Below are 43899 nucleotides of genomic sequence, written 5' to 3'. Positions count from 1 at the left end.
CACTTCCTTGCGCGTCTTCTTGTGGAGGGGGTCCAGCCCCAGCGTGATTTGGTTCATGCCCCTATCTTCTCCTCACTTCACGCCGTTTGCCAGTTCAACGGGAGGGAGGTTTTGCAGACCTTCCCTAGCTGGCCGTTAGCCGGGCAACCCAAGAGCGGCTTCCACGAGTGCTGGTCTCAGGCATTCAATTGGGGAGAGCCAGACTTCACAGGATCGACGGTCCTCGACCTCTGGAACTTCCACGGAAAAACCCAGCTCATCGAACATGGAGTACTGAAGGCAAATCAGGTAAAGCTGGATGACTTGAAGTTCGACGGCGAAGAACCAGGCGTTGACGGCATGACGCGCAAGCACCGTCAGTGGTACGTCTGCCAGCCAGCATGGCCAGGTGGCGGCGAATACTACTTCGACGGCGAAGGCTATTTAAATGCAAGGGCTGGATGGAAGTTCCCTTTGCATTGCATCGACTTTGAGACAAGCGCTGTGGCAATCCCCTTCGCGAGTGGTCGGCATCCGTACGAGATCACCGCCTTCCAGTTTTCGCATCATGTCGTCCACGAAGATGGCTGGGTGGAGCACCGGAGTGAGTGGCTCTGTGCCAAACCTGGTGTCGATCCGAACATTGATTTCGTCCGTGCGCTACGCGATGCCCTCAGCAACGATGATGGGACGATTTTTCGATGGTCCGCGCACGAGAACACCGTGCTAAACAAGCTGCGTGAAGAGTTGCTTGCGTCGGCTGCGCCTCCCCCAGACAAGGACGCGCTGGTGAGCTTCATCGAATCCATCACGTCTAGGTCGGTGTCGCCTAAGGAGAAGGCTCACGGGCTCAGGACCATGGTCGACCTTTGCGACATCGCAGAGAAGTTCTACTTCCACCCCTCCACAAAGGGCAGCAACTCCCTGAAAAAAGTGCTCCCAGCGCTGATGAATGGTTCGACCGCGCTGCGCGAAACCTACAGTAAGGCGAACTACGGCGGCGAGGGTGTCAGCTTGAACTTTGTGGAGCCCATCGCCTGGTGGCAGGAACGCGATGGCCAAGTGATGGACCCGTACGCGCTTTTACCTCCGGTATTCGATGACGTTTCGCGCGATGAGACCGATGCAGCCGATGAAGGCCTGTCCGAGGAATTGAAGGAAGGTGGCGCAGCAATGGCCGCCTACGCTCGGCTCCAGTTCGAGGATCTGTCTGATATTCGCCGCGCAAGCATCGAGAGCGCCCTACTTCGATACTGCGAGCTGGACACGCTGGCGATGGTGATGGCAATCCAAGCATGGGACCACATGGCGGCTGCCACCTCCAGGACCTGACTTGGGCAGTGCAAGCGTCTGTTCTGTCGTTTTTTAGGCCTTGGCTCTAGCTTGATAGAACGACTTACACGACGCTGAGCTCGTCGTCAGGGAAAGCGCCTCACGCCCACCCAAGTGCTGAAAATACATGCTTTGCCGCGCTGTCTTCGGTTCGAGCGTGCAGCCCGCCCTGCAGTAGCTCGCGGCTTCGGTTAGCCCTGTCCATGAAACTCGTGGCATGGTCCCCACTGATGCCGCTCGCCACATTGCCTCCGGTCCGAGCGAGATCGGGAACAGTCATACCAAAGACTCCGCTGATGGTGATGCCGAGCCTGGCATTCCCGATCTGAAGGAAGTCGCTGCGGAACTGCACGACGAAGTCGAAGAAGCCCAAGACGCAATCCTGCAGGGTCTTCTGGGGTGCTGCAGTGAATGCTGTAACTGCGATGGTTTCGATGACGAAAGAGCGCACTTGGGCCGTTGCGGGCAGTGACCTGTTCCATGCCTTCAAGAGTTTTATTGCCGGCACTGCCCAGCCATCGCACAGCTGATTGGCCTTCGTCAGCGCCGTGTGGTGCAGCTGGGGCGAGGACTTGATCCAGGCATCGTCCTTGCGGTCGCCGACCCAGATGTAGTCGCTCCCCGGTATCTCGATAGCCGGAACGCAGTCGATATCGATGTGCGAAAGCTCCAACCTAATGGAGCGACGCTGCGTAAAGGCTGAGGACTTTTCGTAGCGGTAGCGAACCGCGTCCGCGAACGAGCGAAGAACAACGCTGGGTTTGGGCCGCGTTGCAAAAAACCCCGTTTCCCACTTGGACTCATCGATCAAGAAGATGATGTCCACGTCGCCCAGCGGATTCACCGCGGTGCCTCTGACATAGCTACCGCTCAAGAAGCTACTGAGGATTCGGTTATCGATGACGCCCGTGTCCATAAGCTCACGCAAGTACTTGTGACTGGCACTTGCGGCCTTCTTCTGAGTCGCCGTCGGCTCAACTTTGCACGCCATGCCTCTGAGAAGTCCCTCGATATTCCTCACGTTCAACCCCGGATAAGTTGCGTCACTAGATCGATCAGGACTTCTGCTCTAGGTACCGGCAGCCATGGTGAGCGAGGGGACGTAGCCGCCGCCACGCTCGCCGTCGAAGTCGAACTCGTACAACGTTACTGGCTTCAAAACCTTGATATGCCTGCCGAGGAAAAACGCAAAGCTGTATGGCGCCGCCATGAACAGATGCAATTCAGGGCGAACTGCGGTGCCCGCTCCAGACCTCAGATCCTTCAGGTGGTTAGCCAGTCGGTCTGCCAGTTGATCGGCGTGGGCGCCATTCAACACTGCAGCCTGTGATGCGCCACTCGCGAGGCTTGCCACCACCAAGCGGCCAACGCTCGGCTTGCCCAGGAGATCGGCACGAACTTGTTGTTCCGTGGTCCGGGTGATGGACACTGCTACAGCCACCTCGGCCCCGCCGGTTTCCAGGTCAAATTCACTGAACGTCCAGCTCGGCCAGGTGGGGTCTACAGGCACGTCATCGGCAGCCCAGATGGCAGCACCGCCACGAGTGCGCTGCTCGAGCTCCACAATTTTTCCAGACTTGGTGTCCAACACGGTCCCCGCGGCGAACGCAAGGGTCAGGTGGGTGTCCATCGCGAGGCGAAGTCGCTGCTCCTTCTGCCCAGCTGAACGAATGAATGCGTTCAGCTTTGGCAGGAGGTCCTTTTCCCACGTGAACTCGGGCCTCATGTAGCGGTCGGAGAACTCAGGCAAAAGATTGAGAACCTCATCGCAGCGCGCCTCCAGGCGGTCGAAGCCATGCTCAAACGACTTGACGCCGAAGACCTTCGCCGGTGGCGGCGCCTGGTCTGCGAACAACTTTTCGTCCCAGCAAGCCTGGCGGAACGACTTGGCGTCGAATTCGTTTCGGCCTTGTGCCAGCCAGTCGTATGGCAGTTGGTCATAGCTCGTCGAACTGGTTCCTGGCTCGCTCGGCTTGAGGCCATACGAGTGCAGGGCCTCATTCATGCGCAGTCGGAAATCATCCAATGACTCCGACACAGAGGTAAGCGCGAGCCTTTCGCAGAACGCGCGTAGCTCTGTCTCATCAACCTTGAGATGCTGCTTCCACGCTTCTCGCGCCAACCAGTACCTGCTCTGTTTCGTCGAGCCCTGGAAGAACTCATCGAGCTTCAATGTGTGGTGCTGCTGCTCAACCAGTTTGTGGAGAACATCGTCCAGATGAACGCGGTGGTTGGTCATGAGTCGGATGCGTGAAGCAAAGCCTCCGGACTCGTCAGACAGGTGGGCATCTCGAGCACGCTGCAGCAGCGACGTTGTCGTGGCACCGGAGTACTTGGGGTCCGTGAGGTCCACATGCGTGAACGTGCCGTTGCCTACATGCCATTTGCACTGGAACCGTTCCACCTGCAGCCGCCGGCCAAACTGATCCAGCGGCCCCCGACTCGGGTCGTACTCCACCCAAACGTCATCAAAGCCTCGGGGACCAGACTCAAAGCCCACTCGACGGACGGCTGTAGTGGAGCTCAACAGCTTGGCCGCATAGGTCCAGAAGATGCGCGCTTGGAAGGCATGACCGTATCGAGTTGTGTTGACTGCCTGTGTCATCTGTCTTCAAGCATTTGATTAAGTAATGCTCAGGTGAGCGGGAACATCGGGCCGAACAGGTCTCGCCAAGCACGCAGCGCCTCTCCGTTCTTACCTTGTCGGACAAGATGGATGGCATGGTCGGCCGCCCTTGCTGCAGCCGTCAGCAGCTTTTTCGCCCGCTCGACGCGGGCAGCGTCCATCGACCCACTGATGGGCGGACCAAGCTTCGCCGGGTCTTCCCACGTGTCGCCGATGCGGTCTGCAAGAGTGGCAAAGAAGGACTGAATCTCTCGGTCGAACTGCCCTCCCCAGCCGCCGTGCAGGCACTCGAGCGCCATCACCTCGATGAGGAACGAAGGCTTCACCGGCTTCTCACCATGCTTCGGATTGTTGTTCCAATACTTCACCATCCTCACTAGCCCCTTCCACTCGCTGGAGTAGGCCTGGTGAGCGTCTACTGCCTTCTGCGCGTGAATCTTGGGGTTGGTCTTGATCCACTTGCCAGTGTCACCATCCGGGATCTCGTAGTTGTCGCCGCAGGCGAATGCAGGTACGACATCGATGCTCAACACCTTGTAGTCGGTCTTGTCTTCGTCCTTGATCTCAACGCCGAAGTCGACGTTGATGGAGCGGCTCTGCCTGCGAACAGCCTTCTCGCCATACTTCGCGACCAGCGCCGCCTTGTAGTCATCAAGCACGACGCCAGCAGCCTTATCGTGGTAGTGCCGCTCGGTCTGCTTCATCGGAAAGAAGATGTCGATGTCCTTGAGTGGCTTGGTCTTCGTGTGTCTCTTGTACGACCCCGTCAAGAAGTCGCCTTCTATGGCGAACTTGGTGTGCAAATAGTCCCGTACCTCTGTGTGCTTGGCCGACGCGTTGTCTTGCTCCTTCTGGTTCAGCTCCAGGCGGCTCTTGAACTTGCGGAATGCTTCATTCACCGTGAGAGTCATTTTGGTCTCCAGTAGCTCATGTTTGCGCTCAGGCCGTTGTGCTCAACGCCAGTACCGATGCCCTGACGCACCATGCCGTCGGTTGACCTGAAGTCGGTGGCGGACCACCCTTCAACGTCAGGCCGTCCCGACTTGTTCTTCACCACGACCCTGTACAGAGCCTCGGCCGGATGCAGTCCCAGCTTCTGGATGGCGTAGCGAATCGCGTCGGTATCGACCCAGAAGTTGCCTGCGTCTGAAGACCATGCATAAGAGACCGCAATATCCCAGCGCCGGATGAGGGCGTCGGTCTTGGGGTGGTAAATCTCAAGAGTCACAGACTCAAGGTACTCGGTCTCGATCCACCGCTTGATGCCGGCATGTAGGACCTTGTGGTCACCAGCCAGCTTCTGTGGATCAAGGCCGCTATGGACAAGCACGTCCTTGAAGCTCTTCAGGATGTTGTCGGTAACGTAGCTGACCGAGTGCGCATAGGAATGAACGGCAACGGTAGTCATGACTTCAGGAACTCGCTGGCGTCGAAGGAAAAGTCGGCGGCTGCCTTCTTGGAGTCCTCTGTGGAGTCCGAGCCCAGCTTAGAAGCCATGTCACGAGCGGTGATGCGCGTGCTCTTTGCCTTCAGCGCGCGTTCGACCCAGGCCAGATCGTCCTTCGGACACGGCAGCGAGATGAACCACTCGCCCTCCAAGGGGTCGAACCCCAGCGAGTCCTCTTTGGCGTCGCTGCCGTCGATGGCGTCCTCGTTGTACAGACAATAGATGCGCGTTCGCGGGCCTTTGCACTCGACGACGATGGCGGCATCCTTGGGCGCCATGTCCGTGAGGATGGAGCTGGCGATGCCGGCGACGGACAGCAGCTCGTCTCGCTTGGCTCCGGATTTCCCCTGGGTCAGCAAGTCGACGACGAAGTCCCATGTCTCGACGGAGTCTCTGTGCGGTGATCCGCGGACCACGCGCTTCACCACAGTAGCGTTGCTCATTGCTTACCTTTCGGGCGCGCGGCCTTGGCGAGGGCTACAGCTGACTGAATATCGGCCAGGGTCAGCTTCGCGGGGGCCACCGCCACTTCTTTGCGCGAAGCGAGCGCGTTGGCTACAACCTTGCGAATCGTTCGACCGTCCAAGCCAACCGTGTCAGCGACCAACCGCTTGAAGCCGGCCTCGTGAGGCAGCTTTTCGATGCCCTTGAAAATCTCGCCCAGTTCCGTCAGGCATTCGGTCAGGATCTGCTCACAGGCATCACGGTTGGGGAGCGGAACCTCGAGCACCAGATCGCAGCGCGAGGTGAACGCAGCATCTATTGCCTGAGGGAAATTGCTGGTCGCGATGAACAGGATGTTGTTGAACTGCTCTGCCAGGGCGTCCAGCTGAACGAGGACCGCGTCGGTAGCTCGCATGACATCGACCGGGTTGGCGTCCATGCTGAGCTTTGAGCGGTCGACCGCCAGAGTTTCGACTTCGTCCAGCAGGACGATGGTCGGGCCGCGCATTGCCGCTTCAGCGATCGTCTGCGAGAACAGCTCAGAAACCGCCTTCTGCGTCTTGCCCATCATGGCGCTTCCGAGTGCGTGAGGGTCAACCTCCAGCAGCGTGAAGCCCGCCTTCGACATCAGCGCGGCTACCTCGTTTGCCAAGCCTCGCGCCAGCGAGGTCTTGCCCGTCCCCGGCGGCCCGACGAGCAGGATGGCGCCGTGCAGCGGTAGCACGGTACGCTTGACCTTCGGACGGACGGTGAAGTTGACGATCGCTTGCGAGACGAGGCGAGATTTGATGCCGTCGTCGACAACGATCGAGTTCCACAGATCTGCCAGGCCCCTATCAGGCAGCTTGACGATACGGTGGATGCCCTTGGGAGCTTCGGAATGGTTCGACATCAAGGTGTTTCGCAGTTCGAAGGAGGCGGTCCGCGCCGGGCCGTTTATGCGTTCAGGAAGCGGTCAAGCTGCTTCCCTTTGAGCGAAAGGAAGAAGCCCAGCAGTCCCAACCCGATGACAAGGACGAATGAGATCGGGTGCTCGGGAACCCACCAGGTCGTCACGCTGGGCAACACCTCAGCCAGCGTCAATGCCGGGCGGCGCTGCATTGCGGCCGGCACGGCGGTGATGACGTGCCCGACGAAGCCAAACATGCACCAGCACACCGCCACGTTGGTCAGAAATTGGCCCGCGCCCCGCAGCCGCCCACGCTGATAGAAGTAGTTAACAAACAGATCAAGCACCATCGGCCCCTGTAAACCCGCCTCACTCACATCACCACGATGCCAGTTTTAGACGGTGTGATTACTATACATAGTCATTATGATTAGGTCAAAGGGTTTTTGCGATGAGGTTCGAGCGGCGAGATAGGTATCATTCGTGGATGGAATCCCAGACCAGCCCAAACACGGCGCCGTCCTTAGAGGCCCTGACCCGAGTACAACGAGAGCGGCTGTCGCACATCGACTTCACCCTGTTCTTTCTTGGCGAGCTCAGACGAGCAGACGTTATCTCCAAGTTCGAGACCGCACCGGCTGGCGCCACCCGAGATATCGCTATGTATCGAGGTCTGGCCCCAGACAACCTAGATTTCGACAGCACGGGCAAGCTCTACCGGCCAAGCTCGAAGTTCAAGCCGCTGTTTGACCACCCTCCGCTACGCGTGCTGGCGACGCTCTCCCAGGGATTCAGCTTGGTCCAGGACGTAATGAGCGCGCCCGTCATCCCCTGCGAGTTCCCCGCCACCCTCAGCGCTCCCTCGGTCGAGGTCCTTGCTCCCATCACCCGTGCAATTCACCGGGGTAAAGCCGTCTCACTGGCGTACCACTCGGTGAGCAGCGGCAAGACTCGTCGAGAGATCGTGCCACTAGCGCTGGTCGACAACGGGGTTCGCTGGCATGTCCGCGCCTTCGACCGTCTGAGGAAGCACTTCACCGACTTCGTTCCGACGCGGATGGAAGACGTAGAGGTGCTCGAAACCAGCCCAATTGGCCGGGAAGAACGCGCAGACCAGGATGACCAGTGGAGCCGCATCATTGAGTTGAAGCTAGTGCCTCATCCAAACCACCCTCGTCCAGAGATAGTCCAAATGGACTATCCGATGCAAGACGGCGTCTTTACGGTCAAAGTCCGCTCAGCCAACGCGGGCTACATGCTCAGACGATGGAACGTGGACTGCTCCCCGGATCATCACCTCCAAGGTCTTGAGTACGCGCTTTGGCTTCAAGATCCTTTGTCTCTCTACGGATCCTCCAACGCAACAATCGCGCCGGGTTATGAGCCTCCGAGGATCCAGCTGGTGGAGCGAAGAACTGACGGACAGGCAACTGAGGCACCTTAGCCTGAGCTCGGGCGGCACTACACGTTCGATACGGACCGTGTCTTCCGCAAGGACGGCTTAATCTGGGGGCACGCAGAGCGAGAGGTGCCCCAGGCCGCCGCGGCCGTCCTCACAAGGAACAGGATGCTCCAGAGCAAGCATGGTGCGCTCTATGGCCTCCGCACCCTCGGGTGCAGCCAGGCAAGATTCGAAGCTAGGTCAAGGCGGGTCGCGAGTGACCGCAGGAGAAGCCTTCTTCTTCACTGGCAAAAACGGCGCGCGGCGACCTCGCCCTTGAATTACATGTAACCGCTTATGTCGCAGTGAGCCTCGGAGCTCTCGCCGTACTACCTTTGCTCCCCAGTCTCTCGCCCGGCCGCCGTTTCGCGGTCATGTCGGTTTTCCGCGAAATCATCAACCGGGTGGGCGGGAAATCGGTCTCGGGGAAGCGGCGGCGGGTGCGGCCCGCGGGTGCCATGGGCGCCAAGGCCTGCGGCTTGCCGCTGGCCAGGCGCATGCTGGCGTCCAGGCCTTGCAGTTGCGAGTGCTTGAACGGCTCGGTGGCCGCGAAGGCGGTGGTCGGCGGCGCGGGGGCCACGGCCGCGGCGCGCGCTGTGCGCAAACCCACGAGCGTGTCGAGTGCGCCCAGCAGGGCAACGAAGCGGATCGGCTTGGGCTGCAGCGGCCAGCCGGTGCCGGCATCGTGACCGCCCACCAGCAGCACGCGCCCGGGCAGGCGCGCGCCCCGAACGAGCATGAGCGCCTGGGCGTTGTCGGCGTTGACGATCAGGACCTGGGCGTCAAGCACTTCCTCCTGCACCAGGTAGGCCGGCGGACGCCGTGCCGCGAGCCGGAAGAACGATTCGAACGTGGCGCTCTCGGCCTGGGAAAAGCCCACGAGCGCCACGGTGTAGGCAGCTCCCATTACCTGCTCCCCCGTCACTGGGTGTTTATGGTTACCTTCTGATACGACGCGCAGTATCACCGCCCTGCATGGCTTTGGGGCGATTTCGGCACGGGACCGTCGGGCATGTGTGAAGATTTTGTGGTTTGCCGCACGACAACCCACCACAAGGATCCCCATGCCCAGCGTCTACGACTTCGAAGCCCAGTCCATCGACGGCCAGACCGTGCCCTTGTCGCGCTTTCGCGGCCAGGCATTGCTGATCGTCAACACCGCCAGCGCATGCGGCTTCACGCCCCAGTTCGCCGGCCTGGAAAAGCTGCACGAGACCTACGGCGCCCGCGGCCTGGTGGTGCTGGGCTTTCCGTGCAACCAGTTCGGCTCGCAGGACCCGGGCAGCAACGAGCAGATCGCCAGCTTCTGTCAGCGCAACTACGGCGTGAGCTTCCCGATGATGGCCAAGATCGACGTCAACGGCGGCCAGGCGCACCCGCTGTACCGCTGGCTCACAGCCGAAGCCCCGGGCCTGCTGGGCAGCAAGGCCATCAAGTGGAACTTCACCAAGTTCCTCGTGGGCAAGGATGGCCAGGTGCTCAAGCGCTACGCACCGCAGGACGCGCCGCAGAAGCTGGCGGGCGATATCGAGGCCGCGCTCGCGGCTTGAAGCGCTCGAACACCCGCGCGCTCGGACTCAGAAATAGAACCAGGCGTCCACGGCATCGGGCGTGATGGCGATTCGAGCCGAGGCGCCTTCTGGCACGAAGATGCCTTCGTCGATGAACGCCTGTCCTATGGCGGCCCGGCACAGCGTCTGCGCAAGGTGCGGATGGGCGGGCAGCACCGCCGGCCTGGCGGCGTGCGAGCTCAGGACATAACCAGGCACGGCTTCACGAAATACCCTCAACGCGTCGTCCGAAATGAACCCCTGGTCCGCAAGCTGGCGCATGGCGCCCTCCGCCACAGCCTGAAGCCGCTCGACATCGACGTCGCCCGAGGGCACCAGTGCCAAGGCGCCATCATGCGTCTGCAAGGCCAATTCGACGGCCCGCTCTTTGGGCTTGCGCTCGGCGTCTCGCGCCTGCTGCAAGGCAAGCTTGTCGGCATACCGCGGCGGCAACCCCAGCGCGACGCGCTGTGCAACACGGGCGTCGTGGCGACTGTGGCAACAGGCGATGTGGTTGGCGATGTCCAGTGCGTGGCGGGCTACGCGTTGGTTGAAGGGCATTTCCTTGGTGTATCGATGCACAGGCGGGCTCCCGGACAGGTGATGAAACATCGGCCGCCGCGTGGTTGTGCGGTGGTCCGTTGCATGGGTAACCGCCATTTGGCGGAGGCCACCCGGCTGAACCGAAACCTTGCTTGTTTCATCACACTTGGCGCGACCAAACGCTTGTGCAAGCCACCAAGTGGCAAACGGGGAGGCCAACCGAATCGCGGAGGCCGACATGCAAGTTCGCAGCGACGCCAGACCACGGGCGCTATCCGCGCCGGCTGCACTGGGATCCCGATCCCGCACCGCTCCACCCGGCGACCTGGATGCGACGCGTACCTGCCTGAACGATGCACTGCAGCGGGCGGATGGCTTGTTGCCCGCAGACCTGCGCGAGCACTTGACACGGTACGCGCAATCGGGCGGCGATCTGCTCGACCTGGGCGCCCATGGTCCGGAGATGAAGGCACTATCGGCAGCCGGTGAAGCCGCGTTCGACGAAGTCATGGCAGCCCTGTCGGCTGTGTGCGCTGCGCGTGGCGCATCACCCACTTCACTGGCACTGCCACCCGGGCTGCACAAACTGCCGGGTTGGGCAAAGCACTTCGGCACCGTCACCGAACTGCGTGTTCCGCATTTCCACGGCAAGCGGCTCGATGCCCGCAGCCTGCCGGGATTGCGCCAATTGGACCTGGGCGAAACCGTGCCACGCGCACTGACGCTGCGCGTACCCACAGGCTGCGACCTCGTCGTCACACACCCTGACACCAAGCCAGCGAAAGTGACCACCACGCTGCACAGGCGTTACAAGCAACTGCAGCTGAAGTGGCGACCACTGGACTTCAACTGTCTGGTTGATCGAAACGAGGGCAAGGAAAAGTACGTCTGCCGCCACCTGGCGATGGAAAAGACGCGACTGTGGGAGGACGAGAGCCTTCGATGGCACGTCATGGAGCCGAGCCCGGACCCGCTGGGCAGTCGGTCTGCCATTGCACAGAACGTCGGTTCCGACACGGAGTCACTGGTCGCTCAACTGGGGCACCGCCCGCGCAAGGCCTGCCTCGTGGCACACAGCCATTGGGGTGACTTCGCCCGCCACCAATTCGAACAAATGAAGCGCGAGGGGCGCGAGACCGCCATTGCCCTGGTGGCCACCACGTCGGTGCACGCCATGGCCATACGCTTCGTCGCCAGGCCCCCGCAAGCGCCGTGCATTGAACTGTGGGATCCGAACTTCACCAACATCAGCACGTTCAGCGAGGCGCCGTTCGACTTCGAGGCCATGTTTCACGACTTCAACCGCGTCAAGGAGGTCTATTTCGGCACCTCGAAGCACGCGTTCGGGTCAGCACCCCACATCAAGATCATCTTGATCGACAACCCGCTCGATCCGCTGGGCAGCGTGGCGCCCACAGCCAGACAGTGCGCGGTGTCGGTGGCGTTCGCCGGCCTGCCGCAACAACTGCATCCTGACCTGGTGCGCGAAATCATCGAGCACGGCTTCAGTGACCAGGGCCTGGAGCAACTGGTGCAAGCCATTCGAAGTGAGCCGTTGACGCGAGAGCAATGTCTCGCTTTGTTGACCGCGGCGGACGAACACGCTTTCCCGGCCTTGTATCGGGCCGTGGACCTGGGCCACCATCGGGCGCACACCGCAACAGCGAAGTGTCTGTTGGTGGCGTTTCAGCGCGGCCTGCTCAGCGAGCTTGACGTGCGCAACGTGATGATGGCGCGAGGCGCGCTGAAAACCGCCCTGGCCCTGGCCTACAGCAACGGCGATCATGCCGTCGTGACCGACCTTGCTTGCGCGACGCAACAGCTCTTCAAGCGGGGCGCGCTGTCGCAGCGTTCCGTGTACCACTTGATGAGGGGCGCCCACAACGACCGGTTATCAACCATCGTACTCATCAAGGACTTGAAGACGGCCGTCAAACTCCAGAAGCGGTTGAAAGAGCTTCATGCAAGCGGCGCTTTGGCACGCGAGGACTACAAGGAACTGCTCAACGAGGCAAGGGAAGTTCAAGCGGACTTGCGCGACGCCGCCAAGGAACGAAAACGTGCCGCGAAAGTGGGTGCGGTTGCCAACCCGCTTGCGAGGGTTTGACAGCCGATGACCCGCACGGCAAGCCCGGTCTGCAGACCCTTGCACCGACCTCCTACAACACCCGCAACAGCCAGCCCGCCAGCAGCGGCAGCGCCAGCGCGCTGAACAGCGCGCTCAGCCCCATGGCCAGGCCGGCAAAAGCGCCGGCTTCCTCGCTCACCTGAAAAGCGCGCGCGGTCCCGATGCCGTGCGCGATGGTGCCGAGCGCGAAGCCGCGCACCGCGGGCTCGCGGATGCGCAACGCATCGAACAGATAGCGCGCGCTCACGGCACCGAGCACGCCCGTGGCCATCACCAGCACAGCGGTGAGCGAGGGCAGACCGCCGATCTTCTCTGCGATGCCCATGGCGACCGGCATGGTGACCGACTTGGGCGCAAGCGATGCCAGCGTGGCACTCGAGGCGCCCAGCAAGCGAGCGAGCGCGATGGCCGAGACGGTGGTGACCACCACACCCACCACGAGCGAGCCGAGCAGCGGCAGCGCCAGGCGACGCAGGCGGTGCATCTGTTCGAACAAAGGCACGGCCAGCGCCACCGTGGCCGGCCCGAGCAAAAAGTGCACGAACTGCGCGCCTTCGAAGTAAGTGGCGTAGGGCGTGCCGGTGGCCCACAGCAGCGTGGCGAGCACGGCCACCGCCATCGGCACCGGGTTGGCCAACGGGTGAAAGCCGCTGCGCCGGTAGAGCACGAAGGCGGCGTGATAGACCAGCAGTGTGAGCGTGAGGCCCAACAGGGGCGTGGCCGAAAGGTAGACCCAGACCTCGATCAGGCGCTGCGGCGCTTCAACCGGCATCGCGGTCCTCCTGCGGTGCTTCTTGCTGGCGGCGCATCAGCCACAGCATCGTGCCCGCCGCCGCGGCCAGGCCGAGCAAGGTGCTGAGCACCAGCGCCACGCCAATGGCCAGCGCCTCGTCGCCCAGGCGCTGCAGGTGCTGCATCACGCCCACGCCAGCCGGCACGAACAGCAGCGACAGGTGTTGCAGCAGGCCCTGCGCGGTGGGTTTGATGGCCTCCACGCTTCGCGGGCGAAGCAGCAACGCGAGCAGCAGCAGCGCCAGGCCGACCACCGGCCCGGGCACGGGTGCGCCAGTGAGCAGCACCGCGGCTTCGCCCAGCAGCTGGAACACAAGCAGGGTGGCCAGCGCGGGGATCATGGTCGTCAGGGCTGCAAGGCTTCGTCGAGCAGCTCGACCCAATGCCGCACCGGCGTGGCGCTGCCGCTTTGAAGGTGCGTGATGCAGCCGATGTTGGCGCTGGCAATCACCGCGGGCTGGAGTTCGCCCAGGCGATCGAGCTTGCGGTCGCGCAAGGTGGTCGCCAGGGCCGGATTGAGCACCGAGTAGGTGCCCGCCGAGCCGCAGCACAGGTGAGACTCGGTGCGCGCCACGCGCACGGTAAAGCCAAGTTCGCCAAGCCAGCGCTCGACGCCGCCGCGCAGTTGCTGGCCGTGCTGCAGCGTGCAGGGAGGGTGGAAGGCCACGACGCGCTGCGCGTCGGGTGTGCGCGCGAGCCGGGGCTTGAGCGTGGGCACGAGGTCGGGCAACAACTCGGAGAGGTCGCGCGTGAGTGCGCTGATGCGCGCAGCGCGCTCAGCGTAAGCCGGGTCGTCGCGCAGCAGGTGGCCGTATTCCTTCACCGTCACGCCGCAGCCCGAGGCGTTCATCACGATGGCCTCGACGCCTTGTTCCACGTGGGGCCACCAGGCGTCGACATTGGCGCGCATCTGCGCCAGGCCACCGGCCTGGTCATTGAGGTGGAACTTCACGGCGCCACAGCAGCCGGCCTTGGACGCCACCACGGTCTGGATGCCCGCGGCATCGAGCACGCGCGCGGTGGCGCTGTTGATGTTCGGTGCCATGGCGGGCTGCACGCAGCCGGCCAGCATGAGCACCTTGCGGGCGTGGCCGCGCGTGGGCCAGGCACCGGCCGGGCGCGGCTCGGGCACCTTGGCCTTCAGCGCGCCTGGCAGCAGGCCGCGCACCGCCTGACCGAGCTTCATGGCCGGGGCGAACAGCGGCGACGGCAGGCCCTCCTTGAGCAACCAGCGCACCGTGCGCTCGCCCGCCGGTCGCGGCACCTTCGCGTCGACGATGGCGCGGCCGATGTCCACCAGGTGGCCGTACTGCACGCCGCTGGGGCAGGTGGTCTCGCAGTTGCGACAGGTGAGGCAGCGGTCCAGGTGCTGCTGGGTCTTGCGCGTCGGCTCGGCGCCCTCGAGCACCTGTTTGATGAGGTAGATGCGACCGCGCGGGCCATCGAGCTCGTCGCCCAGCAGCTGGTAGGTGGGGCAGGTGGCGGTGCAGAAGCCGCAGTGCACGCACTTGCGCAGGATGGCCTCGGCCTCGCGGCCGGCGGGGCTGTGCTGGAACTCGGGGGCCAGTTGGGTCTGCATCTCAGATCAGCTCGGGGCCGGCGAACACGCCGTGTGGGTCGAAGGCCTCGCGCAAGCGCTGCATCACCTGGCGCAGGGCTGGTGCGGGTTCGTCGAAGCGGCGCACGCCGGCAGCGCCGCTGGCGGGCTGGCGGAAGAGTTGCGCGTGACCACCGACGGCGCGCGCGGCGGTGCGGATCTCGCGCTCGGCCGCCACCGGCGCCCACAGCCAACGCTGCGCGCCGTGCCATTCGATCAGCTGCGGCCAGCCGGCCAGCAAGGGCGCTGTCGTTTGCGGCACCGACACGCGCCACAGGCCGTGCTCGGGCGACGGCGCTTCGGCCAGGAAGGGCAAGCGGTGGTCGCGACAGGCCGACCAGTCGGCGCTGGCCTGCGCAGTGTCCATGCGGATGCCGCCGGCCTCGCGCTGCAATCGCGCGCACGCCGCTTCCACCGCGGCCACGGCGCCGCGCAGGCGCAGGAACAGCAGGTCGGGCGTGCCGGGTTGTGTGGTGTCGCGCACCCAGCAGCTCGCGTTGAGCGGCAGCGGCTCGCCGCCCCAGCGGTGCAGCTGCTCGAGCGCATCGTGCTGACCCAGGTAGAAGAACAGCGTGGCTTCGGCCGGTGCCACCGGCAGCACCTTCAGGCTGACCTCGGCGATCACGCCCAGCAGGCCCCAGCTGCCCGCCAGCGCACGGCTCACGTCGTAGCCGGCCACGTTCTTCATCACCTGGCCGCCGAAGGTGAGCAGCTCGCCGCGCCCGTTGACGAGGCGCGCGCCCAATACGTAGTCGCGAACACCGCCGACGCTGGCGCGGGCGGGGCCCGCCAGGCCAGCCGCCACCATGCCGCCCACTGTGGCATGGCTGCCCAGGTGAGGTGGTTCGAACGGCAGGCACTGGCCGTGTTCGATCAACGCGGCCTCGACCTCGGCCAGTGGCGTGCCACCGCGCACGGTGATCACGAGCTCGGAGGGTTCGTGGCTGAGGATGCCCGACCAGCCGCGGGTGGACAGCGGCTGGGCGGCGAGCGGGCCGCGCACGGCAAGCTTGCTGCCGCCTCCGGCAATGCGCAGGCGCTGGCCGTCAGCGGCGGCCGCGCGCACTCGATCAATCAGCTCGGTCGGAGCGTCGGAAGCAGGATGGGCGACAGGGGCGCCGGGCTGAGCAGGCATGGCGGGGATGGTAGTCGCCGGCCTGGGGCTGCCCCTTGAATTTTTTGCACGCCGGGCTGCAATCGGGCGGGCCCGGCCCCGTTGTCACGATTCAAGGCGAGGCGTGCCCGAGGCAGGCGCCGGCATTGGGCCGGCCCTTGCATTCGCGTTTGAGGCGCTTCTCGCGGGCCGCGGGGCTTTCCTCGGAAGGCGACTTGTGGAACGTGACCTTGGCCGGCGGCTTGCGCGCCGGCGGCGTCTCGGCCAGAGCGCCCGTGATCAGGGCCAGCGACAAGGCGGCAAGGGTCAAGGTTTTCGTGAGCATCGGTGCCTCCCGGGACATGCAAACGGGCGCGATGCTAGGCCGTGCCAGCGGACGCATCCCGGGGGAGTACGCCGGCCAGGGGCGCAAAAAAGCCCGCGGACCTGCCGGGCCGCGGGCTGAGGGGCTGTGATCCACCCCGCCCGTCGACGGGGTGCAACCCTGGAGGAAATCAGCGGTTGTAGGCGGTCTCGCCGTGCGAGGCGATGTCCAGGCCCTCGCGCTCGGCTTCTTCGGAGACGCGCAGGCCCATCACCATGTCCACGATCTTGTAGCAGATGAAGGCCACCACGCCCGACCACACCATGGTGATCACGACGCCTTCGGCCTGCACCAGCAGCTGGCCGCCGATTGAGTAACCGTCGGCCTTGACACCGCCCAGCGAGGCGGCGGAGAACACGCCGGTCAGCAGCGCACCCACGATGCCACCGACACCGTGCACGCCGAACACGTCGAGCGAGTCGTCCGCACCGAGCATCTTCTTGAGCCCGGTCACGCCCCACAGGCACAGGAAGCCGGAGACCAGGCCGATGACGATGGCGCCCATCGGGCCAACCGTGCCGCAGGCCGGGGTGATGGCGACCAGGCCGGCCACGGCACCCGAGGCGGCGCCCAGCATCGAGGCCTTGCCCTTGCCCAGCGCTTCACCGATGCACCAGGCCAGCACGGCCGCGGCGGTGGCGAACAGGGTGTTGATGAAGGCCAGGGTGGTGCCGCCGTTGGCTTCGAGGTTGGAGCCGGCGTTGAAGCCGAACCAGCCCACCCACAGCAGCGAGGCACCCACCATCGTCAGCGTCAGGCTGTGCGGGGTCAGCGCTTCCTTGCCGTAGCCGATGCGCTTGCCCACCACGTAGGCACCCACCAGGCCGGCCATGGCGGCGTTGATGTGCACCACGGTGCCGCCGGCGAAGTCCAGCGCGCCTTTGTCGAACAGGTAGCCGCCGGCGCCCCACACCATGTGGGCGATCGGCAGGTAGCTGAAGGTGAACCACAGGGTGCAGAACAGCAGCACGGCGCCGAACTTGATGCGCTCGGCGAACGAACCCACGATCAGCGCGCAGGTGATGCCGGCAAAGGTGGCCTGGAAGGCGATGAAGATGTACTCGGGAATCATCACGCCCGGGGTGAACGTGGCCGCCAGCGACTCGGTGTTCACGCCGGCGAGGAAGACCTTGTCGAGCCCGCCGATGATCAACCCCTCGCCACCAAAGGCCAGGCTGTAGCCGTACACGGCCCACAGCACACTGATGAGCGAGAACACGACCATGACCTGCATCAGCACCGAGAGCATGTTCTTGCTGCGCACGAGGCCGCCGTAGAACAGCGCGAGGCCGGGAATGACCATCATGATGACCAGCACGGTGGCGATCATCATCCAGGTGACGTCGCCCTTGTCGACGGTCTCCTTGGGGGCCTCTTCGGCGGCAGCGGGAGCAGCGGCCGCGGGCGCTTCGGCAGCCGGCGCGGCGGGGGCCGCGGCAGCGGGAGCGGCGTCGGGCGCCGGCGTGGTCTGGGCGAGGGCTGCGCCACCGCCGATCGCCAGGCCGAGGCCCAGCAACAGGGAAGCCAGGAACTTCTTCATTTGGGGATCTCCGTTGGAATTCAGGGGGGTGCGGCTCAGATCGCTTCGTTACCGGTTTCACCGGTGCGGATGCGGACCACCTGTTCGAGGGGGGAGACGAAGATCTTTCCGTCGCCGATCTTGCCGGTGCGCGCGGCACCTTCGATGGCCTCGATGACGCGCTCGACGAGCTCGTCGGCCACGGCGACCTCGATCTTCACCTTGGGCAGGAAGTCGACGACGTACTCCGCGCCACGGTAGAGCTCGGTGTGACCCTTCTGACGGCCGAAGCCCTTGACTTCGGTGACGGTGATGCCCTGCACGCCCACGCCCGACAGTGCCTCGCGCACTTCGTCCAGCTTGAACGGCTTGATGACGGCTAGAACCATTTTCACGACGATCCCTCCAGGGGTTGGTTGATCCGGTCTCAGCCCAAGCAGCTTGTGTGCCAGGTGGATGTTTCCGCTTGAAACCGGTGAGGCACCAGAACGAGGCCTCAGAGCCGCCGGTGAGCCACCTGCGCCCGATACAGCACCAAAGCGGTGCCATCAGAGCCAGATTGGGGCCATCCGGCCATGCCGGAGGCGAAGGGGCGGCGGTGGGCGCACCAGCATGGCGCCCGACACCCCCGGCAGCACCCCCGCGCGCGCTCACCCACAATCGCCGGCCCGCGGCTGCAGCTGCCAGCCGCGCACAACAACAGGGAGAAGCAACGCATGGGACTGGCGCGCGTGCACAGCCGAGCCTTGCAGGGCCTGCAGGCCCGGCCCGTCAGCGTGGAGGTGCATCTGGCGAACGGGCTGCCCTCGTTCACGCTGGTAGGCCTCGCCGACACCGAGGTCAAGGAGGCGCGCGAGCGCGTGCGCGCGGCCATTGCGCACAGCGGGCTCGAGTTTCCCGGCAACCAACGCATCACCGTGAGCCTGGCGCCGGCCGACCTGCCCAAGGACTCGGGCCGCTTCGACCTGCCGATCGCGCTGGGGATCCTGGCCGCCAGCGGTCAGATCGCCGAGGAGGCGCTGACACACCACGTCTTCGCGGGCGAGCTGTCGCTGGGTGGCGAGTTGCGGCCGGTGCGCGGGGCACTGGCCATGGCGCTGGGGGTGGCCGGCGAATCAACCCACGCCACGCTGGTGCTGCCGCCGGGCAGCGCCGAGGAAGCGGCGCTGGTGCCGCGGGCGCGCGTGGTGCGCGCGCGGCATCTGGTGGACGTGGCAGCACGGCTGCGGCGCGAGAACCCGGCGCAGGGCGAAGACGCGGGCTGGCATGTCCTGCCCGCTCGCAGCACGACGGCGGCGCCGGCCAGCGCAGACCTGGCGGACGTGCGGGGCCAGAGCGCCGCGCGGCGGGCGCTGGAGATCGCGGCCGCGGGTGGCCACAGCCTGTTGCTGGTGGGCCCCCCGGGGGCCGGCAAGTCCATGCTGGCGCAGCGTCTGCCGGGGCTGCTGCCGCCACTCAGCACCGACGAGGCCCTGGAGGCGGCTGCCATCGCCTCGCTGGCCGGGCGCTTCGACATCGCCCACTGGGGCCAGCGCCCGATGAGCGCGCCGCACCACAGCGCCTCGGCGGTGGCGCTGGTGGGCGGGGGCTCGCCACCGCGCCCGGGCGAGATCTCGCTCGCCCACCACGGCGTGCTGTTTCTGGATGAGCTACCCGAGTTTCCCCGCCACGCCCTGGAGGCGCTGCGCGAACCGTTGGAGAACGGTCGTATCCGCATCTCGCGCGCGGCGCAGCAGACCGAGTTTCCCGCGCGCTTTCAGCTCGTGGCCGCCATGAACCCCTGCCCCTGCGGCTGGCTGGGCCACCCCACGCGTGCTTGCCGCTGCACGCCAGATCAGGTGGCGCGCTACCAGGGCAAGCTCAGTGGGCCATTGCTCGATCGCATCGACCTGCAAGTCGAGGTGCCAGCGCTGGCGGTTGGCGACCTGCTGCACGGCGCACCCGGCGAGCCCAGCGACGCGGTGCGTTCGCGCGTGATCGCGTCCCGCGAACGCGCCCTGCAGCGTCAGGGCAGCCCCAACCAGGCGCTCGCGGGGTCCGCGCTGCAGGCGCACGCCCAGGCCGACGCAGACGCCCTGGCATTCCTGCAGTCCGCTGCCACGCGCCTGGGCTGGAGCGGGCGCGCCATGCACCGGGCACTGCGTGTCGCGCGCACGATCGCCGACCTTGCCGAGAGCGATTCCGTGCAGACTGGCCATGTGGCCGAAGCGGTGCAATACCGGCGCGCGCTGGCGACGACCTGAGCCGCGGCGCACGCCGTGCTCAGACAGGCGTCAGAGATTGGGGGCCAGCCAGCGCTGCAGATCCTCGCGCGCCACGCGGCTGCGCTCAGCCAGATCGGCCAGCTGGTCTTCGCCGATCTTGCCGACGTTGAAATAGGTGCTTTGCGGGTGGCTCAGGTAAAAGCCACTCACGCTGGCGGCCGGCGCCATGGCCAGGCTCTCGGTCAGAGTCATGCCGATCTCGCCCGCCTGCAACAGCTCGAACATGCCGCGCTTGACGCTGTGGTCCGGGCAGGCCGGGTAACCGGGCGCGGGACGGATGCCCTGGTACTTTTCCTTGATGAGCTCTTCATTGCTCAGCATCTCACCCGCTGCGTAACCCCAAAGGTCGGTACGCACGCGCTGGTGCATCTGCTCGGCCAAGGCCTCGGCCAGCCGGTCGGCCAGGGCCTTGAACATGATGGCGGAGTAGTCGTCGTGGTCGGCAAGGAACTGCTTCTCCTTCTTCTCGACGCCGATGCCTGCGGTGACAGCGAACACGCCGACGTAGTCCTTCGCCACGCCGTGCGGCGCCACGAAGTCGGCCAGGCAGCGGCTCGGGCGCATCACGCCGTCGATGTCCTGCTTCTCGGTCTGCTGCCGCAGGCCGTGCCACACCAGCACGGGGCGCTCGCGCGATTCGTCGGCATAGAGCGCAATGTCGTCCTCACTCACCTGATTGGCGGGGTACAGGCCGATCACCGCGTTGGCCTGCAACCAGCGGCCGTCGATCAGGCGCTGCAGCATGCGCTTGCCGTCGCTGAACACGCGGCGCGCTTCTTCGCCCACCACCTCGTCCTTGAGGATTTCGGGGAACGGGCCGGCGAGGTCCCAGGTCTGGAAGAACGGGCCCCAGTCGATGAATTTCGCAAGCTCGGCCAGGTCGACGTTCTTGAACACGCGCCGGCCGATGAACTTGGGCGCGGGCGGCGTGTAAGTGCTGAAGTCGATCGGCGTCTTGTTGGCACGCGCCTTGGCCAGCGGCCACAGCGGCACCTGCTTCTTGTTGGCGTGCTGCTGGCGCACGCGCTCGTAGTCGGCGTTGACCTCGGCGATATAGGCCGCGGCCTGCTCCGACAGCAGACCCTGCGCCACGCTCACGCTGCGCGAGGCGTCGGGCACGTAGACCACCGGGCCTTCGTAGTGCGGCGCGATCTTCACCGCGGTGTGCACGCGGCTGGTGGTGGCACCGCCGATCAGCAGCGGGATCTTGCGGATGCGGAAGTGCTCGTCCTTCTGCATCTCGCTGGCCACGTACTGCATCTCTTCGAGGCTGGGCGTGATCAGGCCCGACAGGCCCACGATGTCCGCGCCTTCGACCTTGGCCTTGGCCAGGATCTCGTGGCAGGGGACCATCACGCCCATGTTCACCACCTCGAAGTTGTTGCACTGGAGCACGACGGTGACAATGTTCTTGCCGATGTCGTGCACGTCGCCCTTGACGGTGGCGATCACGATCTTGCCTTTGGGTTTCACGTCGCCGCCCGCCGCCTCCAGGCGCTTCTTTTCTTCCTCGATGTAGGGCAGCAGGTGGGCCACGGCCTGCTTCATCACGCGCGCACTCTTGACCACCTGCGGCAGGAACATCTTGCCCTGGCCGAACAGGTCGCCCACGACGTTCATACCATCCATCAACGGGCCTTCGATGACGTTGAGTGGACGCCCGCCCTGGGCCTCGATCTCGCGCCACATCTGCTCGGTGTCGTCGACGATGTGGTCGTTGATGCCGCGCACCAGCGCGTGCGACAGGCGCTCACGGATCGGCAGCTCGCGCCAGGCGTTCTTCTGCGAATCGTCCTTGGCCGCGCCCTTGGCGGTTTCGGCAATCTCCAGCAGGCGCTCGGCGGCGTCGGGCCGACGGTTCAGCACCACGTCTTCCACACGCTCGCGCAGCGTGGGTTCGAGCTCGTCGTACACGCCCACCATGCCGGCGTTGACGATGCCCATGTCCATGCCGGCTTTGATGGCGTGGTACAGGAACACGGAGTGGATCGCCTCGCGCACCGGGTCGTTGCCGCGGAAGGAGAAGCTCACGTTCGAGACACCGCCCGACACCTTGGCGCCCGGCAGGTTCTGCTTGATCCAGCGCGTGGCCTCGATGAAATCGACCGCGTAGTTGTTGTGCTCTTCGATACCGGTGGCGATGGCGAAGATGTTGGGGTCGAAGACGATGTCCTCGGGCGGGAAGGCCACTTCATCGACCAGGATGCGGTAGGCGCGCTCGCAGATCTCGATCTTGCGCTCGTAGGTGTCGGCCTGGCCTTTTTCGTCGAAGGCCATCACCACGGTGGCCGCGCCGTAGCGCTTGATGAGCTGAGCCTGGCGCTTGAACTCGTCCACGCCCTCCTTCATCGAGATCGAGTTCACCACGCCTTTGCCCTGCAGGCAGCGCAGGCCAGCCTCAATCACACTCCACTTGGAGCTGTCCACCATCACCGGCACACGCGCGATGTCGGGCTCGCCGGCCATGAGGTTCAAGAAACGCACCATGGCCGCCTCGCTGTCGAGCATGGCCTCGTCCATGTTGACGTCGATGATCTGCGCGCCGTTCTCCACCTGCTGGCGCGCCACCGCCAGCGCGTCTTCGAAGCGGCCTTCGAGGATCATGCGCGCGAAGGCCTTGGAGCCGGTGACGTTGGTGCGCTCGCCCACGTTGACGAACAGGCTGCCAGCGCCGATGGCAAGCGGCTCCAGGCCCGACAGCAGCATCGGACGCACGGGGGACGAGGAAGGGGTCTCGGAGGACATGCGGCTCACCAGGGTTGTTTGCAAAGAAACCGACCAGGTGAGCGTCGTTGGGGCCGTTTCACGCCCGACTCAAGCCTGACGCCCGGTGCCCCGCGAGGGGTGGGCGCTGCAACGCTCCTTGAGAGAGCGCGATTTTAGCTGGCGCCCTGCGGCAGCGCAGCAGAGCGCCGCCGCACGGCCACCACGCGCTCGCCGGTAGCCAGCGAACGTGCGCGCAGCTGGCCGCAGCCGGCGTCCACGTCCTGCCCCGCGGAGTGGCGCAGTTTGGTGAGGATGCCGCGGCGGTGCAGGCGGCGCGCGATGTCGGCTGCAGCCTCCCAGGCCGGCCGTTTGAACGGCAGGCCTTCGACCGCGTTGTAGGGGATGAGGTTGAGCACGCCGTAGCGCCCGCCGAGCAGTCGCACGATGCCCTCGACCTCGTCATCCCCATCGTTCACACCGGCCAGCAACGTCCACTGGTATTGCACCGGGTAGCCGGTGGCGCGGGCATAGGCGTCGGCGCGCTCGACCAGTTGCTCGGGCGAGAGGCGCGGCGCCCGCGGCAGCAGTTGCTCGCGCAATGCGGCCTTGGTGGTGTGCAGCGAGAGCGCCAGCGCGGGCTTGACGGCGCCGCGCGGCAGCGCCTCGAAGGCGCGCTCGTCGCCCACGGTGGAAAACACCAGGTTCTTGTGACCGATGCCGCCCACGGTGCCCAGCAGTTCGATCGCTTCGAGCACAGCGTCCAGGTTGTGCGCAGGCTCGCCCATGCCCATGAACACCACCTTGTTCACCGGCCGCCCAGCGCGCGCCAGCGCCACCTGGGCCACGATCTCGGCGCTGCCGAGCTGGCGGATCAAGCCGCCGGTGCCCGTCATGCAGAAGCCGCAACCCACGGCGCAACCCACCTGGGTGGACACGCACAGCCCGCCGCGCGGCAAGCGCACGCTCTCCACCGTCTGGCCGTCGCGCAGCGCCACCAGCAAGCGCGCGGAACCGTCTTCGCCCGGGTGCTCGGCCTGCAGGCGCGCCAGGCCCGCGAGCTCGTCGCGCAGCGCGGGCAGCGCCTCGAACAAGGCCTTGGGGAAATGGTGCTCGGGCTTGCGCCGCCCGGCATCGGCCGGCAAGGCATGCACCCAATGGCGCAGCACGCGCTGCGCATGCAGCGGCCCGGCCCCGAGGGCGGTGAGGCGTTGGCGCAGTTCGCTGACGTGCATGGGGCCGTGATTGTCGCGCAGCACCAGCGGGCACGTGTTCGGCCCACAATGGGCGCTGCACGATCAAGGAGACCCCCGATGCTCGAAATGGTGATCACCGCGCGCAGCGCCGACCTGGGCCACGGCCTGCTGGTGCGGCGCGTGTTGCCTTATGCGAAGCGCCGCATGGTTGGCCCTTTCATCTTCTGGGACCACGCCGGCCCGGTAACCTTTCCCCCGGAGGCGATCCCGGGCGCCGACGTGCGCCCGCACCCGCACATCGGCCTGGCCACGGTGAGCTACCTCCTCAGCGGCTCCATGACGCACCGCGACAGCCTGGGCACGGTGCTCGATATCCGGCCGGGTGACGTGAACTGGATGACCGCGGGCCGGGGCATCAGCCACAGCGAGCGCTTCACCCACCCACAGTCGTTCGAAGGCGGTGGGCTGGAGTTGATGCAGAGCTGGGTGGCACTGCCGGTGGAGCACGAGGAAACCGCGCCCGCCTTCGCGCACACCGGCAAGGACGCGCTGCCGACGATCGACGAGAACGGCGTCTGGATGCGGCTGGTGGTGGGCGAGGCTTACGGGGCGAAGAGCCCGGTGGCCACGCTCTCGCCGCTGTTCCACGTGCACGCCGAGGTGCAGGCCGGTGCGCGCGTGCGCCTGCCGGGCGGCCACGCCGAGCAGGCGCTCTACGTGGCCAGGGGCGAGGTGGAACACGCCGGACAGACGTATCAGCCCGGCCAGTTGCTGGTGTTCGGCAGCGACAGCGACGCCTTCGTCACCGCGCGCACGCCGGCCACGCTCATGCTGTTCGGCGGCGAGCCGCTGGGCGAGCGCCACATCTGGTGGAACTTCGTGTCTTCGCGCAAGGAGCGCATCGAACAGGCCAAGGCCGATTGGACGGCGGGCCGCATCGCGCTGCCGCCAGGGGACGACGCCGAGTGGATTCCGCTGCCGAAAACCTGAGAGCGCGGATCAGGATGGCCAGATGGGATCATCGGCGCGTTTGCGTTGCACCCGCGCCTGGCCCCAGACGACGTGCAGCTTCTTGCTCTGCCGCGCCAGGCTCTCGGCCACCTTGTCGATCACGTAACGCCGTCGCGCGGGCTCGCCCGGCACGTCGAACTCCCAGAGCTTGAACGAGCCATCGGGCTGCTCCTCGACCAGGATGGCGAAGCGGCCGCAAGGGTCGCGGTAGTTGAGGGTTCGGCAGTACATGGGCGGCGCGGGTTCCCCGTGGGTAACCCGACGCATCGGACAGTTCCAGCATCGCTGGCCAGGTCCAACCCAGAGACGCCACGGAACTGGCTCCGCCAGGCCGTCGGCGTCGTCCCCCCTCCCAGGGGGGAAGGCGCGCAGCGCCGCAGGGGGGTCAGTACTGTTTATACGGCAGGAACTTGCCCGACATCACGATCTTCACGCGGTCACCATTCGGGTCGGCCTCGCGCTTCATGTCCATCTTGAAGTCGATGGCGCTCATGATGCCGTCGCCGAATTCCTCGTGGATGAGTTCCTTGAAGGTGGTGCCGTAGACGCTGATGAGTTCATAGAAGCGGTAGATCAGCGGATCGGTGGGCACGCTGGTGGGCAGCGAGCCTTTGTAGGGCACCACCTGCAGCCACTTCTGCTCCTCGCTGCTCAGGCCGAAGATCTTGCCCAGCACCTTGGCCTGCTCGGGCGTGGCGGTCATCTGGCCCAGGCACAGGGCCGTGGTCCATTCCTTGGACTTGCCCACTTTCTTCGCGACGTCTTCCCACTTGAGGCCTTTGCTGACCTTGGTGCTGACGATCTTTTCGGTGACTTCGATGCGGCTCATGTGTTGCCTCTGTAGAAATGGTTGGGTGACGGGGGGTGAAGCGAGGACGCCGAGGAACCGGCTTTGCCGGGCCTCAGGCGTCGCCCCCTCGAGGGGGACGCGCGAAGCGCGGCGGGGGTGTTAGTGCGCTCTTGCGCGGGTGACGAGAAAATCGACGATGTGGTTGCGCAGCGCGTAGTAGCCGTCCAGGTGGTGCAGCTGCGTGCGGGTGCGATCACGCGGCAGCGGGTTGACCACCACCTCGGCCAGGCCGCCAGGCTTGTAGGCGCCGTCGACCTCCGCGCCGTTGCTCATGAGCAGGATGCGGTCGGCCAGCAGGATGGCCTCGTCCACGTCGTGGGTGATCATGAACACCGTCTGCTGTGTCTGGCGCACGATGGCCATGAGCTCGTCCTGGATGGTGCCGCGCGTGAGCGCGTCCAGCGCGCCGAACGGCTCGTCGAGCAGCAGCATCTTGGGCTGGATGGCAAAGGCGCGCGCGATGCCCACACGCTGCTTCATGCCGCCTGAAAGCTGCGACGGCTTCTTGTCGATGGCGTGCGCGAGGCCGACCATGCCGACGTACTTCTCGACCTGCGCATCAACCTCGGCCCTCTTCCAGTCGGGCCAGCGCGACTTGACCGCAAAGGCGATGTTCTGGCGCACCGTGAGCCAGGGCATGAGCGCGTGGCCCTGGAACACCACGCCGCGCTCCAGGCTGGGGCCGGCGATCTCGCGGCCGTCCATGAACGCGTGGCCGGCGCTCGCCGTGTCCAGCCCCGCCAGCACGTTGAGGATGGTGGTCTTGCCGCAGCCGCTGTGGCCGATGATGCAGACGAATTCGCCCTTGGCGATGCCGAAGTCCACGTCGGCGAATACCGGCTTGTCGGCCTGGTAGGCCTTGGCAAGCCCTTGGACCTGCAGGAAATCGCGGGGGGTGGCACTCATGGGCGCTTCTTTCTTTGCCGGCGCCACCACAGGGGCGCCGTGTTGGCGGGAATCACTCCACATAGGTCACCGCCTTTTGCAGCTGCGCGAACATGAGGTCGAGCAACATGCCCACGACGCCGATCATCAGCACCGCGAAGATCACGTTGGTGAGCGAGAGGTTGTTCCACTCGTTCCACACGAAGTAGCCAATGCCGGTGCCGCCGACCAGCATCTCGGCCGCGACGATGACCAGCCAGGCGATGCCCATGCTGATGCGCATGCCCGTCAGGATGGTGGGCGCGGCCGCGGGCAGGATGACCTGGAAGGCCTTGCGCAGCGGGTTCACCTCCAGCGTGGCGGCCACGTTGAGCCAGTCGCGCTTGACCGAGGCCACGCCGAAGGCGGTGTTGATCAGCATCGGCCAGATCGAGCAGATGAAGATCACGAAGATGCCGCTGACGTTGCTGTCCTTGAGCGTGTAGAGGGCGAGCGGCATCCAGGCGAGCGGGCTGATGGGCTTCAACACCTGCACGAAGGGGTTGAAGGCCTTCTGCATCAGCGGCGACATGCCGATCAGGAAACCCAGCGGAATCGCCACCAGCATGGCCAGGAAAAAGCCCAGGCCCACGCGCGCCAGCGAGTGCGCGAGCTGGATGCCAATGCCCTTGTCGTTGGGGCCGTTGTCGTAGAAGGGATCGGCCAGGTGGCCCCAGCTCGCCTTGGCCACCTCCAGGGGTGGCGGAAAGCCGTCGCTCTTGGTGGCACCCGGGTCCTTGCCCATCATCTTCGCGTACTCGATCTCTTCGGCCGTCATGCCGGCCGAGGAGCCGCCCACGCTGGGCCCGGTGGTGCCGAGCTGCCAGGCGCCGATGAAGACGCACAGCAGCAGCAGCGACACCAGCGCAGCGCGCAAATTCAGGTTGAGTCGTTTCATGGGGCCTCCCGCCGGGCCGCCCCAAGGGAGGGCCGCGCCCCCTCGGGGGGCAGCGAATACACGAAGTGATGAGCGTGGGGGCACATATTCACGCCGTCTTCGCGATGGCGAAGCTCTTGAGGTATTCGGCCGGTTTCGCAGGGTCAAACACCTTGCCCATGATGGTGTGCTTCTCGTAGCCCGGCCCGGCCTTGAACTCCATGCCGAGGTCCTTCATGTGCTTGCGCGCGTCGGTGATGAGGAACACGCGTTCGGCGATCTGGTTGTAGTTCACGTCGCCCTTGATGTAGCCCCAGCGCTGCATTTGCGTGAGCATCCACACCGCCATGCTCTGCCACGGCATGGGGTCGAAATCGGCGCGCGCGGGCACGTTCTGCACCTTGCCCAGGCCGTCGGCGAAGCGGCCGGTGAGCACCTGCGCGATCACCGTCTCGGGCTGGTTCAGGTAGGCCTGCGGCGCGATCACCTTGGCGATGAGTTCGCGGTTCTTGGGCTGGCGCGCCATGGCCGCGGCCGTGAGCACCGAGCGGTACAGCGCCGCAAAGGTATTGGGGTTCTGGCGGATGAATTCGCTGCTGGTGCCGAAGGCGCAGCAGGGATGACCGTCCCACAGGTCCTTGGTGAGCACGTGGATGAAACCGATCTCGTCGAACACCGCGCGCTGGTTGAACGGATCGGGGCCGAGGAAGCCGTCGATGTTGCCGGCGCGCAGGTTGGCCACCATCTCGGGCGGCGGCACCACGCGAATCTGGATGTCGGTGTCGGGGTTGAGCCCGTGCTCGGCCACGTAGTAGCGCAGCAGGAAGTTGTGCATCGAGAACTCGAAGGGCACGGCGAACTTGAAGCCCTTCCACGTCTTGGGGTCGCGCTTGTCCTTGTGCTTGACGTGCAGCGTGATCGCCTGGCCGTTGGTGTTCTGGATGGTGGCCACGTTCATCGGCGTGGCGTTGGAGCCGACGCCGAGCGAGATCGCCAGCGGCATGGGCGACAGGAAGTGCGTGGCGTCGTACTCCTTATTGATCATCTTGTCGCGGATCAACGCCCAGCCCGCGGTCTTGATGACCTCGACGTTGAGGCCCTCGCGTTTGTAGAAGCCCAGCGGGTGGGCCATGATCAGCGGCGTGGCGCAGGTGATGGGGATGAAGCCGATCTTGAGATCGGTCTTCTCCAGCGCGCCCTTCTTCTCCTGCGCCATGGCCTGCAGACTGGCCACGGGCAGCACGCTGGCGATCGCCGCCATGGCCGTGCGCTTGCCCACCGCTTTCAAGAATGCGCGGCGCACCGGCTCCTGCGGGAACAGCGACTTGACCAGCGTGGCTTCGATGAAAGCGTTGCTGTAGGCCTCGAACTCGCTGCTTTCGCTGCGCTCGCGCAAGGTGGTGGCAGCGCGCGCGGCGGCAGCTTCTTCCGCCTGGTGCTCGGCCACCGTGTGGTCGCGCCCGCAGCTGCACTTGAGCATCAGGGGCCGGTCGGCGTTGTACGGGTCGAAGTAGTCGGACATGGCGCACCTCGTGAGTTGGAGATGCGACCCAAATTGCAAGCACCGGGCCAACAGCGACCGGATGTGCCACCGGCTGGCGATTTCATGGGCCCTGCTTCGACGCCGTGTAGGGCCCGCCCTACAAACGGGAGGTGGCGCCGGGCCTCAGGCCCCCGAACGATGCCTTTCGGCGTACAGCGCGAGCTCGACGTCGTTCTTGGCGCCGGTCTTTTCCAGGATGCGCGCGCGGTAGGTGCTCACCGTGTTGGGCGCCAGGTGCAGCTGTGCACCAATTTCGCTCACGGTGAGTCCCTGGGTCAGCAGGCGGTAGACCTGGTGCTCGCGGTGCGACAGCGCCTCGGGCCCGGCCTGCGCGTGGGCGCTGCCCACGGCGGCGGCCAAGGCCTCGGCCGTGGCCGGTGTGAGGTAGCGCCCACCGCCGGCGCACTTGCGCACCGCCAGCAACATGTCGTCCGGGTCGGCGCTCTTGTTGAGGTAGCCACAGGCACCCAGGCGGATGCAGCGCACCGCGTACTGCTTCTCGGGGTAGGTGCTGAGCATGAGCACCGGCAGGTGCGGGTGTTCCTTGCGCAGGCGCTGCAGCACGTCCAGGCCGTCGATGCCGGGCATGGCGACGTCAAGCAGCACGAGGTCGATGCCGTCGTGGCCGCCGAGGGCGCGCACCTGCGCCAGCACCTCGTCGCCGCGCTGGGCCTCTGCGACCACGGTGACGTCGGGCGCGTCGGCCAGGATCTGCTTGAGCCCCTCGCGCACGATGCGGTGGTCGTCCCCGATCAGCACGCGGATGGTGTCGGCCAGCATGTCAAAGCGGCTGGCCTCGCTGAATTGGCTGTTCATGTTGACTCCAGGGCCACGGTGAGTGCCATGTGCGTGCCGTGGCCCGGACTGCTTGCGATCCGGATATCGCCCCCGAAGTGCCGCGCGCGTTCGCGCATGCCCATCACGCCGTAGGCGTCGGCGGCCTCAAAGGCCTGCGGCAGGGCGCCGACGCCATCGTCGCGCACCGACAGGTGCAGCACGCCAGCCTGGTGACGGATGCACACCGCCAGCCGACGGGCATGCGCGTGGCGGCCGACGTTGGACAGCATCTCCTGAAAGATGCGGAAGACCGCCATCGCCAGGGGCTCGGGCGGCTCGGGTGCGCCCTCCACCGCCATGTCCCAGTCGAGCGCGAGCTCGGCGCTGGCCACGAACTCCTGGGCCTGCCATTCCAGCGCGGCCCACAGGCCCTGGTGGTCGAGGATGCTGGGGCGCAGGTCGGTGATGATGCGCCCGACATTGTCGACCGCGCTCTCGATCAGCCGGCTCATGTTCTGGCACTTGCAGCGCATGCGCTCGCGCATGCCTTCGGCCTCGTCAGGGCGGCGTTGCGCCTGCTCCGATAACCGCTTGTCCATCCAGTTCACGTCCATCTTGAGCGCCACCAGCAGGCTGCCCAACTCGTCGTGCACCTCGCGCGCGATGCGCGTGCGCTCCTCCTCGCGCACCGCCTCGCTGCGCGCGGCGAGTTCACGCACCTGGCGCAGCGCGGTCTCCAGGGCGTGGGTGCGTTCACGCACGCGCTGCTCCAGCTCGCTCTTGGCGGCGCGCAGCGCGTCGGCCGCGCGTCGGCGTTCCGTGATGTCGACGAAGGTGACCACGGCGCCGCGCACCTGACCCCCATCGACGATGGGGTGGCTGCTGTACTCCACCGGAAAGGCGCTGCCGTCACGGCGCCAGAACACCTCGGTGTCGATGCGGCAGGGCTCGCCGCGGCGAAAGGCGTTGAAGATCGGGCAGTCCTCGACCGGGTAGTGCGCACCATCGGCGTGCGAGTGGTGCGTGAGTTCGTGCATGTTGCAGCCCAGCAGCTCGGCCGGCTCATAGCCGATCATGCGCGCGCCGGCGTGGTTGATGAACACGCACAGGCCGTCGAGATCGACCCCGAACACGCCCTCGCCGGTGCTGGCCAGCAGCAGGCCCAGCGGGTCGCGCCAGGCCGCGGTGGACGGTGCCACCGCGGAGCTGACCAGTTGATCGATTGCCAGTTGCATGGCACCAACGTAAGCAACGCCTGTGCCAAGTTGGTGCGCGCGGAGCGTGGGGGGATCAGGTATTCGGTGCCGTCTTGGCGCTCCAGAACATGGTGATCGCCAGAATGCCCACCACCACGCCCAGCGACACGGCCACCGGGATTTTGAAGATGTCGATCAGCATCATCTTGGTGCCGATGAAGACCAGGATGACCGCCAGGCCGTAGTTGAGCAGGTGGAACTTGCTGGCCACCGCCTGCAGCAGGAAGAACATGGCGCGCAGGCCGAGGATGGCGAACACGTTGCTGGTGAGCACGATGAACGGGTCGCGCGTGATGGCGAAGATTGCGGGGATGGAGTCGACCGCGAAGATCACGTCGGTGACGCCGACCAGCGCAATGACCATGAGGAGCGGCGTGGCGATGCGCTTGCCGTTCTCGACGGTGAAGAACTTCTCACCGTCGTAGTGCTTGCTCACCGGCATCAGGCGGCGCAGCAGCTTGAGTGCGGGGTTGTCGTCCAGCGCGGGCTCCTTGCCCGCGGCCCACCACATCTTCACGCCGGTGAGCACCAGGAAGGCGCCGAAGACGTAGAGGATCCAGTGGAACTGCGACAGCAGCCAGCCGCCGATGAGGATCATTACCGTGCGCAGCACGATGGCGCCCAGAATGCCGATCATGAGCACCCGCTTCTGGTACTCGGGCGGCACCGCGAAGTAGGTGAAGATCATCAGAAAGACGAAGATGTTGTCGACCGCCAGGCTCTTCTCGATCAGGTAACCGGTGAGGAACTCGAGCGATTTCTCGTTGGCGATCGCGGTCGAGCCGGTGGTGTCTTTCACGGCCCACCAGAACAGGCCATTGAAGATGAAGCTCAGTGCAATCCAGATGAGCGACCAGTTGAGCGCTTCCTTGACGCCCACGGCCTGGGCGCCCTGCTTCTTGAGCACGACGAAATCGACGAACAGGGCGGCCACGACGAACGCGACAAAGACCAGCCACAGCCACAGTGGGGCGATGCTTTCCATGAAAGACCTCGGTTTGGTGTTGAACGAACACCCCAAGGTCTGGTCGCGACCACCCGGTGGGTGGCAGGACGTTCCCGGCGGCTTTTCGACCGCGAATTGACGAGAACGCCGCGCTGCCGATGCCTCGCTGTGCGCGGGGTGGCAGGCCGATTACTCCCCTTGAAGGGAAGCGGGATTGTCACCGGGCCGGGAATTTCCCCGGCCGGCGTCGGGTATTCAGGCCGCTTCGGCGTAGAACGCGGCGCGGTGGCGTGGTGCGAGCGGCCGCACCGCCTGGCCGATGGCGGCGATGTGGTCCGGCGTGGTGCCGCAGCAGCCGCCCACGATGTTGACCAGGCCTTCGGCCGCGAATTCGTGCAGCAGGCGGCTGGTGACTTCGGGCGTCTCGTCAAAACCGGTGTCACTCATCGGGTTGGGCAGGCCGGCGTTGGGGTAGCAGCTGATGAAGGTGTCGCCCGCCACCTTGGCCAGTTCCTGGATGTACGGACGCATGAGCGCCGCGCCCAGCGCGCAGTTCAGGCCCACGGCCAGCGGCTGCAGGTGGCGAACGCTGGCCCAGAAGGCGGCCACGGTCTGGCCGCTCAGGATGCGGCCCGACGCGTCGGTGACGGTGCCGCTGATGATGAGCGGCAGCCGCTCGCCCGTGGCCTCGAACACCTCGTCGATGGCGAACAGCGCGGCTTTGGCGTTGAGCGTGTCGAAGATGGTCTCGACCAGCAGCACGTCGGCGCCGCCTTCCATCAGCGCCTCCACCTGCTCGCGGTAGGCGGCTCTCAGTTCTTCGAACGTGACGTTGCGCGCACCGGCGTCGTTCACGTCGGGGCTGATGCTGGCGGTCTTGGGCGTGGGGCCGAGCGCGCCGGCCACGAAGCGCGGCTTGTCGGGCGTGGAGAACTTGTCGCAGGCGGCGCGCGCCAGCCGCGCCGAGGCCAGGTTCATCTCGCGCGCCAGGTGGGCCATCTCGTAGTCGGCCTGGGCGATGGTCGTGGCACCGAAGGTGTTGGTCTCGATCAGATCGGCACCCGCGGCGAGGTAGCCCTCGTGGATGTCGCGGATGACGTCGGGCCGCGTGAGGCTGAGCAGCTCGTTGTTGCCCTTGACGTCGCGGGGGAAGTCCTTGAAGCGCTCACCCCGGTACTGCGCCTCGTCGAGCCGGAAGCGCTGGATCATGGTGCCCATGGCACCGTCGAGGATGGCGATGCGTTGCTCGAGGATGCCCGGCAGGGCCTGGGCGCGGGTGTAGGGCTTCTTGTCCATCGGGGGATTGTATGAAGCGGCCCCCGGCCCCACCGCGCGGCCGGTCGGGGTATGGCCGACACCATCGCCGACAATACGCCCCCATGAAGCACCTGTCCCCCAAGGAAGCCTGGGCCTGGCTGCAGGCCGAAACCGAGCGCCGCGCCGCGCTGGGCCAGGAGCCGCCACTGTTCGTGGACGTGCGCATGGAGATCGAATCGCTGTACGTGGGCCGCCCGCCCGGCGTGGAGAACATTCCCTGGTACGAATACCCCGACCTCACGCCCGAGCCGGAACGCTTTGCGCAGGCGGTGGCCGCCGAGGCCGGCAGCAAGGAGCGCCCGGTGCTGCTGATCTGCCGCAGCGGCAAGCGCACGCTGGACGCCGGCAAGGCGTTGGAGGAAGCCGGCTTCACCGACGTGGCGCACGTGGTGCACGGCTTCGAGGGCGAGCTCAACGACCAGTTCAAACGCTCCACACTCAACGGCTGGCGCCACGACGGGCTGCCGTGGGAACAGATGTGATCGACGTCGCCGAGGGCAGCGAGACGCTGGAAGCCTGCGTCGCGGTGCTGCAGTCGGTCTTCGGCTACGAGGCCTTCCGCGGCCCGCAGGCGCAGATCGTCACGCACGTGAGCGACGGCGGCGACGCGCTCGTGCTCATGCCCACGGGCGGCGGCAAGTCGCTGTGCTACCAGGTGCCGGCCATCGTGCGCGAGCGCGCGGGGCATGGCGTGGCGGTGGTGGTCTCGCCGCTGATTGCGTTGATGCACGACCAGGTGGGCGCGCTCAGCGAGGCCGGTGTGAGCGCGGCCTATCTCAACAGCAGCCTCTCGCTGGAGGATGCGCAGCGCATCGAACAGCAATTGCGACGAGGCGAGCTGACCCTGCTGTACGTCGCGCCCGAGCGCTTGCTCACGCCGCGCTGCCAGGCCATGCTGGAGAGCCTGCACGCGCAGGGCCGGTTGTCGCTGTTCGCCATCGACGAGGCGCATTGCGTGAGCCAGTGGGGCCACGACTTCCGCCCGGAATACCGCGAGCTGGCCGTGCTGCCCGAGCGCTTTGCGGGTGTGCCGCGCATCGCGCTCACCGCCACGGCCGATGCACTCACGCGTGCCGACATCGTGGAGCGCCTGCAGCTGCAGGACGCGCGCACCTTCATCAGCAGCTTCGATCGGCCCAACATCCGCTACCTGCTGGTGGAGAAGAAGGACGCCACCCAGCAGCTGCTGCGCTTCATCCGCGACGAGCACATGGGCGCGCAGGGCCACGACGCGGGCGTGGTGTATTGCCAGTCGCGCCGTCGCGTGGAAGAGGTGGCCCAGGTGCTTCAGCAGGCCGGATTGAAGGCGCTGCCCTACCACGCCGGGCTCGACGCCGCCGTGCGCCAGCAGCACCAGGACCGCTTCCTGCGCGAGGAAGGGATGATCATGGTCGCCACGATTGCCTTCGGCATGGGCATCGACAAGCCCGACGTGCGCTTCGTGGCCCATCTGGACATGCCCAAGAACATCGAGGGCTACTACCAGGAGACCGGCCGTGCCGGCCGCGACGGCGAACCCGCCAACGCCTGGATGGCCTACGGCCTGCAGGACGTGGTGAACCAGCGCCGCATGATCGACGACAGCCCGGCGCCGGACGAATTCAAGCAAGTGCTGCGCGGCAAGCTCGATGCGCTGCTGGCCCTGGCCGAAGCCTCGGACTGCCGCCGCGTGCGGCTCTTGCGCTACTTTGGCGAAGACAGCGCGCCCTGCGGCAACTGCGACAACTGCCTCAACCCGCCCGAGCTGTTCGACGCCACCGAGGCCGCGCGCAAGCTGCTGTCGTGCATCTACCGCGTGCAGCAGGCCAGCGGCCACGGCTATGGCGCTGGCCACATCATGGACATCCTGCGCGGCAAGTCGACCGAGAAGGTCCTGGCCAACGGGCACGAGCGGCTCAGCACCTTCGGCATCGGTGCCGACTGGAGCGAGACCCAATGGCGCGCGCTGCTGCGCCAGCTCATCGCGATCGAGGCGGTGCGCGTGGACGACGCGCCCTACAACACCCTGCACCTGGCCGACGGCGCGCGTGCCGTGCTCAAGGGCGAGGCCGAAGTGCGGCTTCGCCTGCTGGCGGAGCGAGCGCCCACACGTTCACGCAGCGCGCGCGCCCGCCCGCCGGTGGGCGACGACGGCGCGCCGCTCTCGCTGGCCGAGCGCGACTGCCTGGACGCGCTCAAGGCCTGGCGCGCCCAGGTCGCCAAGGAACACAACCTGCCGGCCTACGTGATCTTTCACGACGCCACGCTGCGCGCCATTGCCCAGCGCCGCCCCACCGACGTGGCCGATCTGGACGGGATCAGCGGCATCGGCGAGAAAAAACGCGCCGCCTACGGCGAGGCGGTGCTCGCGGTGGTGAGTGCTTTTCGCTAAGCACTCAAGTCTGCAGGCCCCGCGCCGAAAACCTCCGTGTGACACGCCCGACCGCCCGTCGGCCACCGCCCGTCGCGCGTGTCATGCCGCTCAAGCCGGCGGGTCACCGTGCCGATGTTTCCTGCAGAGGGGCTGAAAGGCCCCACCGGAAACGAACCCCAGATTGCACGGAGCGCGGCATGTTTTTCAAGCTGCCCTGGCTGGCCAAGCGCAAGACGCCCAGCTACCACGACACCCAGGTCCTCGAACTCGACTACGTGGTCGACGAATTCCACGCGGCCATGGCCGACATCCAGGACCCGCTGCGCACGCGCCTGCATGCCGCGCTGATGAACTGCCGCACGCCGCGCGACCTGTGGTTCCTGCGCGGCAAGCTGTTCAACCTGATCTCCAAGCACCACCACGAGGGCGAGGCCAACCGCCGCGTGGGCCGGCTCGACGCCAAGCTGCGCTTCTTCGTCGACAACCACCCCGACTACGACGCCGACGATCTGCCGAGCAAGCCGATGGCGCTGGTGCACTGAACCCCCTGCCGACCGACACGTCGGTACGCCACAAGGCCACCCCCGGGTGGCCTTTGTCGTTTCAGGGGGTGGTCGCCAGGCGGGCCCAGTCGCCGGCCTGCAGGCGCGCGATCACGGTCCAGTGGTCGGTTTGCGGCCTGATCACGACCGCCTCGCCCTGGTTCAGATGCGGCGGGCCGGCGATGGCGCGAAACGGGCTGCCGTGGCCCACGATCCACCGGTTCTGGCCGGGCGCCACCGGGCGCGCGAGCAGGCGCTTGAGGCCCATCGTCTCGCCGTTGGGGGCGCGCACCGCCACCGTCGGCTCGACCGGCCCCAGCATGCGCGTGGCGTGGTCCATGGTTCGGCAGTAGGGGCTGGCCAGGGCTTCACCCAGGGGAATGCCAAGCCGGCGGATCTGCTCGCCGATCGCGGCGGCATCGGCTCGGCCCTGGCTGGAGAGCAGGCGCTGGTTGTCGCAATCGTCCATGCTGCGCATCCCGGCGTCGGTGCGCGAGAAGTCGGTGTCGGTGTGGCGGAAGTAGATGACCAGCCCGCCGGCGCGCAAGGCCTGCAACAGCTGCGCGCCTTGCAAGGCGTCGGCAGGCGCGGGGGATGACTGCGCCGTGTCGGGGATGGCGGGTTGGGCCGACAGGGGCGCTGCAAGCAGCAGGGCCAGACTCCAGGCCACCAGCGGCGCAAGAAAGCGGCGGTTCATGGTGCGGCGGTTGACGGAACAGGCCAATATGGGCCCGCGCGCTGGAGTGCGCCGGGCGCGCGCAAGTTCCGCGCGGCGGCCGCGGCGCGGTGCCGCTTCAGTGCACGAAGCCGATGCCGCGGGCTTCGCGCACTTCGGGCTTGATGCGGTGTTCGGCTTCGAGCTGGTCAAGGAACTCGAGCGGGTCCATCGCGGCGCCCAGGATGTCGGCCTGGCGCTTGACCGCGGCGAAGTCGCCCGGGCAGAGCTGGTCCATGGCGGCCAGGCGTTTCGCGCTCGCGCCCTCCAGCCGCGTCGCATCGCCGCCCAGTGCCTCCACCACGAACATGGTCTCGCGCTGCTCCCGTGTGAGCGGCTTGAAGCGGATCTTGAAGGTGAAGCGGCGCAGGGCCGCCTGGTCGATGCTGTCCATCAGGTTGGTGGTGCAGACGAAGATGCCGGCGAAGCGCTCCATGCCCTGCAGCATTTCGTTGACCTCCGTCACCTCGTAGGTGCGCTGCGCGCCGCGGCGGTCCTGCAGGAAGCTGTCGGCTTCGTCGAGCAGCAGCACCGCGCGCTCGGCCTCGGCCTCGCGAAACATCGCTGCCATCTGCTGCTCGGTCTCCCCGACGAACTTGCTCACCAGGTCGCTCGCGCGGCGGATCATGAGCGGGCGGCCCAGCTGCTGCGCCAGGTGCTCGGCGAGGGCCGTCTTGCCGGTGCCGGGCGCGCCGTGGAAGCACAGGCAACCGTGGCCGCGCGCCTTGAGCGCGTCGATGATGCGCGGGATCGGGTGGCGCGATTCGACGTTGAGCATCGCCAGGCTGTACTGCGTGACGCTGGGGCGCTGCAGGGCGTCGGGCGCGCGACCGAGTGCGCGGTCGGCGTGGCGCAACTGACGCTCGATCAGATCGTCGAGCAGCGCCGGTGGCGCCGCCGCAGCTGCCTTGGCGGCTTTGCGACCAGGCGCGCGCACCGGCGCCACCGCCAGCTGCGCGAAGCGCACCGCGGTGCGGATCTGCGCCGGCGTGAGGCCCTTGCGTTCGGTCAGGCGGCCGATCAGGGCCTCGCTCACGGCCACGCCATCGAGCGTCTTGCGCACCAGTTGTTCACGCGCGCCGGGCGGCGGGCTCTTGAGCTCGAGGTGGTAGGCAAAGCGGCGCCGGAACGCCGGGTCGATCTGCTCGATGCGGTTGGTGATCCAGATCGTGGGCACGGCGTTCGATTCGAGCACCTGGTTGACCCAGGCCTTGCCGCTCACCGAGTGGCTGTGCGGCGCCGGCACCTGCTCGGCGCGCGCCATGAACTGCGCGGCCTCGCTGGAGATCGGCGGGAACACGTCCTCCACCTCGTCGAAGAGCAGGGCCGACTGCGCCGTGCCCTTGAGGAACACCTGCGCGATCTGCAGAGAGCGGTAGCGGTCGCGCCCGGAGAGCGCGTTGCCGTCGCGGTCGGCGTATTCCACCTCGAACAGGGCGAGCCCCGCAGCCTGCGCCACCACGCGCGCCAGTTCCGTCTTGCCGGTGCCGGGCGGGCCGTAGAGCAGCACGTTCACGCCAGCTTCCTTGCGCGCCACGGCCTCGCGCAGCAGGCCGCTGAGCAGGCGCACGTCGTCGGACACGTAGTCGAAATCGGCCGGCACGAGCGCGGACTTCGCGGCCGGGCGTGTGAACACCGCCATGAGCTCGCTTTGCGAGCGGTACTCGCGCATCAGCACGGGCGGCAGCTTCTCGCTGACCTTCATCAGGTCGGCCAGATCGGTGATGTTGTGTTCGGAGATCAGGTTCTCCACCATGCCGATGCGCTCCAGGCGCGAGCCGGCACGCAGCGCCTCGCCCACCTCGCTGGCCTTGACACCCGCCACGTCGGCGATGGCCGCGTAGGCCTCGGGCGCGTTGTTCACCTTGAACTCGACCAGGATGGAGCGCAGGTCGCGCTGGTAGCGCGCCAGCGTGCCATAGAGCAGGAGCGCGCGTTCGGCGCGGTTGAGCTGCAGCAACTCGGCCAGCGCGTCGATGTTCTTTTCCACCAGCGTGCTCTGTTTCTTGAGTGCCTGGCTCAACCATTCGCCGGTGACGGCCAGCACCGAGAGCAGGTCCTTGGGGGCCTCCTTGGCGTACTCGTCAAGGTAGAAGAACAGCGTGCCCTCTTCGTACGGGCCGCGCCAGACGCCGTAGCGGTCCATGAACGCTCCCGGCGCCAGTTTGTCGTGGCCGGCCCAGAGCTCGTTGTCCTTGCAGCGGCGCTGCAGGAACTCGCGCAGGCGCTGCAACACGGTGTGCGGCCACACGAGGTGACGGCCGGCGAGCGAAAGCAGGGTGTTGAGATCGCGCCGCACGTTGAAGCGCGGGCCCTGGCGCGCCGCCAGCGTGAGCACGAAGTGCGAGCACATGAGGTCGAGCACCGGCGCCTGACGCAGGCCGTGCGGCACGTGCAGACGGCCCTCGCCCGCGCCGACGGCGCGCGCCTCGGGCGTGCGGGCCATGGGGCTCGGTGACGAAAGCCGTTTGTTCATGTGCAGACCTCCAGGAGAACCCTGCAGCGCAGCGGGGCGCAACGCTGTCAAGGCCCCTGTGCGGAGCACCATAACGCAGCTTGATGCGCGATGGAAGTGCGTGATGACGGGCGTTCTCGGGCTTTTTCCACGAACGGCAGGCCACAATCGCGCCATGCTCCAGATCGACGACATCCGTGCCGCCGCCGCCCGCCTGAACGGCCACGTCCTGCGCACCCCGTGCGTGGAGTCGCGCACGCTCTCGCAGCTCACCGGCTGCCAGGTATTCCTCAAGTTCGAGAACCTGCAGTACACCGCCTCCTTCAAGGAGCGCGGGGCCTGCAACAAACTTTCGCAGCTCACGCCCGAAGAGCGCGCGCGTGGGGTGGTCGCCATGAGCGCAGGCAACCATGCGCAGGGTGTGGCGTACCACGCGCAACGCCTGGGCTTGCGCGCGGTGATCGTGATGCCGCGCTTCACGCCCGGCGTGAAGGTGGAGCGCACGCGGGGCTTCGGCGCCGAGGTGGTGCTGCACGGCGACACGCTGGACGAAGCCCGGGCTCATGCGCGCGCGCTGGCCGCGCAACAGGGCCTGGTATTCGTGCACCCGTACGACGACGAGGCCATCGTTGCCGGCCAGGGCACGGTCGCGCTGGAGATGCTGGCCGACGTTCCCGACCTCGACACGCTGGTGGTCGCGGTGGGCGGTGGCGGGCTGATCGCCGGTATGGCCACCGCCGCCAAGGCACTCAAGCCGGGCATCGAGGTGATCGGCGTGCAGACCGAGCGCTTCCCGGCCATGGTGAACGCCATCAAGGGCACGCACCTTCCGCAAGGCAGCAGCACGATTGCCGAAGGCATCGCCGTGGGCACGCCGGGCGAGGTGAACCTGCCGATCGTGCGCGAGCGCGTGGACGACCTGCTGCTGGTCGACGAGGGCGACATCGAGCAGGCGATCGTGATGCTGCTGGAAATCGAGAAGACGCTGGTGGAAGGTGCCGGCGCGGCCGGCCTCGCCGCGCTGCTCAAGCACCCGAAGCGCTTTGCCGGCCGCCGCGTGGGCCTGGTGCTGTGCGGCGGCAACATCGACCCGATGCTGCTCGCCTCCATCATCGAGCGCGGCATGGTGCGCGCCGGACGGCTGGCGCGCATCGCCGTCAACGCACGCGACGTGCCGGGCAACCTGGCCCGAATCACGGCCCTCGTGGCCGAGGCCGGCGCCAACATCGACGAGGTGCACCACCAGCGCGCCTTCACGCTGCTGGCGGCGCAGAACGTGGAGATCGAGCTCGTGCTGCAGACCCGCGGTCACGCCCACGTGCAACAAGTGATCGACGTGCTCAATGCCGCGGGCTTCGGCGCCCACGCGCAATGATCCATTCCCCACCGCAACCCGAACGCCCCATGGACGACACCACCCGCGCCCTGCAAGCCGCCCTGCCCGAGTACTTCGCCCCCTGGGTCCAGGCCCTGGGGCTGGCGGTCGAGAGCCACGATGAAGGCCGCGTGACGCTGCGCCTGCCGCAATCCGACCAGCTCAGCCGCGTCGGCGGCATGCTGTGCGGCCAGGCCATGATGGCCGCGGCCGACACCGCCATGGTGCTGGCGCTGATCCGCCACTTCGGCGCCTTTCGCCCCTGCACCACGGTGCAGATGAACACCAGTTTCCTCAAGCCGCTGTCGGGCCAGGATGCGCTGGTCGAGGCACGCGTGATCCGCGCCGGCAAGAGTCTGGCGTTCGGCGAGATCGACATCCGCGGCGCGCAGGACGGCAAGAGCGCCTGCCGCGCCACCACCACCTACGCTTTGCTGTGAGCGGCCCGCCGCGGCAGATCGCCTAAAATCCCGGGTTTTCGACGTCACCGCACTGGAGCACCCATGGCCCACCACGAGCACCACACCCCCGAGCAGACCGACGACGTGGTCGAGTCCATCGTTCCGCTGATGCCCATCGTGCTGCCCGTCGCCGGTGGTGTGCTGATGTTCCTGCTGGCGTTCATCGCCGTGTTCATGGCCTGACGCCAAGCGCGCCCCGACACCGGCCGAAGCGCCCGAGAGGGCCTTCGGCTTTTTCATGCGCACTTTTGTATGCATGCCAACGGTTTAGCGCGCGTCAACTGCATCACGTCATGCGGGTTTTGCATGTAACGCCGATGTAACCCGGAACCCCCTTCCCTAAAATCGCATCCATGGCCGATACGCGCCGTCGAGGGCGGATTCACCGATCCCCTGGCGGACCCCCGAGCTGTGTGCCCACCGCCCCGCAGCTGCGCGCCGACCGACCCGAATTTGCCGCCTGAGACACCCCCCCTGATGACAGCCGCTTCTGCGGCTGTTGGTGTCTTGGGCCGCCGCCGGTTTTCAACCTCTGGAGTCCGTCCGATGAACTCACCCGTGATGCAGGGCCTCACCCTCAACACACCCGCTTACGTCAAGCACGCGCGCCTGATCGCCTGGGTGGCCGACATGGCCGCCCTGTGCAAGCCCGACCAGATCGTCTGGTGCGACGGCAGCGACGCCGAGTACGACCGTCTGTGCCAGCAGCTGGTGGACGCCGGCACCTTCAAGCGCCTGAACCCGGCCAAGCGCGCCAACAGCTACCTCGCCTGCTCCGACCCGTCGGACGTGGCGCGTGTCGAAGATCGCACCTTCATCTGCAGCGAGCGCCAGGAAGACGCCGGCCCGACCAACAACTGGAAAGCCCCGGCCGAGATGCGTGCCACGCTGCAGCCATTGTTCGACGGCTGCATGCGCGGGCGCACCATGTACGTGGTGCCGTTCAGCATGGGCCCGCTGGGCAGCCCGATCGCCCACATCGGCGTGGAGCTGTCCGACAGCGCGTACGTCGCCGTGAACATGAAGCTCATGACGCGCATGGGCAAGGCCGTGTTCGACGTGCTCGGCACCGACGGCGACTTCGTGCCCTGCGTGCACACCGTGGGCGCCCCGCTGCAGGCCGGCGAAACCGACAAGACGCCCTGGCCCTGCAACCCCACGCTCAAGTACATCGTTCACTACCCCGAGACGCGCGAGATCTGGAGCTACGGCTCGGGCTACGGCGGCAACGCGCTGCTGGGCAAAAAATGCTTCGCCCTGCGCATCGCGAGCAACATGGGCCGCGACCAGGGCTGGCTGGCCGAGCACATGCTCATCCTGGGCGTGACCAGCCCCGAGGGCAAGAAGTACCACGTGGCCGCGGCCTTCCCCAGCGCCTGCGGCAAGACCAACTTCGCCATGCTGATCCCGCCCAAGGGCTTCGAGGGCTGGAAGGTCACCACCATCGGTGACGACATCGCCTGGATCAAGCCCGGTGCCGACGGTCGCCTGTACGCCATCAACCCCGAAGCAGGTTACTTCGGCGTCGCCCCGGGCACCAACACGGCCACCAACCCCAACTGCATGGCCAGCCTCAACCGCGACGTGATCTTCACCAACGTGGCCCTCACCGATGACGGCGACGTGTGGTGGGAAGGCATGGGCGAGGCGCCTGCGCACGCCATCGACTGGCAGGGCAAGGACTGGACGCCGCAGATCGCGAAGGAAACCGGCGCCAAGGCTGCCCACCCCAACGCACGCTTCACCGTGGCCGCCACCAACAACCCCGCGTTGGACGCCGCCTGGGACGACCCGAAGGGCGTGGCGATCGACGCTTTCATCTTCGGCGGCCGCCGCAGCACCACCGTGCCGCTGGTGACCGAGGCGCGCGACTGGACCGAGGGCGTCTACATGGCCGCCACCATGGGGTCGGAAACCACCGCCGCCGCCTTCGGCGCGCAGGGGGTGGTGCGCCGCGATCCGTTCGCCATGCTGCCCTTCACCGGCTACAACATGAGCGACTATTTCCAGCACTGGCTGAACCTCGGCGCCAAGCTGCAGGCCAGCGGCGCGAAGCTGCCCGGCATCTTCTGCGTCAACTGGTTCCGCAAGGACGAGAACGGCAAGTTCGTGTGGCCGGGTTTCGGCGAGAACATGCGCGTGCTCAAGTGGATGATCGACCGCATCGAAGGCCGCGGCCAGGGCGTGGAGCACGCCTTCGGCACCAGCCCGCGCTACGAGGACATCCACTGGAGCGGGCTCGACTTCTCGCGCGAGCAGTACGCCACCGTCACGGCGATCGACAAGGCCGCGTGGACGCAGGAGCTGCAGCTGCACGCCGAGCTGTTCCAGCAGCTGGCCTACCACCTGCCGCGCGAGCTGCAGGACACCAAGGCCCGCATCGAGCAACGCCTGGCGGCCTGAACGGCCGACCCGGACACAAAAAAGCCCCGCGATTGCTCGCCTAGCCGTTCGACTAAGGAGTTGACGGTCTAGGCCTTCAGCCAGGTTGATTCAAAGCCCCGTCCTGCTCTTGCAGGGCGGGGCTTTCTTCTTTCTGGGGGACCACCTGGGCGCGGGGCTGGAAGTA

42 protein-coding genes and 1 riboswitch are annotated in these 43899 nt (G+C 66.4%); of the genes, 13 read left to right on the top strand and 29 right to left on the bottom strand.

Annotation, left to right across the window (positions count from 1 at the left end; all coding sequences use genetic code 11):
- A partial coding sequence (locus tag M3149_RS19455; RefSeq protein WP_251711117.1) for a DUF2779 domain-containing protein occupies positions 1-1311 on the top strand: 1311 nt, incomplete at its 5' end.
- Positions 1312-1411: 100 nt separating this feature from the next.
- Here the strand turns inward: M3149_RS19455 and M3149_RS19450 are convergent.
- From M3149_RS19450 to M3149_RS19420, 7 genes are read right to left on the bottom strand one after another with little or no spacing between them, the layout of a single operon-like run.
- The gene (locus M3149_RS19450) at positions 1412-2332 is read right to left on the bottom strand and encodes an SMODS domain-containing nucleotidyltransferase (RefSeq protein WP_162143900.1); all 921 of its coding nucleotides are present in this window, start codon (positions 2330-2332) and stop codon (positions 1412-1414) included.
- Between the two features lie 48 nt (positions 2333-2380).
- On the bottom strand, positions 2381-3916 hold the full coding sequence (locus M3149_RS19445) for an SAVED domain-containing protein (RefSeq protein WP_251711116.1): 1536 nt from the start codon (positions 3914-3916) through the stop codon (positions 2381-2383).
- A gap of 29 nt (positions 3917-3945) precedes the next feature.
- Complete coding sequence (locus M3149_RS19440) at positions 3946-4848, bottom strand: CBASS oligonucleotide cyclase (protein ID WP_034713347.1); 903 nt, start codon at positions 4846-4848, stop codon at positions 3946-3948.
- On the bottom strand, positions 4845-5345 hold the full coding sequence (locus M3149_RS19435; RefSeq protein ID WP_026437712.1) for a hypothetical protein: 501 nt from the start codon (positions 5343-5345) through the stop codon (positions 4845-4847). The genes M3149_RS19440 and M3149_RS19435 overlap by 4 nt, the downstream gene beginning before the upstream one ends.
- The gene (locus M3149_RS19430) at positions 5342-5809 is read right to left on the bottom strand and encodes a hypothetical protein (protein WP_251711115.1); all 468 of its coding nucleotides are present in this window, start codon (positions 5807-5809) and stop codon (positions 5342-5344) included. The genes M3149_RS19435 and M3149_RS19430 overlap by 4 nt, the downstream gene beginning before the upstream one ends.
- Before the next feature lie 14 nt (positions 5810-5823).
- The gene (locus tag M3149_RS19425; RefSeq protein WP_026437714.1) at positions 5824-6720 is read right to left on the bottom strand and encodes an AAA family ATPase; all 897 of its coding nucleotides are present in this window, start codon (positions 6718-6720) and stop codon (positions 5824-5826) included.
- A 44-nt stretch (positions 6721-6764) separates the two neighbouring features.
- Positions 6765-7094, bottom strand: a complete 330-nt coding sequence (locus tag M3149_RS19420; RefSeq protein ID WP_251711114.1) for a hypothetical protein — start codon at positions 7092-7094, stop codon at positions 6765-6767.
- A gap of 110 nt (positions 7095-7204) precedes the next feature.
- On the opposite strand from M3149_RS19420, the gene M3149_RS19415 reads away from it, so the two are divergent.
- Positions 7205-8161: a WYL domain-containing protein gene (locus M3149_RS19415; RefSeq protein WP_034713353.1), complete on the top strand. Its 957-nt coding sequence runs from the start codon at positions 7205-7207 to the stop codon at positions 8159-8161.
- 292 nt (positions 8162-8453) lie between these two features.
- On the opposite strand, the gene M3149_RS19410 is transcribed toward M3149_RS19415, so the two are convergent.
- The gene (locus tag M3149_RS19410) at positions 8454-9065 is read right to left on the bottom strand and encodes a hypothetical protein (RefSeq protein WP_251711113.1); all 612 of its coding nucleotides are present in this window, start codon (positions 9063-9065) and stop codon (positions 8454-8456) included.
- A gap of 157 nt (positions 9066-9222) precedes the next feature.
- On the opposite strand from M3149_RS19410, the gene M3149_RS19405 reads away from it, so the two are divergent.
- Positions 9223-9708 (top strand): glutathione peroxidase, encoded by a 486-nt coding sequence (locus tag M3149_RS19405; RefSeq protein ID WP_251711112.1) that lies wholly within the window; start codon positions 9223-9225, stop codon positions 9706-9708.
- Between the two features lie 27 nt (positions 9709-9735).
- Here the strand turns inward: M3149_RS19405 and M3149_RS19400 are convergent, their stop codons facing one another.
- On the bottom strand, positions 9736-10269 hold the full coding sequence (locus M3149_RS19400; protein WP_251711111.1) for a hypothetical protein: 534 nt from the start codon (positions 10267-10269) through the stop codon (positions 9736-9738).
- Between the two features lie 220 nt (positions 10270-10489).
- On the opposite strand from M3149_RS19400, the gene M3149_RS19395 reads away from it, so the two are divergent.
- Entirely contained in the window at positions 10490-12358 is a 1869-nt protein-coding gene (locus tag M3149_RS19395) for a ShET2/EspL2 family type III secretion system effector toxin (RefSeq protein WP_251711110.1), read from the top strand.
- Positions 12359-12410: 52 nt separating this feature from the next.
- Here the strand turns inward: M3149_RS19395 and M3149_RS19390 are convergent, their stop codons facing one another.
- The 7 genes from M3149_RS19390 to glnK all read right to left on the bottom strand — a co-directional run bounded on the left by M3149_RS19390 (position 12411) and on the right by glnK (position 18160).
- Positions 12411-13151, bottom strand: a complete 741-nt coding sequence (locus M3149_RS19390; protein ID WP_251711109.1) for an LrgB family protein — start codon at positions 13149-13151, stop codon at positions 12411-12413.
- Positions 13141-13512, bottom strand: coding sequence for a CidA/LrgA family protein (locus M3149_RS19385; protein WP_251711108.1), 372 nt, complete (start codon positions 13510-13512; stop codon positions 13141-13143). The genes M3149_RS19390 and M3149_RS19385 overlap by 11 nt, the downstream gene beginning before the upstream one ends.
- Before the next feature lie 5 nt (positions 13513-13517).
- Positions 13518-14750, bottom strand: a complete 1233-nt coding sequence (gene glcF, locus M3149_RS19380; RefSeq protein WP_251711107.1) for a glycolate oxidase subunit GlcF — start codon at positions 14748-14750, stop codon at positions 13518-13520.
- Between the two features lies 1 nt (position 14751).
- A complete protein-coding gene (glcE, locus tag M3149_RS19375; RefSeq protein WP_251711106.1) occupies positions 14752-15903 on the bottom strand; it encodes a glycolate oxidase subunit GlcE in 1152 nt (383 codons plus the stop codon).
- A gap of 91 nt (positions 15904-15994) precedes the next feature.
- The gene (locus tag M3149_RS19370; RefSeq protein ID WP_251711118.1) at positions 15995-16207 is read right to left on the bottom strand and encodes a hypothetical protein; all 213 of its coding nucleotides are present in this window, start codon (positions 16205-16207) and stop codon (positions 15995-15997) included.
- A 169-nt stretch (positions 16208-16376) separates the two neighbouring features.
- Positions 16377-17786, bottom strand: a complete 1410-nt coding sequence (locus M3149_RS19365; protein WP_251711105.1) for an ammonium transporter — start codon at positions 17784-17786, stop codon at positions 16377-16379.
- Positions 17787-17821: 35 nt separating this feature from the next.
- Positions 17822-18160 carry a P-II family nitrogen regulator gene (gene glnK, locus M3149_RS19360; protein WP_251711104.1) on the bottom strand — a complete coding sequence of 113 codons (339 nt, stop codon included), beginning with the start codon at positions 18158-18160 and terminating at the stop codon, positions 17822-17824.
- A 321-nt stretch (positions 18161-18481) separates the two neighbouring features.
- On the opposite strand from glnK, the gene M3149_RS19355 reads away from it, so the two are divergent.
- The gene (locus M3149_RS19355) at positions 18482-20008 is read left to right on the top strand and encodes a YifB family Mg chelatase-like AAA ATPase (RefSeq protein ID WP_251711103.1); all 1527 of its coding nucleotides are present in this window, start codon (positions 18482-18484) and stop codon (positions 20006-20008) included.
- A gap of 30 nt (positions 20009-20038) precedes the next feature.
- Here M3149_RS19355 and metH read toward each other — a convergent pair whose 3' ends face one another.
- Together metH and M3149_RS19345 are read right to left on the bottom strand one after the other, a co-directional pair.
- Entirely contained in the window at positions 20039-22774 is a 2736-nt protein-coding gene (gene metH, locus M3149_RS19350; RefSeq protein ID WP_251711102.1) for a methionine synthase, read from the bottom strand.
- A 32-nt stretch (positions 22775-22806) separates the two neighbouring features.
- Positions 22807-22900: riboswitch (S-adenosyl-L-homocysteine riboswitch) on the bottom strand.
- A gap of 8 nt (positions 22901-22908) precedes the next feature.
- The gene (locus tag M3149_RS19345) at positions 22909-23967 is read right to left on the bottom strand and encodes an RNA methyltransferase (RefSeq protein WP_251711101.1); all 1059 of its coding nucleotides are present in this window, start codon (positions 23965-23967) and stop codon (positions 22909-22911) included.
- Positions 23968-24045: 78 nt separating this feature from the next.
- Here M3149_RS19345 and M3149_RS19340 point away from each other — a divergent pair, with 78 nt between their 5' ends.
- Positions 24046-24918 carry a pirin family protein gene (locus tag M3149_RS19340; RefSeq protein WP_251711100.1) on the top strand — a complete coding sequence of 291 codons (873 nt, stop codon included), beginning with the start codon at positions 24046-24048 and terminating at the stop codon, positions 24916-24918.
- Positions 24919-24927: 9 nt separating this feature from the next.
- Here M3149_RS19340 and M3149_RS19335 read toward each other — a convergent pair whose 3' ends face one another.
- The 9 genes from M3149_RS19335 to M3149_RS19295 form a co-directional block, all read right to left on the bottom strand.
- Positions 24928-25170, bottom strand: coding sequence for a hypothetical protein (locus M3149_RS19335; RefSeq protein WP_251711099.1), 243 nt, complete (start codon positions 25168-25170; stop codon positions 24928-24930).
- A gap of 154 nt (positions 25171-25324) precedes the next feature.
- The gene (gene cynS / locus M3149_RS19330) at positions 25325-25768 is read right to left on the bottom strand and encodes a cyanase (RefSeq protein ID WP_251711098.1); all 444 of its coding nucleotides are present in this window, start codon (positions 25766-25768) and stop codon (positions 25325-25327) included.
- Between the two features lie 120 nt (positions 25769-25888).
- On the bottom strand, positions 25889-26758 hold the full coding sequence (locus M3149_RS19325; RefSeq protein WP_435370765.1) for an ABC transporter ATP-binding protein: 870 nt from the start codon (positions 26756-26758) through the stop codon (positions 25889-25891).
- Positions 26748-27611, bottom strand: a complete 864-nt coding sequence (ntrB, locus tag M3149_RS19320) for a nitrate ABC transporter permease (RefSeq protein ID WP_251711096.1) — start codon at positions 27609-27611, stop codon at positions 26748-26750. Before ntrB ends, M3149_RS19325 begins: the two co-directional genes overlap by 11 nt.
- Positions 27612-27699: 88 nt before the next feature.
- Complete coding sequence (locus M3149_RS19315; protein ID WP_251711095.1) at positions 27700-29112, bottom strand: CmpA/NrtA family ABC transporter substrate-binding protein; 1413 nt, start codon at positions 29110-29112, stop codon at positions 27700-27702.
- 144 nt (positions 29113-29256) lie between these two features.
- On the bottom strand, positions 29257-29949 hold the full coding sequence (locus tag M3149_RS19310) for a response regulator (RefSeq protein ID WP_251711094.1): 693 nt from the start codon (positions 29947-29949) through the stop codon (positions 29257-29259).
- Positions 29946-31145 (bottom strand): sensor histidine kinase, encoded by a 1200-nt coding sequence (locus tag M3149_RS19305; RefSeq protein WP_251711093.1) that lies wholly within the window; start codon positions 31143-31145, stop codon positions 29946-29948. Before M3149_RS19305 ends, M3149_RS19310 begins: the two co-directional genes overlap by 4 nt.
- 55 nt (positions 31146-31200) lie before the next feature.
- Entirely contained in the window at positions 31201-32151 is a 951-nt protein-coding gene (locus M3149_RS19300; RefSeq protein WP_251711092.1) for a TerC family protein, read from the bottom strand.
- A 216-nt stretch (positions 32152-32367) separates the two neighbouring features.
- Positions 32368-33408 (bottom strand): homocysteine S-methyltransferase family protein, encoded by a 1041-nt coding sequence (locus M3149_RS19295; protein ID WP_251711091.1) that lies wholly within the window; start codon positions 33406-33408, stop codon positions 32368-32370.
- An 83-nt stretch (positions 33409-33491) separates the two neighbouring features.
- Between M3149_RS19295 and M3149_RS19290 the strand changes: the two genes are divergently transcribed.
- The 3 genes from M3149_RS19290 to M3149_RS19280 all read left to right on the top strand — a co-directional run bounded on the left by M3149_RS19290 (position 33492) and on the right by M3149_RS19280 (position 36324).
- A complete protein-coding gene (locus M3149_RS19290; RefSeq protein ID WP_251711090.1) occupies positions 33492-33911 on the top strand; it encodes a rhodanese-like domain-containing protein in 420 nt (139 codons plus the stop codon).
- Entirely contained in the window at positions 33908-35800 is a 1893-nt protein-coding gene (gene recQ, locus M3149_RS19285) for a DNA helicase RecQ (RefSeq protein WP_435370767.1), read from the top strand. The genes M3149_RS19290 and recQ overlap by 4 nt, the downstream gene beginning before the upstream one ends.
- A 179-nt stretch (positions 35801-35979) precedes the next feature.
- Positions 35980-36324 (top strand): hypothetical protein, encoded by a 345-nt coding sequence (locus tag M3149_RS19280; RefSeq protein ID WP_251711088.1) that lies wholly within the window; start codon positions 35980-35982, stop codon positions 36322-36324.
- A 61-nt stretch (positions 36325-36385) separates the two neighbouring features.
- Here the strand turns inward: M3149_RS19280 and M3149_RS19275 are convergent, their stop codons facing one another.
- A complete protein-coding gene (locus M3149_RS19275) occupies positions 36386-37021 on the bottom strand; it encodes a hypothetical protein (protein WP_251711087.1) in 636 nt (211 codons plus the stop codon).
- 97 nt (positions 37022-37118) lie between these two features.
- Positions 37119-39392: an ATP-binding protein gene (locus tag M3149_RS19270; protein ID WP_435370766.1), complete on the bottom strand. Its 2274-nt coding sequence runs from the start codon at positions 39390-39392 to the stop codon at positions 37119-37121.
- 277 nt (positions 39393-39669) lie between these two features.
- On the opposite strand from M3149_RS19270, the gene M3149_RS19265 reads away from it, so the two are divergent.
- From M3149_RS19265 to M3149_RS19250, 4 genes are all read left to right on the top strand, one after another.
- Positions 39670-40869: a threonine ammonia-lyase gene (locus tag M3149_RS19265; protein WP_251711085.1), complete on the top strand. Its 1200-nt coding sequence runs from the start codon at positions 39670-39672 to the stop codon at positions 40867-40869.
- 29 nt (positions 40870-40898) lie between these two features.
- Complete coding sequence (locus M3149_RS19260) at positions 40899-41309, top strand: PaaI family thioesterase (protein ID WP_251711084.1); 411 nt, start codon at positions 40899-40901, stop codon at positions 41307-41309.
- A 63-nt stretch (positions 41310-41372) separates the two neighbouring features.
- A complete protein-coding gene (locus M3149_RS19255) occupies positions 41373-41513 on the top strand; it encodes a hypothetical protein (protein ID WP_251711083.1) in 141 nt (46 codons plus the stop codon).
- Between the two features lie 363 nt (positions 41514-41876).
- Positions 41877-43733, top strand: a complete 1857-nt coding sequence (locus M3149_RS19250; protein ID WP_251711082.1) for a phosphoenolpyruvate carboxykinase (GTP) — start codon at positions 41877-41879, stop codon at positions 43731-43733.
- The last annotated feature ends 166 nt before the right edge of the window (positions 43734-43899 follow it).

Source organism: Hydrogenophaga intermedia (assembly GCF_023715105.1).
GTDB classification, from domain to species: Bacteria; Pseudomonadota; Gammaproteobacteria; order Burkholderiales; family Burkholderiaceae_C; genus Hydrogenophaga; species Hydrogenophaga intermedia_A.
The sequence above is the reverse complement of the archived record's forward strand: the minus strand, read 5'-3'. Positions and strand labels throughout refer to the sequence as shown.

Excerpts from the sequence above, each read along its gene's own strand:
- M3149_RS19270 (WP_435370766.1), bottom strand. The coding sequence starts at position 39,392 with ATGTGCTCGCACTTCGTGCTCACGCTGGCGGCGCGCCAGGGCCCGCGC.
- M3149_RS19370 (WP_251711118.1), bottom strand. The coding sequence starts at position 16,207 with ATGCTCACGAAAACCTTGACCCTTGCCGCCTTGTCGCTGGCCCTGATC.
- M3149_RS19395 (WP_251711110.1), top strand. The coding sequence starts at position 10,490 with ATGCAAGTTCGCAGCGACGCCAGACCACGGGCGCTATCCGCGCCGGCT.
- M3149_RS19425 (WP_026437714.1), bottom strand. The coding sequence starts at position 6,720 with ATGTCGAACCATTCCGAAGCTCCCAAGGGCATCCACCGTATCGTCAAG.
- M3149_RS19405 (WP_251711112.1), top strand. The coding sequence starts at position 9,223 with ATGCCCAGCGTCTACGACTTCGAAGCCCAGTCCATCGACGGCCAGACC.
- M3149_RS19335 (WP_251711099.1), bottom strand. The coding sequence starts at position 25,170 with ATGTACTGCCGAACCCTCAACTACCGCGACCCTTGCGGCCGCTTCGCC.
- M3149_RS19410 (WP_251711113.1), bottom strand. The coding sequence starts at position 9,065 with ATGGGAGCTGCCTACACCGTGGCGCTCGTGGGCTTTTCCCAGGCCGAG.
- M3149_RS19250 (WP_251711082.1), top strand. The coding sequence starts at position 41,877 with ATGAACTCACCCGTGATGCAGGGCCTCACCCTCAACACACCCGCTTAC.
- M3149_RS19355 (WP_251711103.1), top strand. The coding sequence starts at position 18,482 with ATGGGACTGGCGCGCGTGCACAGCCGAGCCTTGCAGGGCCTGCAGGCC.
- M3149_RS19295 (WP_251711091.1), bottom strand. The coding sequence starts at position 33,408 with ATGGACAAGAAGCCCTACACCCGCGCCCAGGCCCTGCCGGGCATCCTC.
- M3149_RS19340 (WP_251711100.1), top strand. The coding sequence starts at position 24,046 with ATGCTCGAAATGGTGATCACCGCGCGCAGCGCCGACCTGGGCCACGGC.
- M3149_RS19260 (WP_251711084.1), top strand. The coding sequence starts at position 40,899 with ATGGACGACACCACCCGCGCCCTGCAAGCCGCCCTGCCCGAGTACTTC.
- M3149_RS19445 (WP_251711116.1), bottom strand. The coding sequence starts at position 3,916 with ATGACACAGGCAGTCAACACAACTCGATACGGTCATGCCTTCCAAGCG.
- glcF (WP_251711107.1), bottom strand. The coding sequence starts at position 14,750 with ATGCAGACCCAACTGGCCCCCGAGTTCCAGCACAGCCCCGCCGGCCGC.
- M3149_RS19300 (WP_251711092.1), bottom strand. The coding sequence starts at position 32,151 with ATGGAAAGCATCGCCCCACTGTGGCTGTGGCTGGTCTTTGTCGCGTTC.
- M3149_RS19435 (WP_026437712.1), bottom strand. The coding sequence starts at position 5,345 with ATGACTACCGTTGCCGTTCATTCCTATGCGCACTCGGTCAGCTACGTT.
- M3149_RS19310 (WP_251711094.1), bottom strand. The coding sequence starts at position 29,949 with ATGAACAGCCAATTCAGCGAGGCCAGCCGCTTTGACATGCTGGCCGAC.
- M3149_RS19345 (WP_251711101.1), bottom strand. The coding sequence starts at position 23,967 with ATGCACGTCAGCGAACTGCGCCAACGCCTCACCGCCCTCGGGGCCGGG.
- M3149_RS19365 (WP_251711105.1), bottom strand. The coding sequence starts at position 17,786 with ATGAAGAAGTTCCTGGCTTCCCTGTTGCTGGGCCTCGGCCTGGCGATC.
- M3149_RS19400 (WP_251711111.1), bottom strand. The coding sequence starts at position 10,269 with ATGCCCTTCAACCAACGCGTAGCCCGCCACGCACTGGACATCGCCAAC.
- metH (WP_251711102.1), bottom strand. The coding sequence starts at position 22,774 with ATGTCCTCCGAGACCCCTTCCTCGTCCCCCGTGCGTCCGATGCTGCTG.
- M3149_RS19255 (WP_251711083.1), top strand. The coding sequence starts at position 41,373 with ATGGCCCACCACGAGCACCACACCCCCGAGCAGACCGACGACGTGGTC.
- M3149_RS19275 (WP_251711087.1), bottom strand. The coding sequence starts at position 37,021 with ATGAACCGCCGCTTTCTTGCGCCGCTGGTGGCCTGGAGTCTGGCCCTG.
- M3149_RS19315 (WP_251711095.1), bottom strand. The coding sequence starts at position 29,112 with ATGTCCGACTACTTCGACCCGTACAACGCCGACCGGCCCCTGATGCTC.
- M3149_RS19385 (WP_251711108.1), bottom strand. The coding sequence starts at position 13,512 with ATGATCCCCGCGCTGGCCACCCTGCTTGTGTTCCAGCTGCTGGGCGAA.
- M3149_RS19305 (WP_251711093.1), bottom strand. The coding sequence starts at position 31,145 with ATGCAACTGGCAATCGATCAACTGGTCAGCTCCGCGGTGGCACCGTCC.
- M3149_RS19325 (WP_435370765.1), bottom strand. The coding sequence starts at position 26,758 with ATGTGGAGTGATTCCCGCCAACACGGCGCCCCTGTGGTGGCGCCGGCA.
- M3149_RS19415 (WP_034713353.1), top strand. The coding sequence starts at position 7,205 with ATGGAATCCCAGACCAGCCCAAACACGGCGCCGTCCTTAGAGGCCCTG.
- M3149_RS19265 (WP_251711085.1), top strand. The coding sequence starts at position 39,670 with ATGCTCCAGATCGACGACATCCGTGCCGCCGCCGCCCGCCTGAACGGC.
- glcE (WP_251711106.1), bottom strand. The coding sequence starts at position 15,903 with ATGCCTGCTCAGCCCGGCGCCCCTGTCGCCCATCCTGCTTCCGACGCT.
- M3149_RS19280 (WP_251711088.1), top strand. The coding sequence starts at position 35,980 with ATGTTTTTCAAGCTGCCCTGGCTGGCCAAGCGCAAGACGCCCAGCTAC.
- M3149_RS19440 (WP_034713347.1), bottom strand. The coding sequence starts at position 4,848 with ATGACTCTCACGGTGAATGAAGCATTCCGCAAGTTCAAGAGCCGCCTG.
- M3149_RS19390 (WP_251711109.1), bottom strand. The coding sequence starts at position 13,151 with ATGCCGGTTGAAGCGCCGCAGCGCCTGATCGAGGTCTGGGTCTACCTT.
- M3149_RS19290 (WP_251711090.1), top strand. The coding sequence starts at position 33,492 with ATGAAGCACCTGTCCCCCAAGGAAGCCTGGGCCTGGCTGCAGGCCGAA.
- cynS (WP_251711098.1), bottom strand. The coding sequence starts at position 25,768 with ATGAGCCGCATCGAAGTCACCGAAAAGATCGTCAGCACCAAGGTCAGC.
- ntrB (WP_251711096.1), bottom strand. The coding sequence starts at position 27,611 with ATGAAACGACTCAACCTGAATTTGCGCGCTGCGCTGGTGTCGCTGCTG.